Annotated in this window: 74 protein-coding genes and 1 rRNA gene (1 of these 75 running past the window's edge); 44 read left to right on the forward strand and 31 right to left on the reverse strand. The window is 63.3% G+C overall.

What is annotated here, in order from left to right:
• Window positions 1-5: 5 nt before the first annotated feature.
• The 12 genes from rrf to IB236_RS12815 all read left to right on the forward strand — a co-directional run bounded on the left by rrf (window position 6) and on the right by IB236_RS12815 (window position 12,286).
• Window positions 6-118, forward strand: a 5S ribosomal RNA gene (gene rrf, locus IB236_RS12760).
• Between the two features lie 97 nt (window positions 119-215).
• On the forward strand, window positions 216-968 hold the full coding sequence (locus tag IB236_RS12765; protein WP_192421053.1) for a 16S rRNA pseudouridine(516) synthase: 753 nt from the start codon (window positions 216-218) through the stop codon (window positions 966-968).
• 276 nt (window positions 969-1,244) lie between these two features.
• On the forward strand, window positions 1,245-2,231 hold the full coding sequence (locus IB236_RS12770; protein ID WP_192421309.1) for a beta-propeller fold lactonase family protein: 987 nt from the start codon (window positions 1,245-1,247) through the stop codon (window positions 2,229-2,231).
• A 23-nt stretch (window positions 2,232-2,254) separates the two neighbouring features.
• Window positions 2,255-3,076: a polysaccharide deacetylase family protein gene (locus IB236_RS12775; protein WP_192421054.1), complete on the forward strand. Its 822-nt coding sequence runs from the start codon at window positions 2,255-2,257 to the stop codon at window positions 3,074-3,076.
• Between the two features lie 97 nt (window positions 3,077-3,173).
• Window positions 3,174-4,187 (forward strand): sterol desaturase family protein, encoded by a 1,014-nt coding sequence (locus tag IB236_RS12780; RefSeq protein ID WP_056743692.1) that lies wholly within the window; start codon window positions 3,174-3,176, stop codon window positions 4,185-4,187.
• Between the two features lie 35 nt (window positions 4,188-4,222).
• A complete protein-coding gene (locus tag IB236_RS12785) occupies window positions 4,223-5,164 on the forward strand; it encodes an EI24 domain-containing protein (protein WP_192421055.1) in 942 nt (313 codons plus the stop codon).
• Window positions 5,161-5,982, forward strand: a complete 822-nt coding sequence (locus IB236_RS12790) for a molybdopterin-binding protein (RefSeq protein WP_192421056.1) — start codon at window positions 5,161-5,163, stop codon at window positions 5,980-5,982. The genes IB236_RS12785 and IB236_RS12790 overlap by 4 nt, the downstream gene beginning before the upstream one ends.
• 172 nt (window positions 5,983-6,154) lie before the next feature.
• Window positions 6,155-7,570: a type I glutamate--ammonia ligase gene (gene glnA / locus IB236_RS12795; protein WP_056067757.1), complete on the forward strand. Its 1,416-nt coding sequence runs from the start codon at window positions 6,155-6,157 to the stop codon at window positions 7,568-7,570.
• Window positions 7,571-7,792: 222 nt separating this feature from the next.
• Window positions 7,793-8,314 (forward strand): hypothetical protein, encoded by a 522-nt coding sequence (locus tag IB236_RS12800; protein WP_192421057.1) that lies wholly within the window; start codon window positions 7,793-7,795, stop codon window positions 8,312-8,314.
• 81 nt (window positions 8,315-8,395) lie between these two features.
• Complete coding sequence (gene glnL, locus IB236_RS12805; protein WP_192421310.1) at window positions 8,396-9,421, forward strand: nitrogen regulation protein NR(II); 1,026 nt, start codon at window positions 8,396-8,398, stop codon at window positions 9,419-9,421.
• Window positions 9,422-9,472: 51 nt separating this feature from the next.
• Window positions 9,473-11,110: a nitrogen regulation protein NR(I) gene (gene ntrC, locus IB236_RS12810; protein ID WP_192421058.1), complete on the forward strand. Its 1,638-nt coding sequence runs from the start codon at window positions 9,473-9,475 to the stop codon at window positions 11,108-11,110.
• 228 nt (window positions 11,111-11,338) lie between these two features.
• On the forward strand, window positions 11,339-12,286 hold the full coding sequence (locus tag IB236_RS12815) for a PA2169 family four-helix-bundle protein (RefSeq protein ID WP_192421059.1): 948 nt from the start codon (window positions 11,339-11,341) through the stop codon (window positions 12,284-12,286).
• 146 nt (window positions 12,287-12,432) lie between these two features.
• On the opposite strand, the gene xth is transcribed toward IB236_RS12815, so the two are convergent.
• The 6 genes from xth to IB236_RS12845 form a co-directional block, all read right to left on the reverse strand.
• Window positions 12,433-13,212: an exodeoxyribonuclease III gene (xth, locus tag IB236_RS12820; RefSeq protein ID WP_192421060.1), complete on the reverse strand. Its 780-nt coding sequence runs from the start codon at window positions 13,210-13,212 to the stop codon at window positions 12,433-12,435.
• Window positions 13,213-13,329: 117 nt separating this feature from the next.
• A complete protein-coding gene (locus tag IB236_RS12825; RefSeq protein WP_192421061.1) occupies window positions 13,330-13,527 on the reverse strand; it encodes an AlpA family transcriptional regulator in 198 nt (65 codons plus the stop codon).
• Window positions 13,524-13,745 (reverse strand): hypothetical protein, encoded by a 222-nt coding sequence (locus tag IB236_RS12830; protein ID WP_192421062.1) that lies wholly within the window; start codon window positions 13,743-13,745, stop codon window positions 13,524-13,526. Before IB236_RS12830 ends, IB236_RS12825 begins: the two co-directional genes overlap by 4 nt.
• The gene (locus IB236_RS12835) at window positions 13,742-14,128 is read right to left on the reverse strand and encodes a hypothetical protein (protein ID WP_192421063.1); all 387 of its coding nucleotides are present in this window, start codon (window positions 14,126-14,128) and stop codon (window positions 13,742-13,744) included. Before IB236_RS12835 ends, IB236_RS12830 begins: the two co-directional genes overlap by 4 nt.
• Entirely contained in the window at window positions 14,125-14,442 is a 318-nt protein-coding gene (locus IB236_RS12840; RefSeq protein WP_192421064.1) for a hypothetical protein, read from the reverse strand. The genes IB236_RS12835 and IB236_RS12840 overlap by 4 nt, the downstream gene beginning before the upstream one ends.
• Window positions 14,443-14,641: 199 nt before the next feature.
• Window positions 14,642-15,724 carry a phage Gp37/Gp68 family protein gene (locus IB236_RS12845; RefSeq protein WP_192421065.1) on the reverse strand — a complete coding sequence of 361 codons (1,083 nt, stop codon included), beginning with the start codon at window positions 15,722-15,724 and terminating at the stop codon, window positions 14,642-14,644.
• Between the two features lie 81 nt (window positions 15,725-15,805).
• Between IB236_RS12845 and IB236_RS12850 the strand changes: the two genes are divergently transcribed.
• A complete protein-coding gene (locus IB236_RS12850) occupies window positions 15,806-16,414 on the forward strand; it encodes a hypothetical protein (RefSeq protein ID WP_192421066.1) in 609 nt (202 codons plus the stop codon).
• A 31-nt stretch (window positions 16,415-16,445) separates the two neighbouring features.
• Here IB236_RS12850 and IB236_RS12855 read toward each other — a convergent pair whose 3' ends face one another.
• From IB236_RS12855 to IB236_RS12960, 22 genes are all read right to left on the reverse strand, one after another.
• Window positions 16,446-17,048: a hypothetical protein gene (locus IB236_RS12855; protein ID WP_192421067.1), complete on the reverse strand. Its 603-nt coding sequence runs from the start codon at window positions 17,046-17,048 to the stop codon at window positions 16,446-16,448.
• Entirely contained in the window at window positions 17,048-18,148 is a 1,101-nt protein-coding gene (locus tag IB236_RS12860; RefSeq protein WP_192421068.1) for a hypothetical protein, read from the reverse strand. Before IB236_RS12860 ends, IB236_RS12855 begins: the two co-directional genes overlap by 1 nt.
• Window positions 18,149-18,215: 67 nt before the next feature.
• Window positions 18,216-19,973 carry a DNA cytosine methyltransferase gene (locus IB236_RS12865; RefSeq protein ID WP_192421069.1) on the reverse strand — a complete coding sequence of 586 codons (1,758 nt, stop codon included), beginning with the start codon at window positions 19,971-19,973 and terminating at the stop codon, window positions 18,216-18,218.
• Window positions 19,974-20,099: 126 nt separating this feature from the next.
• A complete protein-coding gene (locus tag IB236_RS12870; RefSeq protein ID WP_192421070.1) occupies window positions 20,100-20,732 on the reverse strand; it encodes a DnaJ domain-containing protein in 633 nt (210 codons plus the stop codon).
• Window positions 20,729-21,289, reverse strand: a complete 561-nt coding sequence (locus tag IB236_RS12875; protein ID WP_192421071.1) for a hypothetical protein — start codon at window positions 21,287-21,289, stop codon at window positions 20,729-20,731. The genes IB236_RS12870 and IB236_RS12875 overlap by 4 nt, the downstream gene beginning before the upstream one ends.
• A 116-nt stretch (window positions 21,290-21,405) precedes the next feature.
• Window positions 21,406-22,212 carry a DUF2303 family protein gene (locus IB236_RS12880; protein ID WP_192421072.1) on the reverse strand — a complete coding sequence of 269 codons (807 nt, stop codon included), beginning with the start codon at window positions 22,210-22,212 and terminating at the stop codon, window positions 21,406-21,408.
• 39 nt (window positions 22,213-22,251) lie between these two features.
• On the reverse strand, window positions 22,252-22,668 hold the full coding sequence (locus IB236_RS12885) for a hypothetical protein (RefSeq protein WP_192421073.1): 417 nt from the start codon (window positions 22,666-22,668) through the stop codon (window positions 22,252-22,254).
• 67 nt (window positions 22,669-22,735) lie between these two features.
• A complete protein-coding gene (locus tag IB236_RS12890; RefSeq protein ID WP_192421074.1) occupies window positions 22,736-23,227 on the reverse strand; it encodes a hypothetical protein in 492 nt (163 codons plus the stop codon).
• Between the two features lie 63 nt (window positions 23,228-23,290).
• A complete protein-coding gene (locus IB236_RS12895) occupies window positions 23,291-23,575 on the reverse strand; it encodes a hypothetical protein (protein ID WP_192421075.1) in 285 nt (94 codons plus the stop codon).
• 92 nt (window positions 23,576-23,667) lie between these two features.
• A complete protein-coding gene (locus IB236_RS12900) occupies window positions 23,668-24,765 on the reverse strand; it encodes a hypothetical protein (RefSeq protein WP_192421076.1) in 1,098 nt (365 codons plus the stop codon).
• A 9-nt stretch (window positions 24,766-24,774) separates the two neighbouring features.
• On the reverse strand, window positions 24,775-25,509 hold the full coding sequence (locus IB236_RS12905; RefSeq protein ID WP_192421077.1) for a hypothetical protein: 735 nt from the start codon (window positions 25,507-25,509) through the stop codon (window positions 24,775-24,777).
• Entirely contained in the window at window positions 25,502-26,326 is an 825-nt protein-coding gene (locus IB236_RS12910) for an ERF family protein (protein WP_225581139.1), read from the reverse strand. Before IB236_RS12910 ends, IB236_RS12905 begins: the two co-directional genes overlap by 8 nt.
• 102 nt (window positions 26,327-26,428) lie before the next feature.
• On the reverse strand, window positions 26,429-26,650 hold the full coding sequence (locus IB236_RS12915; RefSeq protein ID WP_192421078.1) for a hypothetical protein: 222 nt from the start codon (window positions 26,648-26,650) through the stop codon (window positions 26,429-26,431).
• Entirely contained in the window at window positions 26,647-26,832 is a 186-nt protein-coding gene (locus IB236_RS12920) for a hypothetical protein (RefSeq protein ID WP_192421079.1), read from the reverse strand. Before IB236_RS12920 ends, IB236_RS12915 begins: the two co-directional genes overlap by 4 nt.
• Complete coding sequence (locus IB236_RS12925) at window positions 26,829-27,458, reverse strand: hypothetical protein (protein WP_192421080.1); 630 nt, start codon at window positions 27,456-27,458, stop codon at window positions 26,829-26,831. Before IB236_RS12925 ends, IB236_RS12920 begins: the two co-directional genes overlap by 4 nt.
• A complete protein-coding gene (locus IB236_RS12930) occupies window positions 27,455-27,703 on the reverse strand; it encodes a hypothetical protein (RefSeq protein ID WP_192421081.1) in 249 nt (82 codons plus the stop codon). The genes IB236_RS12925 and IB236_RS12930 overlap by 4 nt, the downstream gene beginning before the upstream one ends.
• Window positions 27,703-27,882, reverse strand: coding sequence for a hypothetical protein (locus IB236_RS12935; protein WP_192421082.1), 180 nt, complete (start codon window positions 27,880-27,882; stop codon window positions 27,703-27,705). Before IB236_RS12935 ends, IB236_RS12930 begins: the two co-directional genes overlap by 1 nt.
• Entirely contained in the window at window positions 27,879-28,076 is a 198-nt protein-coding gene (locus tag IB236_RS12940; RefSeq protein ID WP_192421083.1) for a hypothetical protein, read from the reverse strand. Before IB236_RS12940 ends, IB236_RS12935 begins: the two co-directional genes overlap by 4 nt.
• A gap of 291 nt (window positions 28,077-28,367) precedes the next feature.
• Window positions 28,368-28,787 (reverse strand): hypothetical protein, encoded by a 420-nt coding sequence (locus IB236_RS12945; RefSeq protein ID WP_192421084.1) that lies wholly within the window; start codon window positions 28,785-28,787, stop codon window positions 28,368-28,370.
• 1,188 nt (window positions 28,788-29,975) lie between these two features.
• Complete coding sequence (locus IB236_RS12950) at window positions 29,976-30,185, reverse strand: hypothetical protein (RefSeq protein WP_192421085.1); 210 nt, start codon at window positions 30,183-30,185, stop codon at window positions 29,976-29,978.
• A gap of 255 nt (window positions 30,186-30,440) precedes the next feature.
• On the reverse strand, window positions 30,441-30,650 hold the full coding sequence (locus tag IB236_RS12955) for a hypothetical protein (protein WP_192421086.1): 210 nt from the start codon (window positions 30,648-30,650) through the stop codon (window positions 30,441-30,443).
• On the reverse strand, window positions 30,650-31,045 hold the full coding sequence (locus IB236_RS12960; protein ID WP_192421087.1) for a hypothetical protein: 396 nt from the start codon (window positions 31,043-31,045) through the stop codon (window positions 30,650-30,652). Before IB236_RS12960 ends, IB236_RS12955 begins: the two co-directional genes overlap by 1 nt.
• A 72-nt stretch (window positions 31,046-31,117) precedes the next feature.
• Between IB236_RS12960 and IB236_RS12965 the strand changes: the two genes are divergently transcribed.
• Window positions 31,118-31,810 (forward strand): SOS response-associated peptidase, encoded by a 693-nt coding sequence (locus IB236_RS12965; protein WP_192421088.1) that lies wholly within the window; start codon window positions 31,118-31,120, stop codon window positions 31,808-31,810.
• An 11-nt stretch (window positions 31,811-31,821) separates the two neighbouring features.
• Entirely contained in the window at window positions 31,822-32,214 is a 393-nt protein-coding gene (locus IB236_RS12970) for a hypothetical protein (protein WP_192421089.1), read from the forward strand.
• A 20-nt stretch (window positions 32,215-32,234) separates the two neighbouring features.
• Here IB236_RS12970 and IB236_RS12975 read toward each other — a convergent pair whose 3' ends face one another.
• Genes IB236_RS12975 through IB236_RS12985 form a run of 3 tightly spaced genes read right to left on the reverse strand, consistent with a single transcriptional unit; the run spans window position 32,235 to window position 34,310 of the window.
• Complete coding sequence (locus IB236_RS12975) at window positions 32,235-32,717, reverse strand: thermonuclease family protein (RefSeq protein ID WP_192421090.1); 483 nt, start codon at window positions 32,715-32,717, stop codon at window positions 32,235-32,237.
• 22 nt (window positions 32,718-32,739) lie between these two features.
• Complete coding sequence (locus tag IB236_RS12980; protein ID WP_192421091.1) at window positions 32,740-33,237, reverse strand: hypothetical protein; 498 nt, start codon at window positions 33,235-33,237, stop codon at window positions 32,740-32,742.
• Window positions 33,238-33,272: 35 nt separating this feature from the next.
• Window positions 33,273-34,310, reverse strand: coding sequence for a helix-turn-helix transcriptional regulator (locus IB236_RS12985; protein WP_192421092.1), 1,038 nt, complete (start codon window positions 34,308-34,310; stop codon window positions 33,273-33,275).
• 74 nt (window positions 34,311-34,384) lie between these two features.
• On the opposite strand from IB236_RS12985, the gene IB236_RS12990 reads away from it, so the two are divergent.
• The 29 genes from IB236_RS12990 to IB236_RS13130 form a co-directional block, all read left to right on the forward strand.
• Window positions 34,385-34,612, forward strand: coding sequence for a hypothetical protein (locus tag IB236_RS12990; RefSeq protein WP_192421093.1), 228 nt, complete (start codon window positions 34,385-34,387; stop codon window positions 34,610-34,612).
• On the forward strand, window positions 34,613-35,026 hold the full coding sequence (locus IB236_RS12995; protein ID WP_192421094.1) for a hypothetical protein: 414 nt from the start codon (window positions 34,613-34,615) through the stop codon (window positions 35,024-35,026).
• A complete protein-coding gene (locus tag IB236_RS13000; RefSeq protein ID WP_192421095.1) occupies window positions 35,026-35,217 on the forward strand; it encodes a hypothetical protein in 192 nt (63 codons plus the stop codon). Before IB236_RS12995 ends, IB236_RS13000 begins: the two co-directional genes overlap by 1 nt.
• An 8-nt stretch (window positions 35,218-35,225) precedes the next feature.
• On the forward strand, window positions 35,226-36,290 hold the full coding sequence (locus IB236_RS13005; RefSeq protein WP_192421334.1) for a hypothetical protein: 1,065 nt from the start codon (window positions 35,226-35,228) through the stop codon (window positions 36,288-36,290).
• Window positions 36,287-36,757 (forward strand): hypothetical protein, encoded by a 471-nt coding sequence (locus tag IB236_RS13010; RefSeq protein ID WP_192421096.1) that lies wholly within the window; start codon window positions 36,287-36,289, stop codon window positions 36,755-36,757. The genes IB236_RS13005 and IB236_RS13010 overlap by 4 nt, the downstream gene beginning before the upstream one ends.
• Entirely contained in the window at window positions 36,748-37,077 is a 330-nt protein-coding gene (locus tag IB236_RS13015) for a hypothetical protein (RefSeq protein WP_192421097.1), read from the forward strand. The genes IB236_RS13010 and IB236_RS13015 overlap by 10 nt, the downstream gene beginning before the upstream one ends.
• Window positions 37,074-37,610: a hypothetical protein gene (locus IB236_RS13020; RefSeq protein ID WP_192421098.1), complete on the forward strand. Its 537-nt coding sequence runs from the start codon at window positions 37,074-37,076 to the stop codon at window positions 37,608-37,610. Before IB236_RS13015 ends, IB236_RS13020 begins: the two co-directional genes overlap by 4 nt.
• Window positions 37,607-38,035, forward strand: coding sequence for a hypothetical protein (locus tag IB236_RS13025; RefSeq protein ID WP_192421099.1), 429 nt, complete (start codon window positions 37,607-37,609; stop codon window positions 38,033-38,035). The genes IB236_RS13020 and IB236_RS13025 overlap by 4 nt, the downstream gene beginning before the upstream one ends.
• 29 nt (window positions 38,036-38,064) lie before the next feature.
• Window positions 38,065-38,247: a hypothetical protein gene (locus IB236_RS13030; RefSeq protein WP_192421100.1), complete on the forward strand. Its 183-nt coding sequence runs from the start codon at window positions 38,065-38,067 to the stop codon at window positions 38,245-38,247.
• On the forward strand, window positions 38,240-38,572 hold the full coding sequence (locus IB236_RS13035; RefSeq protein WP_260667538.1) for a hypothetical protein: 333 nt from the start codon (window positions 38,240-38,242) through the stop codon (window positions 38,570-38,572). Before IB236_RS13030 ends, IB236_RS13035 begins: the two co-directional genes overlap by 8 nt.
• Entirely contained in the window at window positions 38,569-38,826 is a 258-nt protein-coding gene (locus IB236_RS13040) for a hypothetical protein (protein WP_192421101.1), read from the forward strand. The genes IB236_RS13035 and IB236_RS13040 overlap by 4 nt, the downstream gene beginning before the upstream one ends.
• Window positions 38,827-38,930: 104 nt before the next feature.
• Window positions 38,931-39,332, forward strand: a complete 402-nt coding sequence (locus IB236_RS13045) for a hypothetical protein (RefSeq protein WP_225581140.1) — start codon at window positions 38,931-38,933, stop codon at window positions 39,330-39,332.
• Window positions 39,329-39,931: a hypothetical protein gene (locus IB236_RS13050; RefSeq protein WP_192421103.1), complete on the forward strand. Its 603-nt coding sequence runs from the start codon at window positions 39,329-39,331 to the stop codon at window positions 39,929-39,931. The genes IB236_RS13045 and IB236_RS13050 overlap by 4 nt, the downstream gene beginning before the upstream one ends.
• Window positions 39,928-40,635 (forward strand): phage regulatory protein/antirepressor Ant, encoded by a 708-nt coding sequence (locus IB236_RS13055; protein WP_192421104.1) that lies wholly within the window; start codon window positions 39,928-39,930, stop codon window positions 40,633-40,635. The genes IB236_RS13050 and IB236_RS13055 overlap by 4 nt, the downstream gene beginning before the upstream one ends.
• A gap of 82 nt (window positions 40,636-40,717) precedes the next feature.
• The gene (locus IB236_RS13060) at window positions 40,718-41,041 is read left to right on the forward strand and encodes a hypothetical protein (RefSeq protein WP_192421105.1); all 324 of its coding nucleotides are present in this window, start codon (window positions 40,718-40,720) and stop codon (window positions 41,039-41,041) included.
• Window positions 41,038-41,301, forward strand: a complete 264-nt coding sequence (locus tag IB236_RS13065; protein WP_192421106.1) for a hypothetical protein — start codon at window positions 41,038-41,040, stop codon at window positions 41,299-41,301. The genes IB236_RS13060 and IB236_RS13065 overlap by 4 nt, the downstream gene beginning before the upstream one ends.
• 11 nt (window positions 41,302-41,312) lie before the next feature.
• Window positions 41,313-41,627 carry a hypothetical protein gene (locus tag IB236_RS13070; RefSeq protein WP_192421107.1) on the forward strand — a complete coding sequence of 105 codons (315 nt, stop codon included), beginning with the start codon at window positions 41,313-41,315 and terminating at the stop codon, window positions 41,625-41,627.
• A 4-nt stretch (window positions 41,628-41,631) separates the two neighbouring features.
• Entirely contained in the window at window positions 41,632-42,129 is a 498-nt protein-coding gene (locus IB236_RS13075; protein ID WP_192421108.1) for a hypothetical protein, read from the forward strand.
• A 24-nt stretch (window positions 42,130-42,153) separates the two neighbouring features.
• Complete coding sequence (locus IB236_RS13080) at window positions 42,154-42,453, forward strand: hypothetical protein (protein WP_192421109.1); 300 nt, start codon at window positions 42,154-42,156, stop codon at window positions 42,451-42,453.
• On the forward strand, window positions 42,438-42,638 hold the full coding sequence (locus IB236_RS13085) for a hypothetical protein (protein ID WP_192421110.1): 201 nt from the start codon (window positions 42,438-42,440) through the stop codon (window positions 42,636-42,638). Before IB236_RS13080 ends, IB236_RS13085 begins: the two co-directional genes overlap by 16 nt.
• A gap of 80 nt (window positions 42,639-42,718) precedes the next feature.
• Complete coding sequence (locus IB236_RS13090; RefSeq protein ID WP_192421111.1) at window positions 42,719-43,732, forward strand: terminase small subunit; 1,014 nt, start codon at window positions 42,719-42,721, stop codon at window positions 43,730-43,732.
• A 1-nt stretch (window position 43,733) separates the two neighbouring features.
• Window positions 43,734-45,473 carry a terminase gene (locus IB236_RS13095; protein ID WP_192421112.1) on the forward strand — a complete coding sequence of 580 codons (1,740 nt, stop codon included), beginning with the start codon at window positions 43,734-43,736 and terminating at the stop codon, window positions 45,471-45,473.
• 10 nt (window positions 45,474-45,483) lie between these two features.
• The gene (locus IB236_RS13100; RefSeq protein ID WP_192421113.1) at window positions 45,484-47,772 is read left to right on the forward strand and encodes a hypothetical protein; all 2,289 of its coding nucleotides are present in this window, start codon (window positions 45,484-45,486) and stop codon (window positions 47,770-47,772) included.
• A 74-nt stretch (window positions 47,773-47,846) separates the two neighbouring features.
• Window positions 47,847-48,386 (forward strand): hypothetical protein, encoded by a 540-nt coding sequence (locus tag IB236_RS13105; RefSeq protein WP_192421114.1) that lies wholly within the window; start codon window positions 47,847-47,849, stop codon window positions 48,384-48,386.
• Window positions 48,386-48,616 carry a hypothetical protein gene (locus IB236_RS13110; protein ID WP_192421115.1) on the forward strand — a complete coding sequence of 77 codons (231 nt, stop codon included), beginning with the start codon at window positions 48,386-48,388 and terminating at the stop codon, window positions 48,614-48,616. The genes IB236_RS13105 and IB236_RS13110 overlap by 1 nt, the downstream gene beginning before the upstream one ends.
• Before the next feature lie 96 nt (window positions 48,617-48,712).
• Window positions 48,713-49,003 (forward strand): hypothetical protein, encoded by a 291-nt coding sequence (locus tag IB236_RS13115; RefSeq protein WP_192421116.1) that lies wholly within the window; start codon window positions 48,713-48,715, stop codon window positions 49,001-49,003.
• A gap of 260 nt (window positions 49,004-49,263) precedes the next feature.
• Window positions 49,264-50,307: a hypothetical protein gene (locus IB236_RS13120; RefSeq protein ID WP_192421117.1), complete on the forward strand. Its 1,044-nt coding sequence runs from the start codon at window positions 49,264-49,266 to the stop codon at window positions 50,305-50,307.
• Window positions 50,308-50,364: 57 nt separating this feature from the next.
• Window positions 50,365-51,660, forward strand: coding sequence for a DUF4043 family protein (locus IB236_RS13125; RefSeq protein WP_192421118.1), 1,296 nt, complete (start codon window positions 50,365-50,367; stop codon window positions 51,658-51,660).
• Window positions 51,661-51,726: 66 nt separating this feature from the next.
• Window positions 51,727-51,962, forward strand: partial view of a hypothetical protein gene (locus tag IB236_RS13130; protein WP_192421119.1) — the 5' end (the start) only. Its footprint extends 244 nt past the window's final position; only the first 236 of its 480 coding nucleotides appear in the window; it begins with the start codon at window positions 51,727-51,729; the stop codon falls past the right edge of the window.

Consider the following 51,962-nt stretch of genomic DNA (forward strand, 5'->3'; position numbering starts at 1 on the left):
TTATGCCTGATGACCATAGCAAGTTGGTCCCACTCCTTCCCATCCCGAACAGGACAGTGAAACGACTTTGCGCCGATGATAGTGCGGGTTCCCGTGTGAAAGTAGGTCATCGTCAGGCTCTTACAGCCCAGAAAACCCCAGTCAGATATGACTGGGGTTTTTTGCTTTGGGATAACAACAAATCATCCCTTCTCGCTGACCCCCGGGTATTGACCATGCAACTACAAGACATTCTGTATTCCCAAGGTTTTGGTACGCGTCGTGTTTGCGCAGGCCTTATTCAGCAGGGATGGGTCTCGGTGCGTGAGGCATCTTCGCCCAATGCCGAGTACGTGCTCTGCACGGAGGCTACCGCAGGCTATGAGACTGAAGGACTGCTGTTACGTGTGCAGGGTGTGGATTGGCCGTTCCACGCCAAAGCCTACGTGCTGCTTCACAAACCCGCCGGCACGGAGTGTTCTCAGAAGCCTTCTACGTACCCCAGCATCTACACGCTTCTGCCTCCGCCGTTGCGCCAGCGGCCCACGAAGAGTGCGGTACAAGGAGTGCAGGCGGTAGGGCGCCTTGATCAGGACACAACGGGTATGTTGCTATTGAGCGATGACGGGCAATTCATTCATCGCTTGAGTTCGCCCAAGAAGCATGTTCCGAAGGTTTATCAAGTGACGACCAAACACCCGGTGGACGAGACACAGGTGTCGAAATTGTTGGCGGAGGTTGTGCTGGACGATGATCCCAAGCCGGTGCGTGCTGCAAACTGCTCCATCGTGGATTCCCATCGCTTGGATATGACGCTGACTGAGGGCAAGTACCACCAGGTCAAGCGGATGATTGCAGCGGTTGGCAATAGGGTGGAGGGGCTACATCGCTCTCGCATTGGAAGTATGGATTTGCCTGCGGATTTGGCCCCCGGCCAATGGCGATGGCTCAATGCTTCCGATTTGGCACTGTTGAACAGCAATGCTTGAGCATGTTATCTGGAGGAGTCGCCAGTCTTTTGACTGGCTCAGAGCGCGCGGCCGGGGCATTGTGCCTCATGTCGTTGATGCCTTGACTGCCGACGCTGGGAGAGCTCTGCTGGCAAGTTGTGGTCTCGCCCTGCGAGATGCCCTGGCACCCAAGGCAGCGTCAATACCGTGATGACCTGAGTCAAAGAGAGCATGATCACCCTGATGTTACGTGTTGTCGCTCGGGTCCGCGCTGGGCGCGGCGCTACACTTCAAGGCTGTGTTGAAAGTGGTTTTGTGAAGATTCTCTCGATTGCACGCATCTGCGTTGTGGCCCTTGGTGGGTGGTGTTACTCCTTGGCCAGTGTGGCGGCGGGCGCTCCGCCGCTTTTTGTACTCAATTCTCTGGAGGCCAACGTCAGCGTCATCGACCCGGTGACCTGGACTGAGACGGCCCGCATACCTACAGGTAAAGAGCCGCACCATCTGTATCTGACCCCCGATGAAAAGTCGATCATCGTGGCCAACGCGCTCGGTGACACGCTGACGTTTGTGGACCCCCGTACCGCCGAGGTGCAGCGAACCGTACGTGGGATTGTGGACCCCTACCATCTGCGATTCAGTCCCGACATGAAATGGTTCATCACGGCCGCCAACCGTCTGAATCACGTGGACTTTTACCGCTGGGACGGCAAGGACCTGACCCTGGTGCAGCGCGTGGCCACATCGCGCACCCCCAGCCATCTATGGATCGATAGTCGCAGCACCACCGTCTATTCGACCATGCAGGACAGTGACGAACTGGTGGCGATTGATATTGCCACCCAGACCATCAAATGGCGTATCAAAACAGGCCCCATGCCTGCGGATGTCTACGGCAGTCCCGATGGCAAGCACCTGTTTGTAGGACTGACGGGCGGTGACAGTGTGGAGGTGTTCGATATCTCCGGGCGTGAAGCGGTCAGCGTCAAGCGGATCAAGACAGGCAACGGTGCTCACGCCTTTCGCGCTGCTGGCGACGGGCACCACCTGTATGTGAGCAATCGCGTGGCCAACTCGATCAGCAAGATCGACATGAACACCCAGCAAGTCGTCGAGTCGTACCCCGTGCCGGGCGGGCCCGATTGCATGGATGTTTCGGCGGATGGCCGTTATATCTACGTCAGTTCGCGTTGGGCCCGTAAGCTGTCTGTGGTGGACACCCAGGCAAAGAAGGTGGTGCGCCAGGTCAACGTGGGTAAATCGCCCCACGGCGTATGGACCCTGCAACACGCGCCACGTTGAGCGCTGTACAGTCGGTCAGCGGTATGTTCCTCAGCGCTTTTCGTGGATCACGCAGCAGGCGTCGCGATGCTATTGTGTTGATAGCTATTTGGGCATGTTTCACTAGCGCTACCGCCCAAAATGACTGCAAAAAGCCCCTGTACTTGACCTTTGACACTGGCCACATGGAAGTGGCGCCTTTGGTGGCTGAGGTGCTCAGGCGCCAGCAGGTGCACGTGACCTTCTTTGCTGCAAACGAGCGCACGAAAGAAGGCGATGGAAGTCTTGGAGACCATTGGGCCCCGTGGTGGCGTGCACGCGCCGCGGAGGGCCATGAGTTTGCCTCCCACACCTGGAATCACACCTACTGGCGTGCCGATGCTGGCAGCGCGCCGCATCCGGCGTTTCGGGTCCGTCCCTCGGCGGGACAGCGTGAGGGTCAAAGCTTTGTGATGTCCGCAGCTGAATACTGCGAAGAAATTGCCCGTGCTGCGGATCGTTTGAAGGCCATTACCGGCAAGACGCCTTTGCCCCTGTTCCGCGCGCCTGGCGGCAAGACCTCTGCACAATTGATTGCCAGCGCGAAGGCCTGCGGTTACGCGCATGTGGGGTGGTCGCCTGCCGGCTTCTTGGGAGATGAGCTACCCAGTGAGACGGCCAGCAACACCGCGCTGCTGAACAAGGCGCTGCGTGATGTGCGCAGTGGCGACATCCTGCTGGCGCACCTGGGGATCTGGTCGCGCAAGGACGCCTGGGCGCCCGCTGTGCTGGAGCCTTTGATTGAAGGGCTCAAGCAGCGAGGGTTTTGCTTTCGTACCTTGCGGGATCATCCTGACTATGCGGCCGCAGCGGCTCAGGTTCGCTAGATGGGCTGTGGGATCAAGTTGGATTGCGTGCGCCGTGACTGAGGGCGCACGCGCCGCATGTTTGCATGATTAACCAGGTGCCAGGGAGCGCGACACGATGGGATGGCTAGGCGGTGTATTTGACAGCGTGCAGCAATGGCTTTTTGAGAGCGTGCTGCAGCCGCTGATGTTCACCACAGGGCTGGCCAGCCTGCTGGAGAACGGCTATGAGGCCTCCGGCTGGCTGCTGGTGGGATTGCTGCAGCTGGTGGTCATCGTGGCTGTGATTGGCCCCATGCAGCGCTGGTGGCCGGTGGAGCAGATCAATGACCGTGCCACCATCCGCACTGACATCCTCTACACCCTGATTCACCGGCTGGGACTGTTCCGGCTGGCGCTGTTTTTCACGGTGGATCCGCTGGCGGATTCACTGTTTGGTGCCTTGCGTGTGGCGGGTGTCAGCACGTTCCAGCTCGATGGCCTCTGGCCGGGTGTGACGGACATCTCCTGGGTCAGCTTGCTGCTGTATCTGGTGGTGTTCGATTTTGTGGACTACTGGATCCACCGGGGGCAGCATCACTTTGAGTGGTGGTGGCGCCTGCATTCGCTGCACCATGCACAGCAGCAGATGACGATGTGGAGCGACAACCGCAACCACCTGCTCGATGACCTGCTGCGCGACGTGATTCTGGTGACGGTGGCGCAGCTGATTGGCGTTGCGCCGGGGCAGTTCATTGCCATCGTGGCCATCACTCAGCTCAGCGAGAGCTTTCAGCACGCCAACGTGCGGCTGTGGTTTGGTCAGGTGGGTGAGCGGCTCTGGATCAGCCCCCGATTTCACCGGCGGCACCATAGCATTGGCATTGGCCACGAGACGGTCAAGCCTTCGGCCGAGGCAACATCGGGCCAAGCAGCAACGCCGCCGCGTGTGGTGCTCGGCGGGCACAACTTCGGGGTGCTTCTGCCTTGGTGGGACATGCTGATGGGCACGGCCAACTTTGAAAAGCGCTTTGACCCTACGGGCGTGCGCGACCAGGTCGAGCCGGGCCCCGATGGCCGTGTGCGCGACTACGGCGCGGGGTTCTGGTCCCAGCAATGGCGGGGCGTACTGAGGTTGCTGGGCAAGGCCTGAGCGGCTTGGCGGGCGCTGCCTGTATGCTTGCCGCCATGGGATTACTGCTTGATTCTTTCTGGCGTGCCGCTGCCTATTGCCTGCGTCCGCGGGTGATTGCGTTGTCGCTCTTGCCTCTGTTCTTGATCGCCGTTTTGGCACTCGGCCTGGGTTACTTCTACTGGGACGCGGCGGTGCAGGGGATGCGCGCATTGCTCGATGCGTCCTCGTTGCTGGCCAGCGTTTGGGGTTGGCTTCAGGGCTGGGGCCTGGGGGATGTGACTGCTGTCATGGCGCCGTTGATGGTGGTGCTGGCCGTGGCGCCTGTACTGGTGGTGGTGTCGCTGCTGGCCGTAGCGGTACTCATGACCCCCGCTCTGGTGGCATTGGTGGCTGCGCGGCGGTTTCCGGATATGGAGCGCAAGAAGGGCGGGTCTTTCATTGCGAGTGTGGCCTGGTCGGTAGGGTCCACGGTGTTGGCGCTGGTGGCGCTGGTGGTGTCCGTTCCGCTATGGCTGGTGCCGCCGCTGGTGCTCATCCTGCCGCCGCTGATCTGGGGTTGGCTGACCTACCGTGTGATGGTGTTCGACGCCTTGGCAGACCACGCCAGCAAGGAAGAGCGCCTGGAGATATTCCGCCGCCATCGCAGTAGCCTGCTGGGCATTGGTATTGTCACAGGCTATCTCGGGGCGGCGCCCAGCATTGTGTGGGCATCGGGCGTGGTGTTTGCCGCCGCGTTTTTTGTGCTGGTGCCGCTGGCGATCTGGATCTACACCCTGGTGTTCGCGTTTTCCTCGCTGTGGTTCACGCACTACGGTCTGGCCGCCCTGCAGCGCTTGCGTGCCGAGCGGTCCACCATGGCGCCGACGACCGGGCACGCCCCATTGGCCGAAGCGGCCGCGCATCCCAAAGACGCGCCAGCTCTGAACATGGCGGCACCCTCAGCCCCCGTGCTGCCGCCCCCTGCAAATCCGAACCCTGGAGACAATCCACCATGACCCCCACCTTTGGTCTCATCATCGTCGGTGACGAGATACTGTCGGGCAAACGGGCCGACAAGCACATGCCCAAGGTGATCGAGCTGCTATCGGCGCGGGGCCTGTCGCTGGCCTACGCCGACTATGTGGGCGACAGCCCGGACCGCATCACGGCCACTTTGCGGCGGGCGTTCGCGTCGGCCGATGTGGTGTTCTCGTGTGGCGGCATTGGCGCAACCCCTGACGACCACACGCGGCAATGTGCTGGACGTGCCCTGGGCCGGGATCTGGCCCTGCACCCAGAAGCCGAGGCGCTGATCCGCGAACGCATGCAGGATGTGGCGCGCGAGCAGGGCGTGCCCTATGAGCCGGATCGGTCCGATAACGTACATCGCCTTAATATGGGCATGTTCCCGGTGGGCGCGCGCATCATTCCCAATCCCTACAACAAGATTCCCGGCTTCAGTTGCGACGGGGCTGGGGGCGGTGCAGTGCACTTCGTTCCGGGCTTCCCTGTCATGGCCTGGCCCATGATCGAGTGGGTGCTGGAGCAGCACTACGCAGCCCATTTCAACCGGGCACCGCAGACCGAGCAGTCGGTGGTGGTTTATGGTGCGATGGAGGCAGCCTTGACGCCCCTCATGGAGCAGATTGAAAAATCGCACCCGGATGTGCGGGTGTTCAGTTTGCCCAGCGTAGATCATCCACAATATGGGCGGCATATCGAACTGGGTGTCAAAGGGCCAGCGTCCTCGGTGCCTGCTGCATGGCAGGCTTTGAAAACAGGATTGCACGAATTTGGTGCAAATTGCGGCCCTGAATTGGTGCGCAACCTGTGAGACTCAGATTTCGTAGATGGATTGCACCGTATTGGTGCTTTTTGGCGCATGCCACGCCGACCTGTCGCGGGTAGCGCTCCTTCATAGTGCGGTGCTGCACTCGGCTGGCACGCAAACTGCTTTTATTTCGGCAAACTCTTTTTTCAACAAGCGCTTTATCCAGGAGAACCTGATGGCCAAGACCGTTGCAGACGTGATGAAGATGGTGAAGGAGAACGAAGTCAAGTTCGTTGACTTCCGTTTCACCGATACCCGTGGCAAACAACAGCACACCACGGTGCCCGTCTCTCACTTCGACGAAGACAAGTTCACTTCGGGCCATGCCTTTGACGGCTCGTCGATCGCCGGTTGGAAGGGCATTGAAGCCTCCGACATGCAGCTGATCCCCGACCCGAGCACGGCCAACATCGATCCGTTCTTTGAAGAAACGACGCTGATCCTGACCTGCGACGTGATCGAGCCCACCGACGGCAAGGCCTACGACCGCGATCCCCGATCCATTGCCAAGCGCGCTGAAGCCTACCTGAAGGCCTCCGGCCTCGGCGACACGGCCTACTTCGGTCCCGAGCCAGAATTCTTCATCTTCGACGGCGTGCGCTGGAGCACCGAACCCAACAACACGTTCTACGAAATCGAAGAGTACGAGGCCCCCTGGAACACGGGCGCCAAGCTGGAAGGCGGCAACCGTGGCCACCGTCCCACCGTCAAGGGCGGCTATTTCCCAGTGCCTCCCGTCGACAGCACGCAAGACATGCGCGCCGAGATGTCCCTGATCCTCGAATCCCTGGGCATCCCGGTCGAAGTGTTCCACCACGAAGTGGCGGGCGCTGGCCAGAACGAAATCGGTACCCGTTTCAGCACCCTGGTTGAGCGCGCCGACTGGACCATCCTGCAAAAGTACGTGATCCACAACGTGGCCAACGCCTACGGCAAGACCGCCACTTTCATGCCCAAGCCTTACCACGGCGACAACGGCTCCGGCATGCACGTGCACCAGTCCGTCTGGAAGGACGGCAAGAACCTGTTCGCTGGCGACGGCTATGCTGGTCTGTCGGACTTCGCGCTGTACTACATCGGCGGCATCATTAAGCACGCACGTGCCCTGAACGCCATCACCAACCCCGGTACCAACAGCTACAAGCGCCTGGTGCCTCACTTCGAAGCCCCGGTGAAGCTGGCCTACTCGGCCAAGAACCGTTCCGCTTCGATCCGTATCCCTTACGTGGCCAACCCCAAGGGCCGTCGCGTGGAAGCCCGCTTCCCCGATCCACTGATGAACCCCTACCTGGGCTTCGCAGCCCTGCTGATGGCCGGTCTGGACGGCGTGGAAAACAAGATCCATCCTGGCGAAGCCGCTACGAAGGACCTGTACCACCTGCCTCCAGAAGAAGACAAGCTGGTGCCCACCGTGTGCCACAGCCTGGACCAGGCCCTGGAACATCTGGACAAGGACCGCGCGTTCCTGACCAAGGGTGGCGTGTTTACCGACAGCATGATCGACGCCTACATCGATCTGAAGATGAACGAAGTGACCCGCTTCCGCATGGCAGTGCACCCTGTCGAGTACGACATGTACTACTCCCTGTAATCGTCTGCCTGCAGACCATTGCTCAAGAAAAGGCGGCGCAAGCCGCCTTTTTTCATGGGCGGACGGCGGCGCTACCTGCGCCGAACGCGTGCGGCGGAACCAAGACGCCAGGTGTTGCATCCGTATACACAGCCCTTCAAGGGTCTGCCCTTGTTGGATTGGAGATGTAGGGTGATTGGGAGATACTCCCCTGTCCCCTGCATGTCAGTGCGAGGAAACCGAATGAATAAAACGCTCATCACCCTGCTCCTCATCGCCGCGACCGTCCCCGCAGTCCAGGCGCAAGACCGCATCTACCGTTGCGGCAACGAATACACCAACAATGCCCAGCAAGCCAAGGAGCGCGGCTGCAAGCTGGTGGAGGGGGGCAACGTTACCGTTGTGCAGGGCACCCGCCCGGCGTCTGCCGCAGCTCCTGCAGCGGGTGGTGCGGCAGCCCCGTCGTCTGCGACCTCGCCTGCCAACGCTCCACGCGTCAGCAACAACGAACAAAAATCCCGCGACTCGGATGCCCGCGCGATTCTGGAGTCCGAGCTGCGCAAGGCGGAAACGCGCCATGTCGAACTGCTCAAGGAATACAACAACGGCGCCCCCGAGCGCAACGCACTCGATCTGCGCAACCCCCAGCGCTACACCGAACGCACGGCCGAGCTCAAGGCCAGCGTGGCCCGCAGCGAGAGTGACATTGCGGGTATCAAGCGCGAGATTGCCCGCCTGCCTGCCCCTGCTGCACCCACCAACTGATAGCGGTGATTGCGTGTGAGTGCCCCTTCTTCCTCCGACCTTCCCGGCACTGACACCGGGCGTTTTCATTCCCTGGACCTGATGTCCACCCTGGTGGCGGTGCTGCGCGCTGACGATGGCGCGGTGCAGTTTGCCAATGCCGCGCTGGAAAACACACTGGGCCTCTCGCGCCGCACCCTGGAAGGGGCGGACTTCTCTACCTTCTTTACCGACCCCGCCTTGCTGCAGACGGCCTTGGCGGGCGCCCGGGGCAAGGACTTTGCCGCGCTGCGCTACGAGGCCAGCCTGAAGCGCCTGCACCAGGACCCGGTGCCCGTGCATGTTAACGTGGCCGATGCCGAGCAGGTGGGCGAAATCCTGGTGGAGCTGTGGCCGCTGGAGCAGCAGGCCCGCCAGGACCGCGAAGAGCGCCTGCGTGACCAGGCCCAGGCCAACAAGGAGCTGATCCGCAACCTGGCCCATGAGATCAAGAACCCGCTGGGCGGCATTCGGGGCGCGGCGCAACTGCTGGAGATGGAGCTCGATAACCGCGAGCTCACCGAATACACCCAGGTCATCATCCACGAGGCCGACCGCCTGCAAAGCTTGGTGGACCGGCTGCTCGCGCCCCATCGCCACCCGCATCTGGTGGGCGATGTGAACATCCACGAGGTGTGCGAGCGCGTGCGTTCGCTCGTGCTGGTCGAATACCCGCAGGGCCTCAGGGTGCAGCGCGACTACGATACCTCCATCCCTGAGTTTCGCGGGGACCGCGCGCAGCTCATTCAGGCGGTGCTGAACATCGTGCAGAACGCAGCCCAGGCGCTGTCAGAGCGCATCGCCAAGGGGGATGCCGTGATCACGCTGCGCACGCGTGTGGCCCGCCAGGTCACGTTCGGCCGACAGCGCTATCGGCTGGCACTGGAATTGCATGTCATCGACAACGGACCGGGCGTACCCGATGCCATCAAAGAGCGGATTTTCTACCCGCTGGTGTCGGGTCGGGACGGCGGATCAGGGCTGGGGCTGACGTTGGCGCAAACCTTCGTGCAGCGCCACCATGGGTTGATCGAATGCGACAGCGTATCGGGTCGCACCGACTTCCGAATCCTGATCCCCTTGCCCTGACAGCGCATGACGGTCCCTGACACGCAACCACAGGGAAGGTAAGAAAAACATATGAAGCCGATCTGGATAGTAGATGACGACCCCTCGATCCGCTTCGTCCTGGAAAAGGCGCTGGCCCGCGAGAACCTGCCCACGCGCAGCTTCACGCACCCGCGCGAAGTGCTGGACGCACTGGCCGATGTCACCGCAGGCGACCCCGCGCGCCAGGGCCCCCAGGTTCTGGTGAGCGACATCCGCATGCCCGGAGGTTCGGGCCTGCAACTGCTGGAGAAGGTGCGCGAGCTGCAGCCCGGCCTGCCCGTCATCATCATGACGGCGTACTCCGACCTCGACAGCGCGGTGTCGGCCTTCCAGCGCGGCGCGTTCGAATACCTGCCCAAGCCGTTTGACCTGCCCAAGGCGGTGGAGTTGATCCGCCGCGCGGTGGAAGAAAGCCAGCGCGAAGAAGTCACCGAAGAACGCCAGACCGCGACCCCCGAAATGCTGGGCCAGGCGCCCGCCATGCAGGACGTGTTCCGTGCCATCGGGCGGCTGTCGCAAAGTCAGGTCACGGTGCTCATCACCGGCGAATCGGGCTCGGGCAAGGAGCTGGTGGCGCGCGCGCTGCACAAGCATTCGCCCGTGGCAGACGGCCCTTTTGTGGCCATCAACACCGCAGCCATTCCCAAGGACCTGCTGGAGAGCGAACTCTTCGGCCATGAGCGCGGCGCCTTCACCGGCGCCCAGACCCAGCGGCGCGGCCGCTTCGAGCAGGCCGAGGGCGGCACGCTGTTCCTCGACGAAATCGGCGACATGCCGTTTGATTTGCAGACGCGCCTGCTGCGCGTGTTGTCGGACGGCCAGTTCTACCGTGTGGGCGGCCATGCGGCCGTCAAAGCCCATGTGCGCGTGATCGCCGCCACCCACCAGAACCTGGAGCAGCGCGTCAAGGAAGGCGGCTTCCGTGAGGACTTGTTCCACCGCCTCAACGTGATCCGCCTGCGCCTGCCCGCGCTGCGCGAGCGGCATGAAGACGTGCCCATGCTCACGCGCCACTTTCTGCAGCAAAGCGCGCGGCAGCTGGGCGTGGAGCCCAAGCGCATTGCCGATTCGGCACTGGCGCGGCTGGAGCAGTTTGCCTTCCCGGGCAACGTGCGCCAGCTGGAGAACATCTGCCACTGGCTCACGGTGATGGCGCCTGCCCAGGTGATCTCGCTGCAGGACCTGCCGCCCGAGGTGCTGGAAGCCCCGGTGTACCAGCCGCCCGTGCGCGCCACGGCGGGCGCCGAGCCTGCGGCGGCCACGGTGACATCGATGCCGGTGGCCCCGCTGGCGCCCGTTGCGCCAGTGGCGCAGCCTGCACCCGAATTGGTGGGGGGCCTGCACCCTGCAGCGCAGGTGTCCGCTCCAGTGTCGGCGTCTGCACCTGCGGCCGTTGCGTCCTGGTCGGCCGACGCCGCCGCGGCCCCTGTGGCTGCTGCCAACAGCTGGGAGCAGGCACTGGAAACCGAAGCGCAAAAACTGCTCGCAGGCGGCCAGCCCGAGGTGTGGGATGCGCTCACGCGGCGCTTTGAGTCGCGCCTGATCCGCACGGCCCTGGTGGCCACCCACGGCCGTCGCATGGAGGCCGCGCAGCGCCTGGGCATTGGGCGCAACACCATCACCCGCAAGATCCAGGAGTTGGGGCTGGACGCGCCGGATGAAGTATGAAAATGGCCGCAGGTGCATGTTTATCATGCCTCTGCAGCTATTGAAATCGTAGCAATACAAGGTGCCACTATATCGCTGGTGGCATCGCTGTAACCCGGCCCGGATGCGCGCTGCGCATCGCACTGCATGGCGGGCCATGTCCTACATGCAGGCCCTCCCTGGGCCGACCCGGCACTCCGGAGGTGGCTTCAACAATGAAGTCACTGTCAACCAACCGGAGATGTTCCTATGTCGGATTTCAACGATGCCAACCGTGACCCCTTGACCAATGAGCCAGGTGCTCACCCCGTCGGAACGGGCGTGGGCGCCGCCCTCGGGGGCGCCGCTGCCGGGGCTGCTGCAGGTGCTTTTGGCGGCCCGATCGGCGCTGCCATTGGTGGCGTGGCGGGTGCTGTGGCGGGCGGCCTGGCAGGCAAGGCTGCTGCCGAGGCCGTCAACCCCACCGAAGAAGACGCGTACTGGCGCGAGACCTACCACCGCGAGCCCTACTACGTGGGCGGCCGCACGTACGACCAATACCGTCCTGCCTATGAACTGGGCTGGTCGTCGGTAGGCCGCTACGAGGGCGACTTTGACGCCATCGAGCCGCGCCTGGCGGACGACTGGCGTGCACGCCACGGCAGCGACGGCCTGGCCTGGACCGATGTGCGCCCGGCCACCCGCGCCGCGTGGGAGCGCGCCGCCAACCGCACTGCGCTGGCCAGCGACCGCCCGATGGACGTGATCGACGCCGAAGACGTGGTCGATGTGCTCAACGACCTGCTGGAGTCTGCACGTGACGGCGAATACGGCTTCCATGCCTGTGCCGAGCACGCAGAGTCGGGCCAGCTCAAGGGCATCTTCCAGCGCCACTCGCGCGAGTGTGCGGCTGCCGCCGTGGAGCTGGAACACGAGATCCGCCGCCTCAATGGCGACCCCGCGCAGGGGGGGACCGTGGCGGGCGCTTTGCACCGGGGCTGGGTGTCGGTGAAGACCGCTTTGTCCACCCAGGACGACAAGGCCGTGCTCGAAGAGTGCGAACGTGGCGAGGACGCTGCGGTGGCCCGCTACCGCAAGGCGCTGAAGGCGACGCTGCCTGCCGATGTGCGCGCTCTGGTGGAGCGCCAGGCCCAAGGCGCCCAGCGCAACCACGACGAGGTGCGTGCGCTGCGCGACGGGTTCTCGCCCCGGCCCTGATCCCAGGTGCCAAGGGCGACCCTTGGGTAAACCGCACCTGACCGGGCGTCGGTTGCTGCGCTGAGGGCTGACCCCAAGAAAAAGGCTGCCAGAGCATTCCTCTGGCAGCCTTTTTTGCATCGCGTGCGGAGCGGCTCAAGGGTGCATCAGGCGCTCATCGTGACAACCACCGGCGCATGGTCGCTGGGCTGTGGGTTCTTGCGCGGGGCGCGGTCCACCACGCAGGCCGTCACCGTGGGCTTGAGGGCCTCGCTCACCAGAATGTGGTCAATGCGCAGGCCCCGGTTTTTCTGAAAACCCAGCATGCGGTAGTCCCACCAGGAATAGCTCTTCTCGGGCTGCTCGAACATGCGGAAGGCATCGGTCAGCCCCAGGGCCAGCAGGGCCTGGAAGTGGTTGCGCTCTTCGGTGGTGTGGTGGATGGTCTCGCGCAGGCCCTCGGGGTCGTACGAGTCGCGGTCTTCGGGCGCCACGTTGAAGTCGCCCACCAGCACCAGGCGCGGGTGGGCGGCCATCTCGGCGCGCACCATGTCCTGCAGCGCCTGCAGCCAGCGCATCTTGTAGGCGAACTTTTCCGAGCCCGGCTCCTGGCCGTTGACGAAGTAGCCGTTGAGCAGGCGCAGCGGGCCTGCCGACGTGTCCAGCGTGGCGGCGATGACGCGGGCCTGCTCGTCGCCAAAGGCGGGGATGTTGCGCACCACATCGCGCAGCGGGTGGCGGCTCAGGATGGCCACGCCGTTGTAGGTCTTTTGGCCGAAGGCCACGGCTTCGTAGCCGACCTCTTTCAACGCGTCGTGGGGAAACTTGTCGTCGGTGAGCTTGAGCTCCTGCAGGCACAGGGCATCGACCGGGTTGGCGGCCAGCCAGGCCAGCACCTGGGGCAGGCGCACCGACAGGGAGTTCACGTTCCAGGTGGCAATTTGCATTGGTAGTAAAACCTTATTTGAATCAACGGGTTGCGCTTGTTGTGTTGGGATTTTTACAGCTGGCTACCCAGCTAGCTACCCGAATTTATTGCCCTTGGCGAACCGTGCGCCGTGGGCCTACTTGGCATTGTCGCCTGCCCGGGATGCCAAGTAATCGTGGATGCTTTTCGCCGTGATCCGGCTGGCGCGCTTGCCGACTTTCACCAGCGTCAAGTGCTTGTCGTTGACCAGCCGGTAGATGGTCGAGCGTGAGACATCGAGCTTTTCTGCCGCCCGGTTGATCTGGTACGCGAGTTGGTGTTGTGCGGTGTTCATGCTGTGCTGGCTCCTTGCATTTCACGGGGTTGGCACGAACTGGCGGGCAGGGCGAAATACGCGGCGCCCGCTGCTGTCGGCTTGTGGTCGATTCCTTGGAGCAAGCCCTTGCGGTGCAGGGCCTGCAGGGTGCGGTGGTCTTTGGAGGGCTGTTGCCCCACCGTGGCCCGCCATAGCGCGTTGCGCTGGGCGGGCGAGAGGGAGGGGCGCGTGGTCATGCATCCCCCAGCTTGGCGCGCATTTCGATCTGGTACGCGGTGCGCCAGTCGGTGGGAAGGCGCCCGGTTTTCACCAAGTAGGCCAGCACCTCCTTCTCGTCATAGACGCGGTACGGGGTGCCCCACTGAATAGCGGCCTGGTTCGTGATCTTGCGAAGGGACAGGGGGTATTTCTTGCGCCATCCGATCTTGACGCGCGCTTTCTTAGGCCACTGGAACGGCGTGCTGCTGCCCCGGCTGGTAGTGCCAGACAGGGAAATGTCGTACCAGCGCTCGCCGTCCCAGTAGCGTACGCTGTGGATCTTGGAGCTGTTGATCCGCGTCACGTAAACATCGGGCTTGTGCGGTGCGGAGGCCAGCCAGGTGTAGTCGATCTTGCTCATCCTTCACCGCCTTCCAGCTCGATGCGAGCACGCTCCTGTATGGTGGCCAGTTCGGCGCGTTTGTTCTCGATGTGCGCGCGGATCACGGATTCGGCCAGCACGGGCGAGACATTGAGGATGCGGTGGGCGTTCTCGCCGCTCGGGATTCCAAGCTGCAGGTGCCGGGGTTGGCCGAAGGCGTCTCTGATGGTCGGCGCTGTCTTGTCCAGATGTTCGCGCTCTCGGATAGTCTTCATGTCATCGAGCAGCTTCTGGCCCGCTTCGAGTTCGCGGTAAGCGTGGTAAATCAGGGCGGCTGTTTCTTGGGTAATCATGGTTTTGTCCTTCCCGGCCGCTTCCGCAGCCAGGTGAAATGCGGGGGCATGCCCGCTGCTTGATAGGTGGCCCACAGCGGCGCCCCGGTGGGGCAGCGCTGCAGGTGGTTGGGGTTGGCGCCGGCCGCGCGACAGGTGGGGCAGCTTGCGTGGTGTGCCTGGTAGGCCTTGTCTGCGGCGTCCCAGTCAGGGGCGGTGGTCATGGGGCGGGGAAGCCGTCCCAGGTGCGGCCGTCGAGCAGGCGACCAGCGGCCTTCTTGCCGATGTGGAACATCGTCATGGCCCCGGCCGGGAATGCGTTGGGCTCCAGAAAGTGATGCACGCTGCCGTCCAGGTGCTGAACCGTGCTGTTCACCGTGCAGCGACGCCCATGGATTTCGTTCAGGTTGTCCTGGCTTTCGTGCGGCTGGGCGATCACATTGGGCTTGTAGAGCGCGCCGTGTTCCTCCTCTTCCATCTGGCTGATGGGCTTCCAGTCGCCCCACTGCTTGAACAGGAACGGAACGCCAGCAGCCTCGCACTGGTCGCGCAGGCTGCGGGCCCAGTCGGGGTGCATGGGGCGAGCGCCAGGGCCGCTCTCGCCGCCGACGATCACCCAGCTCACGGAGTCGTTGCGAGGCGTGCACCATGCGCCCATGTGCTGCTCGGGCTTCGCTGTGTCGCCGTGTGTGCACAGCCAAGCGTGAAGGTTGACCGGCCCCAGCAGCGGCTCCATGCTCAGGAACCGCACGCGGGCGGGCACCCGACGCAGCTTTGGAATGTCGCGGTCGGCCTCGGGTTGATTCACGATGGTGGCGCCTAGCCAAACATTGCTCGGAGGGTTGGTCCCGAACGCCCATTGCGTGAGCCACAGATTCAACGCGCCCGTGCCTACCGTGGCGTTTGCCGCATCCATCAGCATTTGGCTCACGTTGCCCACGCGCTTCGTCAGCAGTAGCCAGTCAAGATTCGGTGTTTGGCGGATGAGGTCAAACAGGTCGATGCGCCACTGTGGGTCTACTGCGTTGTCGAACACATCGGCCAGGGATGCGCAGAAAACCCGCTGGCGGCGGCCGTGCTGGGACATGAAGGCATCGGCCTGGGCATCCCAGCGCAGGGGCATCTTCCAGTTGGCTTCCTTGGTGCGCACGCGCGAATTGCCTGGGCCCCACACGGCCACGCCCATGCGGGTGTCCATGAGGTTTTCGGCGTAGCAGTGGTCGCAGCCTGGGCCGACTTTGGTGCAGCCAATCCAGGGATTGAAAGTGTGATCGGTCCATTCGATCTTGGTGTTCTCGGCCATGTGGCTCTCCAGAAATGACAAACCCCGCATGAGCGGGGCAGGTGATCGGAATAACATCGGTCCAAACAGTGGAGGGAGCCGATGAAGATTGCTTTTGAAATTGACGCGCGCCTGGTTGTCGTCACTTCCCTATTCGGAGTGGTCGGGCTATTTGCACTTCATGCTGCGTATCCATGTCTTTTCGTGTTCTGGCCAAAAACGTCGCAAGATTTGGCGGCCTGGGTTCAGGCCGTTGGAGCAATGCTGGCATTGGCCATCGCCATAGCACTTCCATGGAAGGAGCGACAGAGGAAAAGGAGTGAAGAGTTGCAGAAAGCAGCAGACGATGCTGACATCACAATCAGATTTCACTCGGAGGTCTTGCAAACCAATGAAGGGCTGTTGCGCGTTGCTCTTGCTCATCTGCCAGCCGGCGAGCATGAATCGAGGCCTGACGCCAGGATCCAAGTTTTGCGCTCTATTCGCTCACTGCGCGCTATCAAATTCGATCAGATCCGTACTGTCGCAGCGCATGATCCCGACCTAGCAAAACACCTTGCAGATTTTCATTGCGAGCTGGATTTTTTGGTTGGGATACTTGATCGCAACGACGAGACCGCTCTTCTTTTTCATGCGAAGAGCGTCAAGCATCGACTGACGTGTTTGACTGAACTAGCCTCCAAAATCCGGGAGCGAACAATTTCCGTATAGAGCAGAAGCGCCGTGTACGGGGCGGGGCCTGTTAGGCAGACGGTTCCTTGGCTTTGAATAGACGGCTCTGAATCCGTTTGGTCTCGGCCTCGATCATTGGCTTGGCGATGGAACGCATTTCTGTGGCGTCACGGCAAGCCCACCAGGCAACCATGCATTCCACGGTGTCGTAGTCGGTGGTGGTGATGTCGGAGAACGCATCCCAATCCACTCGGCGGTCAAAGGACGTGGCCACGAAAGCATCAGACTTCGCCAGCATTGCCTCGATGGTGCGGATGCCACCGTTGACGCCTCGATAGCGCTTGTTTTCGAGTGCCCAGGCCATCAGGAAACGCCCCTCGGCGCTGGTCGATGGACTGCTCTGAACGCCGATAGTCAGCATCTGCTCGGCAGCGTGCGTGAAGCCGCTCCCGCAGTTGCATCCCATGAAGCTCATGAAAGAGGCGCACACCGAGGCCTCGCGCTGGCCAACGCTACTGCCCGTGCTCCAAAGGATGGAATGCAGGCGGTTTGGGTCGGCGGCCATGTAGTCCTGCCAGAGCTGCAGGTAGATGCCCTCGCCGGGTGTGCCCGCTCGCGGTGGGCGGATGGGGGTGTGCAACAGCTCCAGCAGTTCTTCCTGATCGCCTCCCATCACGCACCTCCTTGCTTGCGGGCTGCGTCGCGGCACGCTTCGTCAGCGGTATGGCCTTGGCCCTGCGCCAGCACCTTGCGGTCCGGGTTGACCACGGGCGGCATGCACAGGGGTTTGTCGGTGATCCATGCCATCCAGCCGGTCGCGCGGTGGTAGCACAGCTCGAAGTAGGCCGACTCGTTCTGGTCAAGGACTGCGGCGTGCTCTGCAATCAGCGCTCGGATCGGGTCCGCATCCTCCAGCACGCTGTCTGCCGCCTGGGCGGGTGGGGTGGGGGCGGCTGCTTTAAGAACCCGCTCGGCGCGAGCGCGCCACACATCGACTTCGCATTGCCGCAATGCAGCCCACTCGGGCTCACCATCCGGGTTGTCAATGGCATGCAGTTCCTTCGCAGCGGCAATGATCTGGTGCAGCGTTGCCCCCGCTGGTGCCGTCACGCTGTCTGCCGGGGCACGGGCTGCGCGGTATGCGTTGATGGCGGCGCGGGCAATCTCTGCAACTCGCTCCCCGTCTTCGGCCACTAGCAAGAAATCATCGCTGCCCATAGTGCCGTAGCTCCATGCTGACCAAGTGCGCGTGCAGTCATAAGCGTCTCCAAGCGCGGCTGCTACGGCGTCCACAACAGACTCTGGCAACTCCATGTCTTGCACTGGCGCTGGCTGGCTGTCTGCCTGGGGCGTGGTGGACGCAAAGTACGCGCGCAGGCTCTTGGCCATGCGTGGCGTAACGGCCATATTCACGCTGTGTCCACCGAAGCCCAGCTGCGCGAGTGCTGTGCAAACCTGAATCGGTGTGGTCCCGAGGTCGGCGGCAATGTCACGAACCAGCAACGGCAGCGGCGCTTCGCCGACCGGTGCCGCAGCCGATGGGGCGGGCTGCTGTGCCTCTACCAGGGCGACAGGCTTGTACTCAATGACTTCCTGATAGTCAGGGACGAAGTGATCGCCAATGCGGAATCCCGACATGACCGTTTGGTCTGCCCAGACCAGCAACCCGCCAGGCGCTCCTGATGACAGCAGTCGATAGCCGATGAACTTGCCGTCGCCGCCGTATGCGGCCTCTACACGCAGCGCTTCTGGCGCCCCTTGTTGGTTCGTCATGTCTATTCCTCAATATTTGGGCGCAGCGCTTGACCAACAAGCGCTAGCAGCTATGTTTTATGCAGCACTACGCGGCCTTGCGCATCGCGCCGTTGGCCGCCTCGGAGTAGTTCGCCGCCACGATCAGCCGCATGGGCAGCGGGCTGACGCTGTTGCCAGCCATCCGCACCTGGGCGGTCTTCGTGAGCTTCTTTCCGCTGGATGTGCGGTCGATCACGTAGTCGGGCGGGAAGTCCTGGGCGTTGTAAAGCTCGCGTGGGGTGAGCATGCGCAGCGTGATGTCCACGATCACCCAGGGCTCGCCCTTGAGCCACACCGTCACGAGCGCCAGGCGGTCGTGCGTGGTGATAGTGGTCATGGGGTCGCGCGGGTCTGCCCACTGGCCGCCGCTGGCGTGGTAGCGCATGAGGAAGGCAGCGCAGCGCAGGGCGCCCGCCTCGTCTTCCTTGCCCAGCTCGTACTGCACCAGGGCGTGGTGTTCGCCGCCCGCAGATACCACGGGCACCGGGTCGCGCGCATCGCGGCCGATGCTGTGCTTGCGCAGGGTGGTGAGGTGGGCCACGGCCAGTTGCTGCTGGCTGCCGCTGGTGGTGATGGTCGATACCCCGTTGCGCAGGTCGCGGGCGTGCACGGTGTTGTGTCCGCCGTTGGCCTGCACCATGAAGGCCGTCGCCAGGCTCTGGCCGCCGCCGCTGGCGGTGACTGTGCCCACGGGGCCCGTCACGTCGTTCACCCCGTAGCTGCGGCGCTTGCTGTCGCCGGAGCCTTCGCCGTGGCCTGCCTGCACAAGGTAGGCAGACGCCACCGCGTGTTTGATGCCGCCCGCCACCATCGTGCCGATGGCTGACTGAATGTCCATGGCGCGCGGGGCCTGGCCCTCTGCCTCACCGTAGCCGGTCTGCACCAGCGTGCGCGCCGCGCCGTCCACGATGAACGGATCTTTGCTCTCCAACACGAACCGCTTCATGCCGTAGGCGATGCGCCGCATGGTGGCCTCGGCCAGCTCCTTCTTGCGGCCGAAGATGCTGGTGCCCGGGATGCTCCAGTCGATGCACTCGGCGGCCTGCTTGTACGGCTTGAGCTTGCCCGTGGGGTTCTTGGCGTGGGTCAGCTCGGGCCAGACGATGGGCAGGCCATCGCAGCGGGCGATCATGTAGAGCCGGGTGCGCGTGCTGCGGCAGCCCACCTTGGCATTGCAGATCACCCGCCACTCGACCTTGTAGCCCATGGCCCGCAGGCCTTCCACGAAGTGGTCCCAGTTGTGGCCCTTGCGCGTGGGGTCGGGCACCAGGAACTGATTGCCCCGGGGCACTACCTCGCCGGGGTCGGCCACGCGGTAGGTGGGCTTGCCGTTGGCGCCTATCACCTTGTCCAGAGTGATGACGCGGCCGGTGGCCGGATCGCGCTTCGCCACCAGTGGGGACCACTGCAGCATCTGCTCCACGTTCTCCAGCGTGATGACATCGGGCCGGGTCTTGCCCGCCCAGCGGTGCACCATCCAGGCCAGCGAGCGGATCTCCTGGCTGCGCGGCTGGCCGCCCAGCGCTTGGCTGTGGTGGGTGCAATCTGGGGATGCATGCAGCAGGCCCACGGCCTCGCCGCGCGTGACTGCCAGAGGATCTACCCGGCGAATGTCCTCCCGGTAGTGCCGGGTCTGCGGATGGTTGATCTCGTGCATGCCGATGGCGTCGGCGTCGTGGTTGATCGCCACATCGACGTGCCGGCCAATGGCCTGCTCGATGCCGGTGCTGGCGCCGCCACCGCCGGCAAAGAGGTCGATCACCAGTTTGGCGGACAGGGCCAGGATGAATTGAGGTGTGAGCATGGTTCTTCCGGTTGGGCCCGGGGCGGGCCAGAAACGAAAGAGCCCGCGTGGTGCGGGCTCTGTGTGGTGGGGTTGCTGCGGTCGTCGTTGTGCTGGGCCAGCAGTTCCGGCTGGCTTTTTTGTCCGTCAGTAGCTGCGCCAGGTGGGCTTTTCGGGGAGTAGCCCGTAGCGGATCGCGTCCACCATATCGCTGCGAGGGCGCGCAGGCTCCACGCCAGGCCCGCGCTCGTATTCGGCGGCCAGAATTTCCAGCGCCATGGTGGCCATGCGCTCGGTGGTTTCCATGGCCTTGATGTTTTCGCGGGCCGATGCGATGCGCGACTCGATCACTTCGAGGTACACATTGCGCTCGGTCTTGGCCTTCACCCTGTCGCGCTGGGCCTCCAGGCGCCGGATGGACTGGCGCAGCGTGGTGGCCTTGACGGCAGCACCGGCACGGCCTGCCTGCAATGCTTCGCGCACGCCTTCCACGGGGTCATCCTTGTCGATGTCCACCGCCTCCGCGAACAGTTTGCGGATCAGCTCTCGGGCGCCTTCTTCCTCGGTTGTGGCCTGGCCGTCTTCCCCGGCGTCGTAGCGTGCACGGCGGGCGGGGTCGGTCAGAACTTCCTTGGCCTGGTTCAGGGCCTGCATGCGCTCATGGTTCCCGCCACGGTCTGGGTGCGCGTGGCGCGCGGCGCGGCGGTATGCACGCTTGATGTCGTCCAAGCTGGCATCAGGTGCCACGCCCAGCGTGGCGTAGTGATCGGGGCGGCTCATACCCGCAGCAGGCTCGCGGCCAATCGGTCGAACGCAGGGGAGGGTGTCTCGCCCAGCTTCTTCATGATCGTGGACAGCTCGCGCACGAGGATGGCCTGCGGGTCTTTGGGCTCGTTCCAGAGCGCGGGCTCCTGCACGTTCAGAGTGGTCATCACCAGCTTCATGTCTGCCTCGGTCACAGCGGTACCGACATGCTGTGCCGCCTGCAGCGTCAGCCCTTCCAGGCTGGAGAACGCGGACATTTTTTGGCCTTTGAGCCATTCGCAGGCGCGGTAGAAGGCAACGGGATCGAGCGCGGCTTGAGCAGTGGTTTTGGTCATGGTGATGGCGTCGGGTTTGGGTGTGGTTCGATTGGTGATGACGGGCACTGGCAGGGCGTTTTCGCGGGCGAAGCGCTTCATGGCGCTCAGCTCGTTCAAGTCGCCGCGTGCGTCGCTGCGCGAGCCCATGCTGATACTGAAAACGCGCTCCGCTCCGTTCTCTGCCAGGCACAGCAGCGTGGCCCGGTTGGCTTTGCGCTCGTAGCGCACGGGGGAAAGGCCGGCTTGCTCGGCCATGGTGTGGATGTCTCTCTGTCGTCGTTCCATGGGTTCTCCAGGCAATCAGGACAGAGCGCGGCGCGCCCTGTGCTCATGGCCCGGCCTGCCCGCGGGTGGCGGGCGGGGCTTGGGGGTTAGGTGTTGGGGGTGCCGTTGAGGATCGGCAGCTTGGTTTCGTCAGCGATCTGCTTGCGCAGCTCTGCCACGGCGGCCTCGATGGTCTTGTGCGGGCGGATCAGTTCGATCCACATGGTCAGGCGGCCACCGTCTTGAATGCGGTAGCGCAGGCGCACATTCAGCTGCCACTTGGCGCCGTTTTCAAACACCGGGATGCCGATGATGAATTCCTCGGGCACCTTGAGCTGACCCTTCTGCGCGGTGCCCTGAACGTCTTCCTCGTAGGTGAACTGGTGCGAGCCGTCCGACAGGCGGATGGCGCTGGCGAAGTTCACCTTCTTCTTGGCTTCCAGGGTGCGGCAGATTTCCAGCAGGGTGGCGCCGTCCGGGTTCACCACGTCCACCAGGTTGTTTTCGATGAACTGGGCCAGCTCCACCTGGGACTTGTGAACGCCGTTCATGCCGTTCCATGCCTTCCACTCGGGCGACAGCGGCGCGTTGTAGCGCGCACGGTGGTCGCCCCAACCGGCTTCGGCGCCGATGTGGTTGAACACGGCGGTGAAGGTTGGCGGGTCGATGGTGCTGAACAGGCGCGTTCTGCTTTCCGCCTTTTGGTCGTTGACCACGGCGATGAAGCTCTCTGCGTCGTTCAGCGTGGTGGTGCCCTTTTTGCGGGTCGGCGCTGGGAGCAGGTGAGACAGCTCCTTGAATTCATAGCCCTCGGGCAGGATGAATCCGGGGGTGCCAGCAAACTGGTAGCCGCCCTGATTGCACGCGGCCAGCTCGTCGCGGGCTTCGGTTTCAGTTTTCTCTTGTTGTCCCATGGGTTTTCTCCTGGTTGGAACGGGTTGATGGAATGGGGATCAGTGGACGGCGCGCAGGGGTTGCGCGTCGTCGGCGGCGGGCGCCGTGCGCAGCTCGGTTCGAGCGGCGGCTTCCTGGTCGGCGGTGCGCAGGCCGTCCAGCGTGGTTTGGCGGGGGTTCTCGCGCTGCAGGTTGTTGTCCGGCGTGGCGAACATGAGGGTCTTGCCGCGCGTGGGCTGCGGTACCTTGGCCTTCACATCGGCTTCCAGCTCCACCTGGCCGGTGTTGCCGATGGGCTTCACCTTGATCTTGATGGTCAGCTCGCCGGATTTGCCGGTCTGTGTGCCCGCGTGCACGATGTCCTGCAGCGCGTCGGTGGCTTCCTGCTCTAGGTTGCCGAAATCCAGCTGCTTGAAGAAGTCGGTGAACGGCTTGCGCTTGGTCTGCAGCGTGGGCGATTTGAGTGTGGTACTCATGGGTCACTCCAAAAAAATGGCCCGCACAGTGGCGGGCCGGTTGCGGGAATGGGGCGACGGCGAGGGCTTACTTGCCTGCCAGGGTGGCGAAGGTGGACAGCGCGGCGAGAACGGTGTTCTCCACGTAGCGGATGCCGCTCATGGTGGCGGCGGCCTTGGGGAAGGTGTTCACCGGCTGCTCGCCCAGCTTGCGCACGTTGATGATGAAAGCGGCTGCCAGCAGGCGGGTGTGGCCTTCCAGGCTGTCAGGGTCGAAGCCGGGCTTGGCCATGCCCACCAGCTCGGCCACATCGGGCGGGATCTCGACAGCGGCGTTGACGTGTCGGTGCTCGGTTTCTTCTGCCGCTTCGGCAGTGGCATTTACCTTCTGCTCGCCCGCCGTGGTCGGGTGGCAGGCGTCGCAGGTGGGGTCATCGCACTTGGCTGACAGCAGTTCCTTGAGGCCAGGGGGAAGACCATCGGCACCAGGGGCGGTGTCGGGAATGGAGGCGATGATGTCTGCCAGCAGCAGGGCTGCCAGCATGGCGCTCATGGGAGGGCGGGTAGAGGTTGCGGACATTGAGGTTCTCCTTGAGATAGGCAAAAAAAGACCCGCAGAGGGCGGGCCGGTGGGGTGGTGAGATCAGTGTTTCTTGGCCCGGCTTGCGCGCTGGTCGTCGTAACCAGAGAACAAAGGGTTCAACTGCTGGCGCAGGTCTATCCGCTCATCCAGGGCTACACCAGCGCAAGCCATTGCAGAGCCAGCGGCATACAGCACGCCGTAGAGAGCGGTGAATACGCCATGTGCGTCAGAGCACTCGTTCATCAGGTCAATGACCTTGTCAGCCAGATCGCCTGCGCCGCCAGTCTTGATTTCTTTGGTAGCGCGGTGCACACCGGGCTTGTTCGGGTCAGTCGTGTCGCTCATGGATGCTCCTTGGGGCATGAGAAAGCCCGCACGCGGCGGGCTTTGGTGGTGTTGGGTGCTGGAGTGAAAGGTCTGGATCGGTCCCGGGATAGTTACGCGGCTGCCTTAGCCTGCACGGCCTCGATGTGGCGCACCATGGCGGCCAGGATCAGAGGGAAATCGGCCTCGCGGTACACGCCATGGGCACCCACCTTGCCAGCGGGCTCAAAGCCCAGGATGCGCAAGCCCTCGGCGCTGGTGGTGATGGCGCCGCCCAGGCGCTCATTGATCGTGCCCAAGTTGAGGCCAGGAGCAGCGGCTTCCACGACAGGCGCGGGGGCTGGGGCATTGCGGGCGGCGGCCCAGCTGCTCACGCGCTGGCGGGCCGGGGCGAGCGGGTCAACGGGCTCGGCCGCAGGCAGGGCGGCGGGTTCGTCGTCGCCCCATGGCTCCACCTCGAAAGCCACCGGGGCTGATGCGGGCGCTGATTCGGTCACAGGTGCAGGTGCGGGGGCGGGCGCCTGGGCAGCCAGTGCGGCACGGGCTTCCTCCAGTTCGCGCTGCAGTCGTGCGTTCTCGATACGGGTCTTCTCGCTCTCGACCATGGCCAGCAGGCGTTGCACGGTGGCAAGGCACGCAGCTTCGGCCTCCTGCGCGAATTCCTCCCATTCCTCGCCAAAGGTCATATCGCCCAGGGCGGCAATAGCCTTCTCGATCACCTCCACCGGCTGGCCCTCGGCCTGCTCCACGTAGGCCTTGAGCTGTTCGATGTTGGCGCGGTGGGCGCCGACACGCTCGGCCTCCTTGCGGTCGCGCTCGGCCTTCTCATCGGCCTTGCGCTTTTCCTCGGCCTTGATCTGGGCATCAATGGCATCCTCGACCGGCTTCACGATGGCAACCAGGCGCTCCACTTCGTCGCCCATCACCTTCTTGAGTTCGTTCACGTCGGCTTTCACGGCGGCCTCGGTGCGGGTCAGCATGCGCCGGCCATCGTCGCGCAGCTCGGCACGGGCAGCCTTGGCATCGTTCATGCCCTTTGTGGTGGTCACGTCATAGACCACATTGCGGTACTTTTCGGCCATGGCCCGCAGCCCGGCCTCGGTTTCCTTGAACTGCGCCAGCACGGTGTCCTTGATGGACATGGGCTTGGTGGCGATGTTGCTGGCCTGCTGTTGCGCCACGGCGGTGGTGGGGGTTGCGGTTTCAGTCATGAAATCTCCTCAGAAAAGGGTGGGTAGCAGCACGCGCGAGGCGGCTGTGCTGGAAAGTTGTGGGGGTGGGGTGACGACCTTGGCCTGAACGTCGATCACGTCCATGCGGTGTGTGTCGTCAAACTCGCGGATCAGCTGCTCGTAGTACGAACGGGCGGCCTCACAGCGGTGGCGGATCAGCGATTCCTTCTGGAAGTCGCGTTCAATGACCCAGGTGGTAATCCGGTGCTGCGGCGGGATGTGGTCAACCAGGTGGAGCTCCATGGGCTCGTTGCGGATCAGCTCGTCCGGGGTGTTCACCATGACGTAGTTCACCTCCCACTCGTCCGCGTCCCAGAGCATCATGTAGCCGCGCATCTGCCAGTCGTAGAGCGGGTCGATGGCGTCAACGGTCCATGCCGGGAAGGTCTTGAGGGACCATGGTGCTTTGATGTCGTGCCCACGGCGCCGGGGAGCGTCGAACAGGTCGCACTCGCCGGTGATCCACTCGTTGCGGCGGCGCTCGGTGTTCTTCGCCAGATTCAGGCCGCGCACCTTGTTCAGCAGGGCGATGGCGGTGTTCTCCACCGCAATGCCCTTGTCGGTTTCCTTGCTGGAAACCTCAAACTCCACGCTGAACAGTTCTTCCTTGACCAGCTGGCGGATGTAGGAGCGCGCCCCTATGGACAGGTCGCCCTCGGCCTTGGTGCGCGGCTCCGTCATCAGGTGCCCCAGGCTGGAGCATCGGAAACGAATGTCACGCATGGGCGGGTTGTGCTGGAGGGTCAGCGGGCAGGCTGTTGCCGTGCTGGGTGATGATGTGCATCAGCGACTGGTAGCCCGCGAAGTCATTTGCAACCTTGAACACGTCTTTCGCTTTGCGCATCACATCGGTGAGCGCAGCGCGTGTCTTGGTGGCCTTGACCTGCTCTGTCCACTGCTCCAGCATCGTTTGTTCAGGCGGTGGGGCACTACCCGCCCCATCGTCGTCCTCGTCGCTCTCTGCCGTGCCGGTGATGAGCTTGAGCGTATGGCGTGACAGGTAGGTGGTTGTGGACACGATGGCTTGAATCGCGTTCTTTCCCCCGGACTCGTCAGCGCGAGCTTCCAACGTGACCGATTCCTGGTGGCCCAGGCGGTGACGCAGGATGCAGGACACGCGAATCAGGCCGTTTGACTGCTCGGGCTTCCACGACCAGCCGAAACCATGGCGCGAGAGGGCGGGGCCCACCGCGTCAACCACATCAGACAGCTCGGCGTGCATGTAGGTGGTGCGGCCTACGCGGGTTTCAAAATCCACCAGCTTGCTCTTGGTGATCTTGATGTTCTCGGCCTTGAAGGCGGCCAGCGCAAGGTTGTAGGCCTTCTCGGCTTCGTGGCGCTCCCACTGCTGCTGCAGCTCCATCATTCGCTCGATCTGATCGAGGTTTGCACCCCGGCTCAGTGCCATCATCATCAGCGAGGCGGGCGCGGTATCGGCCATCTGCAGGGAGCTGGGCTCGGCGGTGGCCAGCGGGTGATGGTGGGGCTGGCGTGGTTCCAGCGTCAGCACATCGGCGGTTGCTGTTGCGGCGTCGTTCATGTGAACCTCACGGAAGAAATGGTTGGTGAACCCAGGCCATGTAGAAGGCCAGGGCAGCGGCATGGAAGAAGAACAGGGCGGCGGCCAGGAGCAGGACTCTTTTCATGGCTTCCTCCACTGCACCCAGGCGCCACGCACATAGACAGCGCTGTAGGCGACGGAAAGGGCCAGCAGGCCCCAGGCCGATGACTGCAGCGCAAAGGTGATCCAGAAAGGCTGCCCGCACAGGCCTACGATGGGCGCCCAGCGCCGGGCTCGCGCGTTGTTTCCCGTGGCCATGTAGAGGGCGGTCAGCCCGAAGAATGCGAGGGCGAGCTGGATCATTTGGAGCTACCCCAGACATGCCGTGTGCACACCGGGCAGATGACGAACCAACGGGCGCCATCGCGTGGATCTGGTGACCACTGCACCTCGGAGTGCTTGAATTCCAGCTCGCTCTTGCAGTGGCCGCAGGTTTCGCGGTGGATCTGCTCGTCGGGCAGCTTGCCTTGCTTGATGACCTTCACGGCAGCCTCCGAAACTCGACTACCCACACCCAGGGGTTGGCGTCCCAGCTGCCTGGGCCGTTGATGGATTCCCACAGCGCGCGAAACATGGCGCGCGGGATCGTCTCGCCTGTGCCGCTGGTCATGGGGCAGCCGATTGCGGATGGAAGTGCGCCGCAGCCCTCGGCAACGCAATCGGCGTCGCTGATGTCTTGAAGGCGCTCCACGCGCACGCGGGTGATTTCCAGGGTGATGCGGCTAACCCAGCGGGGCATGAACATGCTCGGGCGCAGCTTCCCGAATCCAGGCTGGTGCGGGGCGTCGGCCTCGTACCAGATGCGATGTGCCGGGGTCAGCTCGCGCGGTGGCAGGTGATCCACGGCAGAAACTGTGCGCCACGCCTCACGCACCCAAAGGCGGTCGCCGCGTTGGCCGTAGGGGCACGGCATGGGGGAGCCGCCTGCGCGCAACGGAACGGCTGGCGCAGGACGATAGGCCCACACGCGGTAGCCGCCGATGAACCAATAGGGCTCGCCGTCGTGCACTGCGTCTGGTTGCACCTTGACGATCCGCCGCGTCATCAACTTGATGTCGCTCAGCGTGGCGCGCACCATCGGCGTTTTGAAGGGGAGGGGGCCCTCTCTCATGGCTGCACGCCCCGCGCCACCATTCCGGCTGCAACGTCTGCGCGAGCCCGGCGCTCCGGCGTCCAAAGGTCGGGGCGCTCTTGCTGCGCCTGGGCCAGTGCATCGCGCAGGTTTGCTGCGTTGTCGGCCTCGGATTCCCAGTCTGCGGGGCCGTCCAGCAGGTAGCTGCCGCCCAGCAGATACGAGGTCAACAGAACTGCAGCGGCGATACAGAAAAAAGCCTTGAGATTTTCAAAGGGGGGCATCAGGGTTCTCCTTGTTCAAGTGCGTCCGGGTCTAGCTCCGCGCCAATGGCCGCAGCCTCTCTCTGGCGCTGGGTGGCGGCTTCATTGCGGCGCTTGGTCTCAGCCTGTGCTTCCTGGGATGCGGCAAGGGCATCGCGGCTGGTGCTGGTGAAGTGCGGGGCGTTGAGTGGATCGATCACGACCAAACCCCCATGTGCGCGTTGTGCTGCACCTGATCCACCAGCGCACGGTGATAGCGGGGATCGCTGGCCTCCAGCGCCGCCACATCGGCCCAGGCCTGATTACGCTGGCGCTGCAGCTCTTGCTCGGAAATTGGCGGCGGTGCGCCAGGGATGCGCAGCAGCGGCTGCACAGTGGTGTGTACGTTTTGCATTGCGCCTCCTGGGCGTAAAAAAACCCGCGTGGTGCGGGCTGGGGAGAAAAAACCGCTGCCCTTGCGGGGCCTGCCGGGGGAACACAAAGGAGGGAGGGAGGAGACACCCCCGGCGCGGTTGGAAAGGTTCGGGACGTGTCCCACCAATGCCCCGCACGCGAGGCATGGATGGTTGTGTCAGGTGCGGCGGCGGCGCTCCACCCACCGGCCAAGGCGATAGGCCGCGTAGAAGATCGCAGCCGTCCAGGCGGCCAGCCCACCGCCTATCAGCGTGGTGATGAGCGCCATTGGCTACTTGCCGATGCGGGGGACGGGGAAGGGCGCTTGCGAATTGCAGGTTCCGTTTTGCTTCGCAAGGTTGGTGTTCTTGTCGAAGTCTTCCTTGCGGTAGCAGCCCACGCTTTGCGAGAACGTGGAGCACATCAGCACCGTCTTGTCCACCTGCTTGCCTTCGACACGCATGATGGACAGCTCTGCCCAGCCGTCGCCCTGGGGGCAGTTGGGCGATTGCATGTCGTCGCTGCGGCTCACGATGGTGAAGTCCGAGGTGAAACGCGGGTTCTGCGCCTTGTAGAGCGCCGCGTTGAACTCGGCATTGGCCTTGGCCGTCTGCCGGGCTTCTTCCAGCCGGTCGAACGGCACTTCTTTGTCGCCGCACGCGGCCATGGCCATGGCTGCGACAGCTGCCAAGGCGATCAGGGAGGTCTTCATATGGTTCCTTGTCAAACGCCGCTGGGGCAGGCGGCAACAAACCCCGCGCATGACCTGCCCGCAGGGCATGCACTGGTTCTGTTGTCAAAGGGAGGAATGGGTGGGCTACTCGCCGGGGGATTCACGCACCGTCCAAAGTTTGTGAAGTGGCTTTTGCCCGTATGGATTGATGGCGGCGCCATCACGACGGTGGGCTGGTGCTCTCTTTCCGCTTGATCCTGCGGCGAGTCACATTGCTCCAATCCACCTGCGTGATGGCCCTCTTGCGAGGGCATCCCGGCATCTGGTAGCCGTGTCGCTGCATCAACATGCAGCACCGTTTCCGTGGTGTCAGCCCCTTGCGGGGTTCCCATCCCGTTTACCGCGCTTCGGCGGACTGGGAACCGCCTCGGATCTCGGCGGCGCATAGCTTCGGCCCATGCCCGAAGGTGCTCTTTCGCCGGACGAAGGCCCCGCAGGTGGGGCCAGCAACATCGGCGTGCATTTTTTGAAAGAGCCTCCGGTGTGCGCCGATCCACCCACCTGACCGCTGCTTGTTGGCTGCGATGGGATGAAGTTTAGAACAATCTAAACCAACGGGTCAAGCAATTTCTAAACTGTCGAAGAATTTTCTTTACACTCCGCATTGCGCCCAATCCGGGCGGGCAAGAAAAAACCGCCTCAAGGGCGGTTGAAAGGACTGCTGTGGAAAGCGATGAATTGCTCTATGAAATGCGCGGCCCTGATGGGCATGTGTGGCGTATCTATTTGGATGGCCGTGTCGAGGGCTTCCCCCCTGGAACTGTGGTTTGCAACTATGCGTTATCTGCGCATGCGCGGATGGTCGGGGAAATGGAAAAGCAGTCCGTCTGCCTCCCCGCACAGTAAGCCAAGGCTAAATTCGTTGTGCTCAGGTTTTTGACAGGCAACAGCTCCAAACTGAATTGCAAGGTCGCTTGTTGCCGGTGTGAAGTACACCTCTACGTTGTCAGAGCGCCTGTCATACCTTGAGAACAAGGCCCACTCAGGACGTGGGGCACCGTGAGCAATGAGCATCGCCGTGAAGGTCTCTTGAATTTTGCGCGTAGGCGCGAAGGCGTCAGCACCGTTGCCGAGATCGAGTCTGTACCAATCGCTCATTGATTCCCTTTCAGCCGGTCCTTCCGGCACTCCTTTACAACCACCAGTATAGGAAGCGGTAGTCCCAAGTTATTCGGATTGCTTCGGCTCCAAATCCGCCAACGTTTCTTCCAGTGTCTTGATGAGCCGCCTGACGGTTTCTGGTGCCATCTCGACCCACGCAGTTGTGACCGGCATGTCCCCTGCGGCCTTGGCTCTATGGCGCAAGCCGATCAGTGGCTTTCCGTCCACCAGGCGAGTGCGAACGTCGGAGTATTGGAGGCGGAGTGTGGTTGTCATGAAACCCCTCCCGGGTGATGCTAGTGTGAGAACTCCATCGTAGCCCGGGAGGGCCTTTCTTTTGACTATCCCGCCACCACAAAAAAAGCCCACCTCAATGGGTGGGCTTGAACCCCGCTTTTGCAGCGAGGGGAGGGGATGCCGCAAGCGGCTAGCGGCATGGAAATAGTAGGACTGCTGCCGGCCGGTGTTTGCCAGACGATGCCGCAAAAAAGCCCGCACGGGGCGGGCAAAGGGCACTGCGAAGTGTTGGTTTCAGAAGGGCGCCGGAGACCTCACGATCTCCACGGGCCCAAGGCCAGAGTAAATGAGCTCCCCTGAACAAGCGGCGCGCACTTCCCACCAGTCCGGGCGGACCTCCTTGAGCGCATAGGCGTCCGGCGCCAAGGGTAGCTTGCGTTCCTCGGGGAAGCCGAGCCAAGGCGGCATCCGCAGCAGGGTAGGGTGTTCATCGGTGGCGTTCATCAATACTCCAGCGGCGCAAACGGGTCTTCGATGTCGTTGTCGTCTTCGGCGCTGAACCCTGATGCGTGGGTGATGCGAATCCGTGCCAGCAACTGCTGGGCGTCGGCCGGGTCCATCGTGCATAGCCAGGACTGCTTCACCCGCTGTGTGTTGGCCTTCGTGTTCGACCGTCCGACACGCTCATTGCCAGTCAGATGCATCACCCCATCGATCCGGGCCAGGCGGGCGTAGTACAGCGGCAAGATCAAGTCCTTTCCGCCGCGCCGGTCCAGTAGATGCGCCTCCATCCTGGGGCCGTAGCTATCCAAAGGAGAGCGCTTGAACTCCAGCCAGCCGCGCACCGGCTGCTGGTGGACAAGTTCTGCTCCTGCAAGGCGGTGGCCGTTGGAGCGCATGCGGAAGATATGGCAAATCACTGTATGAATTTACAGTATATTGAATGCCGACGGAATAGGTAGGATGACCCAATGTGCAACCGATACGAGGCTCCACCGCGCTCCCAGATCGAGCTGGAATGGGCTGCGCGCCAGGTTGTGGAACAGGACTGGGATAGGGTGCTGCATCCCCGGAAGCGAGGCGCATTCATCCGCCGCGCCCGCGATGACGCCGGGTACAGCCGCGAGCTGGTGGCTGGGCAGTGGGGCTTGATCCCCTGGTTCGCCAAGGAGGCAAAACTGACCTACAACACCAACAATGCCAGGTCGGAAGAGCTGGCGGCCAAGGCCAGCTTCAAGATGCCCTGGGCGCGCGCGCAACGCTGCATCATCCCCGCCGTGTCATTCGACGAGCCGTACTGGGGCCCCTACGATTCTCAGTTCAAGAAATGCGAATGGTGGCGTTTCCGCCGCGCCGATGGTCGCCTCTGGGGGCTGGCCGGGCTCTGGAATACCTGGACCGACAAGGCCACGGGCGAGGCGCACGAGAGCTACACGATGCTGACCATCAATGCCGATGGCCACCCGCTGATGGGGCGCATGCACAAGAACGAAGTCGACCCCAAGACCAAGGAACCGCTACCGCTGGAGCAGCAGGACAAGCGAAGCGTGATCCCCATTGAGCTGGCCGACGTGGACACCTGGTTGGCCGGTACTCAACAGGAGGCAGCGGCACTACTCCGTGTCCCGGCTGCCGAGCTGTTTGATGCAGGGCCAGCCGCTTGAAAGGAGTGATGATGAGCAACGAGCCAGCAGAGGGCGAAGACGATGACGACGATGAAGGCATCATTGACTTTGACTCCACAGACTTCCCGCCGCCACATTCTGCTGTGCACATCCTCACCGCCTTGGCTAGAAAACACGGGCTGATAAAAGAGGACGAGTACATCAGCCAGCAAATGCGGGACTTCCTCGCTGATGTCGTTGAAGAGTGTGCGAAGGTGGCCGATCAGGAATTCAGCAGCTTGGCAGCCGGTCAGCGAGTCCGGATGTGGATGGCACCCGAATCGCTGGAAGAAGCTCGTCAGCTTGAGCTTGAATACGAGCGGGACTTTGCTGCTTCGATGGAGCGTCTGGAGAAGAGGCAGAGCCTAAGCGCGCAATTGTTGAAAAAAGCAGGTGAAGAGTGACCTGAGCAACGGCTGTGCCGTCAAGATCGTGCATCCCCTGTCGCGGACAGTGCGTGGGGACCGCTTTTGATTTGACTCTGGTGACCCGGCCGCCGCCAGTCCCAAGGCGCCACAGCCTCCTGGGCCCACAGCCCGCGCCGCGCTTCCCGGGCCTCAGCCTCCAGCCCACGCAGGTGCTCATACCCCTTCCCGTACTTCACATAGAACCAGGCCATCCCTGAGTGCACCTGCTCGGTGGCCACATCCTGGCCCTGGCACTCCACGTCGCCAACGGTGCGGCCGTATCTGTCATGGGTTCGAGGGGTAATGGTGGCGACTTGCTCGAAGCAGAGCTGGGCCAGGTGCTGGCGCGACACTTGGCCGAATGCCTGGCGTTTCTCCGGCGCGTCAATTGCGCTGATACGGATGGTGACTTGCTCGTAGGAGCCAGGCTCGCCGCAGCGGGCGGTCAGGGTGTCACCGTCTGTGATGGCGATGACCAGGCAGAGGAGGGTGGCGTGCATCATTTGGCAAGCGGCCCCGCTCTCACACTGAGCCTCCACGAATTTTCTTGATCGACCACCACAGGATAGCGCCTTGGACCAACGCCACGGGGAATACAAACCACAGCCCGCTAAGCACTTGCGCTATCGCCCCTAGTAAGCCTGCAGCCATACAGAAGGCTAGAACGCCATAGATGACTTTCCCAGAAATGTCCGTGAATCTCTTCAGGTTCTCTTTGTGCTCGGCATCTTCTCTTGCGCGAATCTCTTTGACTCGTCGCTCAATGGAATCCTTTTCGCTTTGTCGGGCCACTTCGGCGTGGCGATCGGCTTCTCGCTTTTCAATCTCTGCGGCAACTCGTGCTTCGTCTATCAGAGACTGAACGCGAAGCTTGATGTATTTCGCCTGCGCGGCTTCTTTGGAGCCTGCGGAATCTGCAATGGCTTTGGCCCAGAGTCCATCACGACGTACACCCGCAGAAATCTCCGCCGCCACATGTGCATACAGAGCCTCTTCGGCGAGTCGCTCTTGTGCTGACATACCTCCCTCCTTGCTCCAACTGATCCGGGCATTAACTACAGCAGCGCCCCGGTCCAAACCGCACGCCCAATCACCTCAAAGTCGATGACGCTGGCATAGACCTTCTGCTTGGGCTTGAAGTTTGGGTTGTCGGCAGTCGCTAGGATGCCAACGCCATCAATGCGCTCCAGACGCTTGATCAGCAGCTCACCGTCCACACGGAATGCGAACAAATCACCATTGAGACGCTCGCGATCCCCACGGTTCACCAGCACAACAGCGCCATCCGGGATCTTTGGCTCGTTACTGATGCCCACGCTGTCCACCACCACCGCGTCACCGTTCTTGATGCCCAGCTTTCGCAGAAAATCCACGCGAAACACCAATGGAGGCTTGTCGTCTTCCTCGTAGACCACCTGGCCGGTGCCGTTGGAGAAGCGCACGTCAGCTCTGCGAACTGCAGCGAAGTCGCCCACTGTTTCACCAGGGACGCTGGGGGGCTGCAATTCCCTCGGTGCAGGAGCCTCTGGAGCGGCGGTTAAAACTGCTGCTCGTATGCTCTGAGCCGCATCTCCGACGCCGTTGGAAAGGTCAACCAGCATGAATTCACGTGGCCTTGTCGCTGCGAGTTTTTGAGCACCGTTGACCACTGGATCTCCTGGATCCAGGTGAGGACTGCCTTTGCATGTCACAAACAAGGGAGGCAAGTCTTTGCGGCTGACGATGAAGTCCGGGAGAAATTGCCGGCCAGCCCCAGCAGCATTTCTCACCCACTCAGGAAGCTTCCCAAGGTCTGCTTTGGTCAGCCTTATGACTTCTAGTCCCAGTGCGGACATAAGCTGAGCAAGTTCTTTTTCCCGATCAGGCATCACGCCATGAAAACCGGCTTCGAAAAATCGGTCAGGAAGCTCCAGTTTGTCCGCGATGTTTTTCGCCGCGCGCTCTCCGAATGAATCGCTTGGATCCAGAAGCTGCGTGATGCGAGCCTTGGTAACTCCTGCGGCCAGAGCAAACTGGGCCTGATTCCCCTCCCACGGTTTCCCGTCGATGAGAGCTTGGAGTCTCGCTTTTCGGTGAAGGGTTAGTGCGTCCATGTTAAGCAAAGCATAAACATACGTGGTGTAGAAGTTTCTTGACCCAATGGTTAAGAATGTTCTAAACTCTTGCCATGCTGAAACTCAAAACATGGCTCGATGCAGAGCGCGGCAGGGCGACAGCCCTCGCCAATCACCTTGGTTTGACGCTGAGCCGAATCAGCCAATTTGCGGATGACGGCGTGCCGCCCAAGTACATGCTGGCTGTCCGTGACTTCTCTCACGGGGAGGTCACGCTTGACTCCATGGTGCAAGAGAGAACGCCTACACCAGCCGCCACCCAAGCCAAGGAGGCTGCATAAATGGCCGCCCCCTTGAATCGTAAAGAACAGGCCATTGCGGACCAGATTCGCGCGCTCCTGGCGCAACTCACCCCCGAGGGCGTGACCCGTGTTCTCGCGGACGTTGAGGAACACCTCGACTCCGATGACGACCAGGGCCCGGCGTTCAGCCGTGGCATTGCTGGCCCCCTGGGCAAGCTGGAACACGCACTCAAGACGAAGGTGGACGAGCACACCCATGCGCTGTTCCTGCGCCAGTGCTCCATGCAAAACACGGACGCCTCGAACGAGCTGCGCAACTGCGTGTACGCCATCGTTCACGGCAAGAGCTACGACCAGATGGTGATTGAGAAGTTGAGCCATGCCGTGCAGCGTACCGAGGCGCTGACAAAGCTCATAGGGTCTTTTGGGGCCCCCGAATCGGAGGCGCGCTGATGAGCCTCTGGAACCGCGCAAAGCCCTTGAATCAACCGCCCGGCTTTCGCCGCGTAGGGCACACCAACACACATTCCGCGCTGGCTGACACGCCGGAGCACCACGCGGCGCGTGCCCTGCAGGCTGCACAGCACGGGCGAGAGCTGGCTGTGAGCCGCCAGGGCGGACGCCGTGCCGTGGTGCGGGAGTAGGCAGGCCGATGACACAGACACTTCCCTGGTTCCGCGCGTACACCAAGATGGTGGACGACGAGAAATTGCGCCTGCTGGCGTTTGAAGACCGCTGGCACTTCATTGCGATCCTGTGCCTCAAGGGGCAGGGCGTGCTGGATGCCAATGACCCACTGATGATGCGCAAGGCCGCCGTGAAGATGGGCCTCGATCTGCGCAGCCTGGAAGAGGTGGCGCGCCGACTTGCCGAAGTAGGCCTGATCGAACAGGCCACGCTGCAGCCCATCAAGTGGGAAAGCTTGCAGCAGCGCAGCGATGCAGACCCCACTGCGACTGAGCGCAAGCAACGCCAGCGCCAGCGTGAGCGCGAAGCCGCCGATGCCTTGAAGAAGGCCAATGGTGAAGCGCGCGCTGCGGGCCATGCCGATGACGCCAACACGACCGACCCAACGAGCGTCACAGCAGAGTCACGCGTGACAGTCACAGATGCGTCACGCGTGACAGGTCACGAAGTCACGCGTACAGATATAGATAAAGAAGTAGATACAGATAAAGAACATCAGTTAACTACTCCACCTTCTGTTGGTGCGCAAAACGCGGAAGCGGCGCCTTCGGCTTCGCCCGCTGAGCCCGCTGCACCCGAGGGCAAGAGCCGCAACGGCAAGCGCCTGCCGGAGGACTGGAAGCTCCCGAAGAAGTGGGGCGAATGGGCTTTGAAGGAGTTCCCGGTCCTGATCGACACCGAGGTGCGCGCCCAGGCTGCCACCTTTGCCGACTACTGGCACGCCAAGGCTGGCAAGGACGCCCGCAAGCTCGACTGGGAGGCCGTCTGGCGCAACTGGATTCGCCGCCACATGGAGCAGCGCGGCCGGGGCGCCAGCGTCACCCGCGCATCCGACCCCGAAACCCCCACCGAGACCTACGCCCAGCGCGCTGCCCGCCAGCGCATGGAGGAAGTCGCCCCGGGCGTTGCCCGGAAGGCCCCCGGCGCAGAGAGCGGCTTTGAGGCTGCCCAGCGCTTCATGGCTGGAGGGCCGGTCATCGACGTAGAGGCGCGCGAGGCCGCGCCGCGCATTGAAGGAGCAGCAGCATGACAAGCCCTGAATTCATGGTCGTCATCGACGCCATTTTCGACAAGCTCACTGTGCGCTATGGCCACGAGTGGCTGCGCCAGTGGGATGGCATGGACATGGCATTCGTCAAAGCCGACTGGGCCGAGGAACTGAGCGGCTACGCCAACAACCTGGAGCCGCTTCGGTACGCCCTGCGCCACCTGCCGGAGCGCTGCCCTACGAACGTGGGCCAGCTCAAGAAGATCGCCAACCTGTGCCCCCCGCCCGTGTTCAAGGCGCTGCCCGCGCCCAAGGCGGATGAGGCGGTGGTGTCGGCGCAGGTGGCAAAGCAGCTGGAACTCAAGCAGGCTCTGGCGCCCAAGGCCGACGAGAAGGGCTGGGCCCGCACCATCGTTCAGCGCGCCGAGGCTGGAGACAAGATCCTGCCGTACACGCTGCAGAGCGCACGCCAGGCCCTGGGCCTGGAAGGGCGGACAGCATGGCAGTGAGCAATTTCATGCAGGAGGCCAACGCCATCGCTGCCACGCTGCGCGGTAAGGCCCCGTTGCGAGGCAAGGCCAAGCCACCGGGCCGCCGTGCGCCGACCGGCCAGCCAACCCCTCGCAACCTGGACGTGCTGGCCTACGCACGCGAATTCTTCGCTGAGAACGATCAGTTGCCGACCATCAAGTGCATCCGTGAGCACTTCGGCTGGGTGTCGGACGGTGCGGCCGACTTCCACGTGCAGGCGCTGATCCGCCACGGCAAGCTGGAGCGCAACGTGCTGGGCAAGTTGCGCTTCGCCCGCGAGAAGGGCGGTGCACAGTGAGAACCATTGAAGAGATCAAGGGCCGCTGCGTCATCACTGAGGACGGGCACTGGCTGTGGCGCGGCGCTCTGCGCCATGACGGGCGTCCCAATATCTACGCGCCGGACTACACCCGCGCCGATGGAGGAATGCGGACCCAGTGCGGCATGCGCGCGGTATGGCATTGCCTCAACGAGAAGGCCGTGCCGGAGGGCTATCGCGTGTTCGGTACCTGCGATGAGCTTGCCTGCTGCAACCCGGCGCACATCAAGTGCACAAAGGTGGCCGACTATGGCGCCTGGCTGCAGCGCACAGGCAAGTTCAAGGGGCAGACAAATCGCATCCTGGCGAATCGGGCGATAGGGCGCCAGCGGGCTCTCCTGAACCAGGAGCAGATCCTGTACGTGCAGACGAGCAAGAAGACCGGCGTGGAGCTGGCCGAGGAACTGGGGGTAAGCACTTCGGTGTTGAGCAAGTATCGCCGTGGTGAATCCATCGCGGTGCGCGCTGACAGCGGGCTGTTTTCTGCCCTGATCGCCGGGGGCCGGGCATGAGCTTGATTCTTGGCATGGACCCCGGCGCCAGCACGGGCGTGGCGCATTTTGTGGACGGCCAGTTGGTGCGCCTGGACACCATCACGCCGGTGGAGATCGAGCGCACCATCCGCGAGGTGATGCCAGCGCGGGTGATCTTTGAGGACTCCCGCCTGGAGACACGCGCCTGGAATGCGCGGACCAAGGGCGCCTACGGTGCCGCCCTGGCCACCGCGCGCAGCCTGGGCCAAGTCGATGCATGGTGCCGCCTCATCACCGAGGTGTGCGCCGAGCTTGGCATTCCTGCCCACGGCGTGAGCCCGACCGCCAAGGGCGCGAAGCGCGGCGCGGAGAACTTCGCCATCTACACCGGCTGGACCGAGCGCAACAACCAGCACGAGCGTGACGCTGCCATGGTGGCGTGGCCATACCGGGGTGCGCGATGACGATGCGCTGCGCTTTCTGTAACCGCCCCATGCTGTCCGCCGCTGTGTTTGTCGGCGCTATGCCCATCGGGCCCACCTGCGCACGCAAGGCGGGGCTGCTGGAGCTGGCGCGCAAGAAGTCGGGCGTGCTGCGCCTGGCCCGGCCATGCACTGGACCGCGCCACCCTGACCCCCAGACCATGGATCTTTTCGCGGAGGTGGAGCGTGTCTGAGCCGGTTGACCCACAACGCGCCGTCGATTTCCTGATCGAGCACTCGCGCCAGTACGCCCAGGCCAAGGCCGACCGCGTGCACCTGGAGCACTTCCGCAAAAGCAAGAAGGCGCTGCTGATGAACGCCAGCCCGGAGAAGGCAGTGGCAGCGCGCGAGCAGTTCGCCTACAGCCACCCCGAATACATCGCGCTGCTGGAAGGCCTGCGTGAGGCCGTGCGCGTGGAGGAAGCACTGCGCTGGCGCCTGACCGCCGCACAGCTCCGTGTTGAGGTGTGGCGCAGCGAGAACGCCAACAACCGCCGCTTGGAAGGAGCCACCCGGTGACAGAAACCGAGAAGACCCTGGCCCGTGCCCTGGCTGCGTGCTGCTTCATGCCCGGCATCGGTACCAAGCGCTTCGCCAAGGACATGGCAGCACGCGCCGCGCTGCGCGATGCCCAGGCGCTCACGCCCGCCCAGCGCCAGTATTTGCTCACGGCCACCGTGCGGTACCGCCGCCAGATTGCCGGTGACGTGGTGGCACTGGCCGAGCGCGAGCTGGAGGCGGATGCCCTGCCCGAGGGGGGTGTGCCGTGCTGACTCGTCGCTCGCCACTCAAGCGCACCGGATTCAAAGGTCGATCGCACTCTCCAAAAACAGAAGCGAATCGAGAGCTAGCGCTTATGCAGCGTGCGCAAGCTGCTATGGATTCTGTAGTTCCGCGCGCTGCAGTGATGGGCGGCAGCTGCACCGGCGCGAGCGTACACAAGGACACCCCGCTGCGCAGCGAGAAATACCGCCGCGCCGTGTCCAGCCTGCCGTGTGCGCACTGCCACATCGCAGGCTACAGCCAGCACGCCCACGAGAACGCGGGCAAGGGCAAAGGCCAGAAGGTGGACGACCGCCGTGCCATGCCGTTGTGCTGCACCCGCCCCGGCATCGAGGGCTGCCACGTTGCTTTCGACCAGTACCGCCTGGTGCCCGGTGGCCGCGAGGCGCATGTGGCGCTGGGCCGCGCCATGGCCGCCCAGACCCGCCACCAGCTCAACACCATGGGCCTTTGGCCCGCAGGAATCCCGCAGTTCACCGAAGACGAGGAAGCATGACCGAAACCACCCAGCAACAGATTGCCACCCCAGGGGCTGAGCCCATCGAGCCCACGAAGCCGATCCCGAGCACGGAGCGCGTCTACTGCGCGGTGCGCGACCTGCGGAGTGTGGATCAGATCGCCACGCGTGAGACGGTGGCCGAACTCACCGGGCTGAAACTGTCCATCGTGGACGACCGCCTGCGCGCGCTGGTCGATGACAACCGCCTCAAGCGCCTGCTGCGTGGCATTTACGAGCTGGTGGAGACTTACCCGCCAACGCGCAACATCAGCAAGACGATCCTGGATAGCGGCTACGTGATGATCGAATTCACGGGCCGCAAGGGCGTCCCCGATGTTGTGCTCCACCTGACGCCGGACGAGGACCGTGCCTTGTCCATGCTGTCCGTGGGCTCTGCGGGGCAGGCCATCCTCATCAACAGCACCAACCAGCACCTCTATCTGGCAACCGAGCTGGCGGCCAAGGTGGAGGCGCAGGGCCGCGAGCTGAAATCCATGCGCGATTTGCTGCAAGGGAAGCTGGATGCGCGCCAGCAGGATCTGTTGGGCTTCACCGGCCCCGAGGACGCCGTTTTTCGTGAAGGGAGCAAGGCATGAACACGCTGATGACCATGGCCGCAGGCCAACCGCTGACGATGAGCAGCCGTGAAATCGCTGACCTGACCGGCAAGGAACACAAGAATGTGATTCGGGACATCCGGGCCATGTTGGACGAAATCACCGCCGATGGCTCAGATTTGAGCCATGTCCGCGAGGAGAAGGACGCGCGCGGCTACACGGCGATGTTCCACCTGAACCGCGAGCTGACCGATACGCTCCTGACCGGCTACAGTGCCGCGCTTCGTCGCCGGGTGGTTGCTCGATGGCATGAGCTGGAGCGCGGTGGTGTCCCCAAGAGCTTCGCCCAGGCCCTGCGCCTGGCTGCCGAGCAGCAGGAGCAGATCGAACTGCAGCAGGCCGCGCTGGAAGCCGCCCGCCCCAAGGTGGTGTACGCCGACGCCATGTTGAACTCGGATGGCACGGTGCTGGTCCGTGACGCGGCCAAAACCATCGGCGTGCCCGTGCGCAAGCTGGAGAAGGCTTTGCGCCAGAAGGGCGTGATCCTGCCCGACAACGCCCCGGCCGCGCGCTACGTGGCCCAAGGCTACTTCAAGGAATCGCTGCACACCTTCGACACGAACACGCGCGGGCGCCAGCTCAGCCGCGTGGCGCGCGTGACCGGGCGGGGCCTAGAGTTCCTGCGCCGGTTTGTGGAGCGCCATGCTGATCTGTTCTCCCAAGCGCCGCGTGCGAGTGTTTGAAAAAAGAAATACGGGAAACAGTTGACTGAGTTGATTTAAGTAATACATAATTCAATCACACCAACCCCAAGGAGTGATTGAAATGGAAATGCAAATTGGCAAGGGCCGCGACGGCTGGGAAGCAAAGACCGCTATCGAAATGGGAGCGGCAAACCGCGTGCTGATCGTGAGCACTGGCAAGACGAATGGCGGAATGGTCACGCGCGCAGTGGTCAACACCGACAACAAAGACGGGTTCCTGACCTGGGATATGTTTGGCGACTACAGCGCCCGCACGGTCTACAAGGGCGCGCGCTGCACTGAAAAGACGGTGCGCGAGCTGCACCAGTTGGCCCTGAGCAAGATCGAGGAAACCCTGGCCGCCGCGCGCGCCCACTACGCGGCCAAGGAAGGCGCCGCAGCATGAACAAACAACGCCGCACCAAACTGGCCGAGCTGCGCGACCGCATGAGCGAGCTGCAGGATCAAGCCAGCACGCTCATGACCGACCTGCAGGATGTTCTCAACGAGGAACAGGACTACCTGGACAACATGCCAGAGAGCCTGCAGGAGGGGGAGAAGGGTCAGAAGGCCCAAGCCGCCATCGACCTCATGGAAAACATCATCAGCGGTATCACCGAGTTCACCGACCTGGACACCGATGATCTCGACGCAGCCGCGGAGTGAAGGAGCCCGCCATGCCTATCGACTTCTCAAACCTGTTCAACGCCGCCCGCGAGCAGATCGCGGAGCGCATCCAGAACATCCGCGATGACCGGCACAACTGCTACACCCAGGAGGACCTGGAATCCGCCGAGCTGGAGCGGTCCCGTATCGAGCAGGAAATCGCCGCCGTGACCAAGACGCTTGATCTTGCGAGCGTGGCCTGTGCTGCCCTGGAGAACATCATGCTGGATCCCAAGGCCCGCAACGCCATGACCACCGGGGACCAGCAAGGCCGGGACAAACTGGCCGACGAGCTGCGCGCCCACCTTGACGCCATTGGAGCTTGACACCATGACCATCACCCACACATCCACACGCCTCACGCATCGCGCCAACGGCAATGCCAACAGCTACACCCTGCTGGACGACCAGGGCGAGTGGTTCATGAGCATGCTGGTGAACGGCAGACAGATGGAAGCCCGCCAGCAGGCCAACCTGCGCCGCTTGGCCGCGTGCTGGAACGCCTGCGAGGGAATCAGCACCGAAGCCCTGGAGACTGGGCCGGGCATGCTGGCCGCATTCCAGAGCGAGCAGGACCGCGCCGATAGAGCCGAGCGCACCCTGGAGCAAGCCCAACCCACCGGCCAGCGCCACTACGCCGTGACCGGCCGCCTGCGCGGCGACGATGAGGACACCCTGTTGCTGCTGACCGCCGAGAACCACGACCAAGCCGCCGAGGGGTTCAAGACCGAGTTGCGCGCCATCCGCAACGTGGACCCAGATGATCCGTACAGCGCCGAAATCTTCATCGGCGCCGTGGTGTGGAGCGCCACGCCCATCCAGGAATGACCGCCACCCAGTAGGATTGCACCCATGACAACCACCAACAGCACGCTTAGTCTCGGCACAAACAGCCGGGTAAGAGGGTTCTTTGAAGAGGACGAGGAATTCGAAGGCCCTCCAGACCTGATCGAATCGCTACTCAGTGCATATGAATCAGCAGCGGAAAATGCATTCTTGACGGCCCGCTTTGCACTTTTGAACCCAGATCGAAGGGATCAGGCAATATGGGCCGAAGCAAGCGCATCCACGCTCGAATGGGTGCTGTATCGCTACGCTGTGCATAACAAGCCTGACGGGCTGGAAGACATGAGCCCGTGGAGGATGAAGTAGTGGCCACCGAGAGCAAACCCAAGCGCCCACCCAACGACCGAGGCCAGGGCCGCAAGCCCAAGCCCCCCGAAGAACTCAAGGTTGTTGTGCCCCTGCGCCTGAGCCCAGCGCACAAGGCAAAGCTCAAAGCCCTGGGCGGCGCCGAGTGGGTGCGTACCAAGCTGGACGAGCTACCAGACCAGTAACCCACCACCACCCAGGCCGCCCACTGCGCGGCCCAGCATAGGGTTAGGCCAATCCCCCATGCCCCGGAAGACTCCCGGGCATGGCCAAACCCCCAGCGGGCAAGAAGTCCGCGCCCCCCAGTAAGAAGACCCCCACCAAGCCTGCAGCCCCCAAGAAGGCCGCAGGCTCAGTCACGCCTGCGCGCAAGGCAGCACCAGCCAAGAAGGCGCCAGCCGCAAGCACCAAGCCTGCCAAGCCCGCCAAGGCACCACCACCTTCGAAGGCCAATGCCAAGGCCAGGGCGCAAGCCACACCCCAGGCGGAACCGGCGCCCACCATCACCCCCACCGAAACCGTACTGACCGACAAGCAACAGCGCTTTGTCGATGAGTACATGGTGGACATGAACGCCACCCAGGCGGCGATTCGTGCCGGATACAGCCCGCACACGGCCAACGAGCAGGGCTCCCAGCTCTTAGCAAAACTTAGTATCCAGCGCGCCCTGAACGCCGCCCGCAAGGAGCAGCAGGAGCGCACCCAGATCACTGCCGATGGTGTCCTGCGCGAGGCCTGGAACATCGTCACGGCTGACACCCGCGAGCTGGTGGAACTGAAAACCGGCTGCTGCCGCTGCTGCTATGGCGAGGGCCACAAGTGGCAGCGCACCGTGGGCGAAATGAACCGCGACCGCGAGAAGTGGGTGGAGAAGGGCAACAACCCCGCCGAGTTCGATGAGCAAGGCGGCATCGGCTTCAACCCCCTGCGCGCCCCACACGCCGAGTGCCCCGAGTGCGGCGGCGACGGCCATGCGCGCGTGGTGCTCAAGGACACCCGCTACCTGAGCGAGAAGGCCGCAGCGCTCTACGCAGGCGCCAAACAGACGCAGTTCGGCATCGAGGTGAAGACGCACGACAAGTCTCCCTATGCGGAAAAGCTCTTCCGCCACCTTGGCCTTTACGAGAAGGACAACGACCAGAAGACCGACCCGCTTGCATCCCTGCTGCAGCGCATTGCATCGGGCAACGGCAATGGGTTCAAGCCCGTTGCGGATGACCCAGAGCGCCCGGCTGCCAGTAGGCTCATGCAGCTCGACGAGCCCGACGACGGGAGCTGACATGGCAAAAGCTCCCCGGGTTCAGATCGAGGAAGAGGACGACAACCTATGGGTTGCAGGCCCAGGCGATGAGGCGTCTGGCCTGGACACCAAGATATGGCCGCACGAGCCGCGCGACCTCAAGCGCGTGCGCGTGCAGCCAGCGGTGCGCATGCCCACCAATGCGGAAGAGCTGGAGCGCTGCCTTGCTGACAAGGAGTGGCGCCTGTTCAGCGGTGCGCTGTACCAGATCATCGTCAAGGGCGACCCGGTAAAGAACGAGAAGGGCGAGGTCATTGACGAGGGCGAGTCGTTCGTCAAGCCGTTCATCCCCAATCGTGCGCAGCGCCGATTCATCAAGCGCCTGTGGCACCGCAACATCATCCTCAAGGCCCGCCAGCTGGGCTTCACGACGCTGATCGCCATCATGTGGCTGGATCAATCGCTATTCAATGGGAATCAGCGCTGCGGGATGATCGCGCAGGACCGGGAGACGGCTGAATCCATCTTCCGGGACAAGGTGATCTTTGCCTACGACCACCTGCCCGATGAAATCCGCGAGCGCTTCCCCCTGGCGCGCGCGAGCACGAAGGAAATCCGCTTCGCGCACAACAACAGCAGCATGCGCGTGGCCACCAGCGTGCGGGGCGGCACGTTCCACCGGCTGCATGTTTCCGAGTTCGGGAAGATTTGCGCCAAGTTCCCGCACAAGGCCAAGGAGGTGATGACCGGCTCCATCCCGGCTGTGCCGCTGTCTGGCGTCCTGGTGATCGAGTCCACCGCCGAAGGGGCGAACGGGGAGTTCTACGAGCTGTGCACGCGGGCCGAGGCCTTGCACCACTCCCACCAGAAGTTCACCGAGCGGGACTACCGTTTCCACTTCTATGCGTGGTGGCAGGAGCCCAGCTACCGCATGGACGCGAGCGCGGTGGTGGTGCCGGATGCCCTGCATAAATACTTCGATGACATCGAGGTGGAGGCCGGTACCACGCTGGACATGGAACAGCGGGCTTGGTACGCGGCGACCCAGGCTGCCGACTTTCCGGGGCGGGAAGAGCGCATGTGGCAGGAGTACCCCTCCACCCCGCGTGAGGCCTTCCAGCAGTCCACCGAGGGCCACTACCTCACCAAGGCGATCACCGAGCTGACCAAGCGCGGCGGCATCACCGCTGTGCCAGTGCTGGACCTGCCTGTTCACACGTTCTGGGACATCGGCAACAGCGACGGGTGCGCCATCTGGTTTGCCCAGCAGCTGCGCGGCGAGGACCGGTTCATCAACTACTACGAAGAGCACGACGAAGACCTGCGGCACTACGTGCGGCACCTGCAGAGCCTGGGCTATGTCTTCGGCAAGCACTACCTCCCCCACGACGCGGACCACAAGCGCCTGGGCGACACGAACCGCAGCACCAAGCAGCAGCTTCAGCAGCTCATGCCGGGGCACAAGTTCGTGATCGTGCCGCGCGTCACCCAGCTCATCACCGGCGTGAACACCCTGCGCAAGCACATGCGCGGGGCCTGGTTCGACAAGGACGCATGCGCGTTCGGCCTGGAGCGCCTGCGCGGGTATCGCAAGAAATACAGCCATGCCCTGGCCAAGTTCCTGGACGAACCCGACAAGTCCAACGGCTGCACCGAGGGCGCTGACGCCCTGCGCCAGTGGGCCCAGGCCAAGGAGTCCGGCCTGTACCAGCCATCCGAAGACGGATACGGCACCGATGACGAATTTGAAATGCCGCCAGCACCCGACTGGCGCACATGAGGCGACGACCATGAACGCTACCCAACCCCTCACAAACTACGAGCTGCAGGACGGCCGGGACGAGCCCATCACCCGTGATGAGTTCGCCTCCATCGTGCGCGAGAGCCTGGCCCAGCCGCCATGGCGCGCCCAGGCCGACAAGGAGGCTGACTACGCCGATGGCAACCAGCTGAGCACTGACCTGCTGCGCAAGCTGAAGGACATGGGCATCCCGCCCGCCAAGGAAAACATCATTGGCCCCGCCATCCGCGCCGTGTGCGGCATGGAGGCCAAGACGCGCACCGACTGGCGCGTGACGCCGGACGGCGACCCGGGCGGCCAGGACGTGGCCGATGCGCTGAACTTCAAGCTGAACCGGGCCGAGCGCCACTCCAAGGCTGATCGCGCGCTGTCGGCTGCGTTCAAGCCCGCCTGCGCTGTGGGCATCGGCTGGGTGGAGGTTGCGCGCGCCAGCAACTCCCTGGAGTTCCCGTACAAGTGCCGCTACATCCACCGCAACGAGATTTGGTGGGACATGAAGGCCATCGAGCCCGATCTGTCGGACGCTCGCTGGCTCTTCCGCCGCCGCTGGATCAGCCGCACCCGCGCCGCGCGCATGTTCCGCGATCACGCCACGATCATCATGAACGGGGCGGACAAGTGGATCGCGGAGTTCGGCATCCAGGAGCTGGAGGGCGGACAGTCCACCGGCCTGCACGCTGCCGCCGAGGCGCACCGGGCATGGACTACGGTTGAGGACGCCTACTACAACGAGGAAAACAAGACCGTCTGTATCACGGAGCTGTGGTACCGGCGCTGGGTGACGACCGTGATGCTCAAGATGAAGGACGGGCGCGCGGTGAAGTACGACCCGGCCAATCAGCTGCACCAAGCAGCCCTGTCGCTGGGCCGTGGCAAGCTGGTGGAGGAACTGCTGCCCGTGGTGCGCCGCAGCTACTGGATGGGACCGCACTGCCTGTTCGATGGCCCGAGCCCGTACCCACATCCGCACTTCCCCTATGTGCGCGTCATGGCCGCCCAGGAAGACCTGACCGGCATCCCCTTCGGCCTGGTGCGCGACATGCTTTTCCCGCAGGACAACCTCAACAGCACGATTTCCAAGCTGCGCTGGGGCATGTCGGCGGTGGAGACGATCCGCACCAAGGGCGCCGTGAAAATGCCGGATGCGCAATTCCGGCAGATGGCATCCCGGGTGGATGCAGACTTTGTGCTCGACGCCGACCACATGGGGCAGCCAGGGGCGAAGTTCGAGCGCAACCGCGACTTCCAGCTCAACGCGCAGCACTTCCAGCTCATGCAGGACGCGCGCGCGGCTGCTGCTGGTGTGTCGGGCGTCACACCGTCGTTCCAGGGCCAGCAAGGCACGGCCACCAGCGGCGTGCAGGAGCAGACCCAGGTGGAGCAGTCCCAGGTGTCGCTGGCCGACCTCATGGACAACTTCAAGGACTCCCGTGCGCTGGTGGGCGAAATGCTGACGGCCCTCATCATTGAAGACATCGGCAAGGAGGAAACGGTGGTGGTGATCGAGGGCGACGTGCTCAACCCACCGCGCACGGTGGTGCTCAACAGCCCCGAGGTGGACCCGCACACCAACATCGTGCTCCTGAGCAATGACGTACAGCGCACGCGCCTCAAGGTTGCATTGGAGGATGTGCCCAGCTCCTCCAGCTTCCGCGCCCAGCAGCTCAACGCGCTGTCCGAGTCGATCAAGGCCGCCACGCCCGAGATCCAGCAGGTTGTGATGCCGTTCATGATCGACCTGATGGACTTGCCCCGCAAGAAGGAAGTGGTGGAGGCCATCCGCAACGCCCAGGGCCAAGCCGATCCCGAGGCCATCCGTAACCAGGTCAAGCAGGAGCTGATGCACGACCTCAAGGAGCGCGAGGTGGCCATGAAGGAGGCCGAGAGCGAGGCTCGCATTAAGCAGCTGATGGCCCAAGCGGTGCAAACCGGCGTGCAAGCTGCGTTCTCTGCTATGCAAGCAGGAGCGCAAGTGGCGCAGATGCCAATGATCGCGCCCATAGCGGACAAGGTGATGCAGGGCGCTGGATACCAGCCGCCCAACCCCGGTGGCGTGGACCCGAATTTCCCTACCCCGGACGTTACGGCCGCCATGAACATCAAGAGCCCATACATCCAGGGCGGTGGCGGTGCTGCGGCTTCGCCAGAGGCCGAGGCGCAGGGTGCGCCAGCCGTGCGCGAGAACACCAGCCCGGAATTCCCGCCCGTGCCACAAGAGGCAGGGCAGGGCATGCAGGGGATCGAGACACCCGCCCTTGCCGACAATCTGCCGCAGTGAGTCCGACCGGCATAGGGCTATGGCATTCCTAGGGTGGCACTGAGCATCGAACCCTCATCAACCCAGGAGTGTTCATGCCACCCAATCCACAAACGCCCAGCCTCGAAGCTATCGAGGAGAAGGTGAACAGCGTCATCAATGCCGCCATGAGTCGCGCCATCAGCGAGCGCGACAGACTGGTTCAGTCGTACCAGGGTGCGATCAAGTCTGCCGATGCCCTGTCGGAGCGCGTGAAAGGCGTCGAGCGTCGTATTGATGACCTGGAGCGCAACGCAGCCAACGTAGAGGCGGGCTCTCTGCAATTCGTAGCCGAGCTGAAAGAAGAAGTTGGTGCCCTGCGCTCCATTCTCGCCAAGGTGAACGACCAGGACGCGCAGCAGTTTGTGGATTTGGTGGGCAAGCCCGTGCGCATCGTTGGCGGCAAGCAAGACATGGTGGCAGCCGGGCTGGATGACGATGGCCTCATGGTCTGTGTGTACGAGCGCTTCATGGAGCATTCCTACTCGGAAATCATCACCGTCGCGGTACCGCCCGCCGTGCTGACACTCGTTTCGGGCAAGAAGGAAGTAACGCCCGCTGCGAAGACCGCCCGCAAGGCTGGGAGCGCAAAGTGATGGGCCCCGAACTGCGTCTGAGCATTGACGTGACAGTGACCGGTAGCACCGAGGGGGCGCACGTCGCTCCATTCGTCAATGACGCGCTGCAGGAGCTGGTCAACCGCATGGACTTCCGCGCAGGGACCATTCAGCCAGGCCGCGCAATCTGCCACGTGCGTGACCACAACGATGTGCAGGTCACTGTGGATGTGTACCCGCTGCGCATCTGTGGTCGCCGCCCGGCATAGGGCGCAGCGATCCGGCGCCGTGGCTTGACCATGAGGCCCTACCCGCAACGGTCAGGGTTTCGCCGCAGCCACGGCACCATCACAGGAGTTCCAGCTATGTCCCGCACTTCTCGCCTTTTCGCCATCGCCGCCATTGCCTGCGTAGCCGCAGCCGGTGCCTTCGTTTCGGCTGCCGTTGCCTCTCGCGACTACGTGGTGGCCGCCGTGCACCGCGCCTGGGACTTCGTGCTCGATGGCTTCCGCATGAGTGTGGAAGTGCAGCGGGCAAGCCCGAGCCAGGACAAGCCGCGCGTGAAGCTGGTGGCGGCCAAGGCCTTCATCATGCGCATGGCCAAACGCGAGCGCCCAAACGTGACCCCGCTGTGGCGTATGTGCCCGTCCACATAAGCGCCCACCGCGAACCCCAGAAAGCCGCCCACTGAGGCGGCTTTTTTGCGCCTACCCAGCATAGGGCAGAGGGTTTTTGCCACACCTGGGAATACTTGTTCCAAGCCCCCCGCTGTGAAGCGCCGGGCGAAACCGCACCGCTGTGAAGCGGCGCATATCCCGCAGCAGGAGAGCGGAAAGCCGGGGCGATGGCCCTGGCCAACCCTCGACCGCATGCCCAGTCAGGCCCAGCCGGATAGCTGGGATGGAGCACGCAGCAAATGGCACTCACACCTGCCGAACTTCTTGAAAAGGCCCTCAGCGGCGAGTCGTTGGATGACGATGGCGCTGGCGAAGGTACGACCACCACCACGACCACCCAGGAAGACCCCAAGGACAACAACGCCGAAGGCGCAGCGGATGCTGCCAAGACCGGCGCGGCTGACCAGGGCAAGGCCACGGGCGGCGCTGGTACCACCGAAGACGACGAGCCCAAGGGCGCGCCGATTGCCAGCAAGTCTGGCGCTTACACCATTCCCTACGAGAAGTTGGAGCAGTCACGCGAGCGCGTGAAGTCTCTGGAAGGTGAAAACGAGTCCCTGCGCGCACAGCTGGCTGAGCTGAACGCCAAGCAGCAGGCGAACCTGGAACAGGCCGAGGACAAAGCCCAAGCCCGAGCGGATGCCGGGAAGGCGCAGACCCAGGCCGACCAGAACCTTGAAGCCGCGAAGACCGCCATGGGGCAGGGTGTGGATGCATCCCTGTTCGGTGACTTCTCGGAGGAAGGCATCGCCAAGGGCATCGCCGCCCTGATGGGGCGCACCCGCGAGGAGCTGCGTGAGGAACTTCGCGCCGAGCTGCGCGAAGAAGCCGCCCGCGAGTTGAAGCCTATCAAGGACCGCGAGGCCAAGGAGGTCAAGGACGAGCACTACGGCGCGATCTACGAAAAGCATCCCGATGCCAACGAGATCGTGCAGTCGGTTGAGTTCAAGGCCTGGGTCAACGGCTTGCCGGGCTTCCAGCGCGGCGCCGTGGATGCGGTGCTCCACCCGGAAACGGGCGGCACTGCTGCGCAAGTTATCGAAGTTTTTGACACGTTCAAGGCGCAGACCGGTATGGCCGCAGCGCCTGCCGCTCAGGACAAGGGCAAGGCACCGGAGGTGCAACGCCGCGTCCCCAACTCGCTGTCGGAGATCGCGGGTGAGCAGCACCAGGACATCGCCCAACAGGTTCTGGCTTCGGCCGGTACCAACCCCAATGCGCTCCTGGAGCGCATGCAAGACATGTCGCCCGAGCAGATCGAGCGCGTGATGAACGCCGTTTAGTTTTTGAAACCGGGCCGCTCGTGATGAGCCGCCCCCGTCCCATTGAAGGAGGTCACTATGACCATGAACAGCCACGTACCGGCCGGTTCCGATAAGGCGCAGTTTGTCCAGTCTGCCGGCATGTTTGCCCTGGCCGAAAACCGCCTGTCGCGCCTTGGCCAACTCTCCGGTCCTCTGCCCAAGGGCGAGGGCAAGGTCGCGGAAATGATCCGCAAGCAGTCCAGCTCCGATTTCCCCATCGTGAAGTGCATGGATTTGTCTCGCGGCATGGGTGACGAGGTGGAATTCCACTTCGTTCAGCCGTCGAAGCGCCGCCCCATCATGGGCTCGCGCATGGCCGAGGGTAAGGGCAAGGGCTTCGCGTACGACAAGGCCCGCACCCGCGTTGACCAGGCGCGTATCCCCGTGAAGCTGGGCGACACCATGACGAACCTGCGTTCGGCTGTGGACTTCACCAAGCTGGCACGCCCAGTGGCGCAGGCCGATGCCAACGCCTACCTCGACCAGTCGATCCTGACCCACTTGGCCGGTGCTCGTGGTTTCCACGACAACATCGAGTGGCGCCTGCCCACCGAGGAAGATCCCGAGTTCGCTGAGCTGCTGGTGAACCCGGTCAAGGTTCCCACCAAGAACCGCCACTACATGGCGGACGGCACCAACGGCGTCAAGGCCTTCACCGTGAACGCTGGCGAGGCATCGCTGGCAACCACTGACGACCTGAACATGACCGTGGTGGACGCGATCCGCACGCTCATCGAGTCCATTGCGATGCCACCTCCCGCCGTGAAGATTCCCGGCGACGTGGCTGCCGAGGATGAGCCTCTGCGCGCTCTGCTGCTGTCCCCAGCGCAGTACCACGCCTTCTCGCAGGACGATGCTTTCCGCAAGTTCCAGGTGGCGGCCCTCAACCGCGCATCGAACGCGAAGCGTCACCCCCTGTTCCTGGGCGAGGCTGGTCTGTGGAACGGCATTCTGCTGCTCAAGCAGCCCAAGCCGGTGCGCTTCTATGCGGGCAACACCATCCGCTACGCCAACAGCTTCACCTCGGAAGCTGAAAGCTCGTGCGTGGTGCCTGCGTCGTTCACCAACACCCACGCGGTGGACCGCGCGATCCTGCTGGGCGGTCAGTCGCTGATGCAAGCCTTCGCGGCCTCTGGCCTGTCGGGCATGCCGTTCTTCTGGAACGAAGAAACCTTCGACCACAAGGACAAGCGCGAACTGATGATCGGCGTGATCCAGGGCCTGCAGAAGGTGCGCTTTGCGGTGGACCAGGGCGACGGTACCAAGCACTGGACCGACATCGGCCCTATGGCCATCGACACCGTGGTGAAGCTCATCCCGGGCGAACGCTGATAGGCCACGCGGGGCGCCACGTGCGCCCCGCCCCCATCCCCCTCAATTCAAGAACGGAGGCCACCCATGGCAACCATCAAAGTCAAGAGCGTCGGCTACGGCGTACACCTGGGCAATACGCCCTGGGGCAATCTCACGGCGCTGCGCTATGTCGTCAAAACCGGCGCTACTGGCGCCGTCATCAACTCCGACTCCACTGCGGCCATTGCTGCCAATGACATCGTGAACCTGGGCCATCTGCCCTCCGGTTTCCGTTTCATTGACAGCCAGGTCACTGTGGTGACGGGCATGAAGGCCACTGC

This window comes from Acidovorax sp. ACV02 (assembly GCF_014851475.1).
Classification (GTDB): Bacteria; Pseudomonadota; Gammaproteobacteria; order Burkholderiales; family Burkholderiaceae_C; genus Acidovorax; species Acidovorax delafieldii.

Bases quoted from the DNA above. Each gene is read 5' to 3' on its own strand.
- IB236_RS12835 (WP_192421063.1), bottom strand. From the start codon at position 14,128: ATGAGCAAGATCGACTACACCTGGCTGGCCTCCGCACCGCACAAGCCC.
- IB236_RS12990 (WP_192421093.1), top strand. From the start codon at position 34,385: ATGCTGAAACTCAAAACATGGCTCGATGCAGAGCGCGGCAGGGCGACA.
- IB236_RS13045 (WP_225581140.1), top strand. From the start codon at position 38,931: ATGGATTCTGTAGTTCCGCGCGCTGCAGTGATGGGCGGCAGCTGCACC.
- IB236_RS12975 (WP_192421090.1), bottom strand. From the start codon at position 32,717: ATGCACGCCACCCTCCTCTGCCTGGTCATCGCCATCACAGACGGTGAC.
- IB236_RS13025 (WP_192421099.1), top strand. From the start codon at position 37,607: ATGAGCTTGATTCTTGGCATGGACCCCGGCGCCAGCACGGGCGTGGCG.
- IB236_RS12845 (WP_192421065.1), bottom strand. From the start codon at position 15,724: ATGGCCGAGAACACCAAGATCGAATGGACCGATCACACTTTCAATCCC.
- IB236_RS13065 (WP_192421106.1), top strand. From the start codon at position 41,038: ATGAACAAACAACGCCGCACCAAACTGGCCGAGCTGCGCGACCGCATG.
- IB236_RS12865 (WP_192421069.1), bottom strand. From the start codon at position 19,973: ATGCTCACACCTCAATTCATCCTGGCCCTGTCCGCCAAACTGGTGATC.
- IB236_RS13030 (WP_192421100.1), top strand. From the start codon at position 38,065: ATGCTGTCCGCCGCTGTGTTTGTCGGCGCTATGCCCATCGGGCCCACC.
- IB236_RS13115 (WP_192421116.1), top strand. From the start codon at position 48,713: ATGTCCCGCACTTCTCGCCTTTTCGCCATCGCCGCCATTGCCTGCGTA.
- IB236_RS12830 (WP_192421062.1), bottom strand. From the start codon at position 13,745: ATGACCACGCGCCCCTCCCTCTCGCCCGCCCAGCGCAACGCGCTATGG.
- IB236_RS12850 (WP_192421066.1), top strand. From the start codon at position 15,806: ATGAAGATTGCTTTTGAAATTGACGCGCGCCTGGTTGTCGTCACTTCC.
- IB236_RS13105 (WP_192421114.1), top strand. From the start codon at position 47,847: ATGCCACCCAATCCACAAACGCCCAGCCTCGAAGCTATCGAGGAGAAG.
- glnA (WP_056067757.1), top strand. From the start codon at position 6,155: ATGGCCAAGACCGTTGCAGACGTGATGAAGATGGTGAAGGAGAACGAA.
- IB236_RS12875 (WP_192421071.1), bottom strand. From the start codon at position 21,289: ATGGCCGAGCAAGCCGGCCTTTCCCCCGTGCGCTACGAGCGCAAAGCC.
- IB236_RS12780 (WP_056743692.1), top strand. From the start codon at position 3,174: ATGGGATGGCTAGGCGGTGTATTTGACAGCGTGCAGCAATGGCTTTTT.
- IB236_RS13070 (WP_192421107.1), top strand. From the start codon at position 41,313: ATGCCTATCGACTTCTCAAACCTGTTCAACGCCGCCCGCGAGCAGATC.
- IB236_RS13100 (WP_192421113.1), top strand. From the start codon at position 45,484: ATGAACGCTACCCAACCCCTCACAAACTACGAGCTGCAGGACGGCCGG.
- IB236_RS12890 (WP_192421074.1), bottom strand. From the start codon at position 23,227: ATGTCCGCAACCTCTACCCGCCCTCCCATGAGCGCCATGCTGGCAGCC.
- IB236_RS12815 (WP_192421059.1), top strand. From the start codon at position 11,339: ATGTCGGATTTCAACGATGCCAACCGTGACCCCTTGACCAATGAGCCA.
- IB236_RS12965 (WP_192421088.1), top strand. From the start codon at position 31,118: ATGTGCAACCGATACGAGGCTCCACCGCGCTCCCAGATCGAGCTGGAA.
- IB236_RS12915 (WP_192421078.1), bottom strand. From the start codon at position 26,650: ATGATCCAGCTCGCCCTCGCATTCTTCGGGCTGACCGCCCTCTACATG.
- IB236_RS13125 (WP_192421118.1), top strand. From the start codon at position 50,365: ATGACCATGAACAGCCACGTACCGGCCGGTTCCGATAAGGCGCAGTTT.
- IB236_RS12940 (WP_192421083.1), bottom strand. From the start codon at position 28,076: ATGCAAAACGTACACACCACTGTGCAGCCGCTGCTGCGCATCCCTGGC.
- IB236_RS13000 (WP_192421095.1), top strand. From the start codon at position 35,026: ATGAGCCTCTGGAACCGCGCAAAGCCCTTGAATCAACCGCCCGGCTTT.
- IB236_RS12950 (WP_192421085.1), bottom strand. From the start codon at position 30,185: ATGACAACCACACTCCGCCTCCAATACTCCGACGTTCGCACTCGCCTG.
- IB236_RS13090 (WP_192421111.1), top strand. From the start codon at position 42,719: ATGGCCAAACCCCCAGCGGGCAAGAAGTCCGCGCCCCCCAGTAAGAAG.
- IB236_RS13015 (WP_192421097.1), top strand. From the start codon at position 36,748: ATGGCAGTGAGCAATTTCATGCAGGAGGCCAACGCCATCGCTGCCACG.
- IB236_RS12790 (WP_192421056.1), top strand. From the start codon at position 5,161: ATGACCCCCACCTTTGGTCTCATCATCGTCGGTGACGAGATACTGTCG.
- IB236_RS13010 (WP_192421096.1), top strand. From the start codon at position 36,287: ATGACAAGCCCTGAATTCATGGTCGTCATCGACGCCATTTTCGACAAG.
- IB236_RS12945 (WP_192421084.1), bottom strand. From the start codon at position 28,787: ATGAAGACCTCCCTGATCGCCTTGGCAGCTGTCGCAGCCATGGCCATG.
- IB236_RS12970 (WP_192421089.1), top strand. From the start codon at position 31,822: ATGAGCAACGAGCCAGCAGAGGGCGAAGACGATGACGACGATGAAGGC.
- ntrC (WP_192421058.1), top strand. From the start codon at position 9,473: ATGAAGCCGATCTGGATAGTAGATGACGACCCCTCGATCCGCTTCGTC.
- IB236_RS12995 (WP_192421094.1), top strand. From the start codon at position 34,613: ATGGCCGCCCCCTTGAATCGTAAAGAACAGGCCATTGCGGACCAGATT.
- IB236_RS12855 (WP_192421067.1), bottom strand. From the start codon at position 17,048: ATGGGAGGCGATCAGGAAGAACTGCTGGAGCTGTTGCACACCCCCATC.
- IB236_RS12785 (WP_192421055.1), top strand. From the start codon at position 4,223: ATGGGATTACTGCTTGATTCTTTCTGGCGTGCCGCTGCCTATTGCCTG.
- IB236_RS12910 (WP_225581139.1), bottom strand. From the start codon at position 26,326: ATGAACGACGCCGCAACAGCAACCGCCGATGTGCTGACGCTGGAACCA.
- IB236_RS12885 (WP_192421073.1), bottom strand. From the start codon at position 22,668: ATGAGTACCACACTCAAATCGCCCACGCTGCAGACCAAGCGCAAGCCG.
- IB236_RS13120 (WP_192421117.1), top strand. From the start codon at position 49,264: ATGGCACTCACACCTGCCGAACTTCTTGAAAAGGCCCTCAGCGGCGAG.
- IB236_RS12775 (WP_192421054.1), top strand. From the start codon at position 2,255: ATGTTCCTCAGCGCTTTTCGTGGATCACGCAGCAGGCGTCGCGATGCT.
- IB236_RS12765 (WP_192421053.1), top strand. From the start codon at position 216: ATGCAACTACAAGACATTCTGTATTCCCAAGGTTTTGGTACGCGTCGT.
- IB236_RS12985 (WP_192421092.1), bottom strand. From the start codon at position 34,310: ATGGACGCACTAACCCTTCACCGAAAAGCGAGACTCCAAGCTCTCATC.
- glnL (WP_192421310.1), top strand. From the start codon at position 8,396: ATGTCCACCCTGGTGGCGGTGCTGCGCGCTGACGATGGCGCGGTGCAG.
- IB236_RS12860 (WP_192421068.1), bottom strand. From the start codon at position 18,148: ATGACGAACCAACAAGGGGCGCCAGAAGCGCTGCGTGTAGAGGCCGCA.
- IB236_RS12800 (WP_192421057.1), top strand. From the start codon at position 7,793: ATGAATAAAACGCTCATCACCCTGCTCCTCATCGCCGCGACCGTCCCC.
- IB236_RS12840 (WP_192421064.1), bottom strand. From the start codon at position 14,442: ATGATTACCCAAGAAACAGCCGCCCTGATTTACCACGCTTACCGCGAA.
- IB236_RS12980 (WP_192421091.1), bottom strand. From the start codon at position 33,237: ATGTCAGCACAAGAGCGACTCGCCGAAGAGGCTCTGTATGCACATGTG.
- IB236_RS12900 (WP_192421076.1), bottom strand. From the start codon at position 24,765: ATGACTGAAACCGCAACCCCCACCACCGCCGTGGCGCAACAGCAGGCC.
- IB236_RS12825 (WP_192421061.1), bottom strand. From the start codon at position 13,527: ATGAACACCGCACAACACCAACTCGCGTACCAGATCAACCGGGCGGCA.
- IB236_RS12925 (WP_192421080.1), bottom strand. From the start codon at position 27,458: ATGAGAGAGGGCCCCCTCCCCTTCAAAACGCCGATGGTGCGCGCCACG.
- IB236_RS13055 (WP_192421104.1), top strand. From the start codon at position 39,928: ATGAACACGCTGATGACCATGGCCGCAGGCCAACCGCTGACGATGAGC.
- xth (WP_192421060.1), bottom strand. From the start codon at position 13,212: ATGCAAATTGCCACCTGGAACGTGAACTCCCTGTCGGTGCGCCTGCCC.
- IB236_RS12895 (WP_192421075.1), bottom strand. From the start codon at position 23,575: ATGAGCGACACGACTGACCCGAACAAGCCCGGTGTGCACCGCGCTACC.
- IB236_RS13050 (WP_192421103.1), top strand. From the start codon at position 39,329: ATGACCGAAACCACCCAGCAACAGATTGCCACCCCAGGGGCTGAGCCC.
- IB236_RS12960 (WP_192421087.1), bottom strand. From the start codon at position 31,045: ATGCGCTCCAACGGCCACCGCCTTGCAGGAGCAGAACTTGTCCACCAG.
- IB236_RS12880 (WP_192421072.1), bottom strand. From the start codon at position 22,212: ATGGGACAACAAGAGAAAACTGAAACCGAAGCCCGCGACGAGCTGGCC.
- IB236_RS13075 (WP_192421108.1), top strand. From the start codon at position 41,632: ATGACCATCACCCACACATCCACACGCCTCACGCATCGCGCCAACGGC.
- IB236_RS12955 (WP_192421086.1), bottom strand. From the start codon at position 30,650: ATGAACGCCACCGATGAACACCCTACCCTGCTGCGGATGCCGCCTTGG.
- IB236_RS12905 (WP_192421077.1), bottom strand. From the start codon at position 25,509: ATGCGTGACATTCGTTTCCGATGCTCCAGCCTGGGGCACCTGATGACG.
- IB236_RS12930 (WP_192421081.1), bottom strand. From the start codon at position 27,703: ATGCCCCCCTTTGAAAATCTCAAGGCTTTTTTCTGTATCGCCGCTGCA.
- IB236_RS13080 (WP_192421109.1), top strand. From the start codon at position 42,154: ATGACAACCACCAACAGCACGCTTAGTCTCGGCACAAACAGCCGGGTA.
- IB236_RS13095 (WP_192421112.1), top strand. From the start codon at position 43,734: ATGGCAAAAGCTCCCCGGGTTCAGATCGAGGAAGAGGACGACAACCTA.
- IB236_RS12870 (WP_192421070.1), bottom strand. From the start codon at position 20,732: ATGAGCCGCCCCGATCACTACGCCACGCTGGGCGTGGCACCTGATGCC.
- IB236_RS13005 (WP_192421334.1), top strand. From the start codon at position 35,226: ATGACACAGACACTTCCCTGGTTCCGCGCGTACACCAAGATGGTGGAC.
- IB236_RS13110 (WP_192421115.1), top strand. From the start codon at position 48,386: ATGGGCCCCGAACTGCGTCTGAGCATTGACGTGACAGTGACCGGTAGC.
- IB236_RS13060 (WP_192421105.1), top strand. From the start codon at position 40,718: ATGGAAATGCAAATTGGCAAGGGCCGCGACGGCTGGGAAGCAAAGACC.